Annotated in this window: 50 protein-coding genes (1 of these 50 running past the window's edge); 16 read left to right on the top strand and 34 right to left on the bottom strand. The window is 66.8% G+C overall.

Annotation, left to right across the window (positions count from 1 at the left end):
- Positions 1-1,528: the 5' portion of a formate C-acetyltransferase gene (gene pflB / locus FZ983_RS22065; protein ID WP_149225640.1), read on the bottom strand. Its footprint begins 758 nt before the window's first position; only the first 1,528 of its 2,286 coding nucleotides appear in the window; the start codon lies at positions 1,526-1,528; the stop codon falls past the left edge of the window.
- A 383-nt stretch (positions 1,529-1,911) separates the two neighbouring features.
- Between pflB and FZ983_RS22060 the strand changes: the two genes are divergently transcribed.
- Entirely contained in the window at positions 1,912-2,784 is an 873-nt protein-coding gene (locus tag FZ983_RS22060) for a MurR/RpiR family transcriptional regulator (RefSeq protein WP_149225639.1), read from the top strand.
- 9 nt (positions 2,785-2,793) lie between these two features.
- Here FZ983_RS22060 and FZ983_RS22055 read toward each other — a convergent pair whose 3' ends face one another.
- The 4 genes from FZ983_RS22055 to FZ983_RS22040 form a co-directional block, all read right to left on the bottom strand.
- Entirely contained in the window at positions 2,794-3,747 is a 954-nt protein-coding gene (locus FZ983_RS22055) for an agmatinase family protein (protein ID WP_247883908.1), read from the bottom strand.
- A 15-nt stretch (positions 3,748-3,762) separates the two neighbouring features.
- Positions 3,763-4,995 carry a radical SAM protein gene (locus FZ983_RS22050; RefSeq protein ID WP_149225637.1) on the bottom strand — a complete coding sequence of 411 codons (1,233 nt, stop codon included), beginning with the start codon at positions 4,993-4,995 and terminating at the stop codon, positions 3,763-3,765.
- Positions 4,988-5,929: a DMT family transporter gene (locus FZ983_RS22045; protein WP_149225636.1), complete on the bottom strand. Its 942-nt coding sequence runs from the start codon at positions 5,927-5,929 to the stop codon at positions 4,988-4,990. Before FZ983_RS22045 ends, FZ983_RS22050 begins: the two co-directional genes overlap by 8 nt.
- Before the next feature lie 487 nt (positions 5,930-6,416).
- A complete protein-coding gene (locus tag FZ983_RS22040; RefSeq protein ID WP_149225635.1) occupies positions 6,417-6,791 on the bottom strand; it encodes a hypothetical protein in 375 nt (124 codons plus the stop codon).
- 203 nt (positions 6,792-6,994) lie between these two features.
- On the opposite strand from FZ983_RS22040, the gene rraA reads away from it, so the two are divergent.
- Positions 6,995-7,501 carry a ribonuclease E activity regulator RraA gene (gene rraA / locus FZ983_RS22035; RefSeq protein WP_149225634.1) on the top strand — a complete coding sequence of 169 codons (507 nt, stop codon included), beginning with the start codon at positions 6,995-6,997 and terminating at the stop codon, positions 7,499-7,501.
- 202 nt (positions 7,502-7,703) lie between these two features.
- On the top strand, positions 7,704-10,295 hold the full coding sequence (gene acnB / locus FZ983_RS22030) for a bifunctional aconitate hydratase 2/2-methylisocitrate dehydratase (protein WP_149225633.1): 2,592 nt from the start codon (positions 7,704-7,706) through the stop codon (positions 10,293-10,295).
- A 74-nt stretch (positions 10,296-10,369) separates the two neighbouring features.
- Here the strand turns inward: acnB and FZ983_RS22025 are convergent, their stop codons facing one another.
- The gene (locus FZ983_RS22025; RefSeq protein ID WP_247883907.1) at positions 10,370-11,224 is read right to left on the bottom strand and encodes a LysR family transcriptional regulator; all 855 of its coding nucleotides are present in this window, start codon (positions 11,222-11,224) and stop codon (positions 10,370-10,372) included.
- Between the two features lie 97 nt (positions 11,225-11,321).
- Here FZ983_RS22025 and FZ983_RS22020 point away from each other — a divergent pair, with 97 nt between their 5' ends.
- On the top strand, positions 11,322-11,702 hold the full coding sequence (locus FZ983_RS22020) for a tautomerase family protein (protein ID WP_149225631.1): 381 nt from the start codon (positions 11,322-11,324) through the stop codon (positions 11,700-11,702).
- 105 nt (positions 11,703-11,807) lie between these two features.
- Here FZ983_RS22020 and FZ983_RS22015 read toward each other — a convergent pair whose 3' ends face one another.
- From FZ983_RS22015 to FZ983_RS21980, 8 genes are all read right to left on the bottom strand, one after another.
- The gene (locus FZ983_RS22015) at positions 11,808-12,713 is read right to left on the bottom strand and encodes an MBL fold metallo-hydrolase (RefSeq protein WP_149225630.1); all 906 of its coding nucleotides are present in this window, start codon (positions 12,711-12,713) and stop codon (positions 11,808-11,810) included.
- An 80-nt stretch (positions 12,714-12,793) separates the two neighbouring features.
- Complete coding sequence (locus FZ983_RS22010) at positions 12,794-13,570, bottom strand: SDR family NAD(P)-dependent oxidoreductase (protein WP_149225629.1); 777 nt, start codon at positions 13,568-13,570, stop codon at positions 12,794-12,796.
- An 18-nt stretch (positions 13,571-13,588) separates the two neighbouring features.
- Entirely contained in the window at positions 13,589-15,115 is a 1,527-nt protein-coding gene (locus FZ983_RS22005) for a tripartite tricarboxylate transporter permease (RefSeq protein WP_149225628.1), read from the bottom strand.
- A 51-nt stretch (positions 15,116-15,166) separates the two neighbouring features.
- On the bottom strand, positions 15,167-15,691 hold the full coding sequence (locus FZ983_RS22000) for a tripartite tricarboxylate transporter TctB family protein (protein ID WP_149225627.1): 525 nt from the start codon (positions 15,689-15,691) through the stop codon (positions 15,167-15,169).
- A 68-nt stretch (positions 15,692-15,759) separates the two neighbouring features.
- On the bottom strand, positions 15,760-16,749 hold the full coding sequence (locus FZ983_RS21995) for a tripartite tricarboxylate transporter substrate binding protein (RefSeq protein WP_149225626.1): 990 nt from the start codon (positions 16,747-16,749) through the stop codon (positions 15,760-15,762).
- Between the two features lie 64 nt (positions 16,750-16,813).
- Positions 16,814-17,467: a 2-dehydro-3-deoxy-6-phosphogalactonate aldolase gene (locus FZ983_RS21990; protein WP_149225625.1), complete on the bottom strand. Its 654-nt coding sequence runs from the start codon at positions 17,465-17,467 to the stop codon at positions 16,814-16,816.
- Positions 17,464-18,489 carry a 2-dehydro-3-deoxygalactonokinase gene (locus FZ983_RS21985; RefSeq protein ID WP_149225624.1) on the bottom strand — a complete coding sequence of 342 codons (1,026 nt, stop codon included), beginning with the start codon at positions 18,487-18,489 and terminating at the stop codon, positions 17,464-17,466. Before FZ983_RS21985 ends, FZ983_RS21990 begins: the two co-directional genes overlap by 4 nt.
- Positions 18,474-19,286: an IclR family transcriptional regulator gene (locus FZ983_RS21980; protein ID WP_149225623.1), complete on the bottom strand. Its 813-nt coding sequence runs from the start codon at positions 19,284-19,286 to the stop codon at positions 18,474-18,476. The genes FZ983_RS21985 and FZ983_RS21980 overlap by 16 nt, the downstream gene beginning before the upstream one ends.
- A gap of 242 nt (positions 19,287-19,528) precedes the next feature.
- Here FZ983_RS21980 and FZ983_RS21975 point away from each other — a divergent pair, with 242 nt between their 5' ends.
- The gene (locus tag FZ983_RS21975) at positions 19,529-20,638 is read left to right on the top strand and encodes a branched-chain amino acid ABC transporter substrate-binding protein (RefSeq protein WP_149225622.1); all 1,110 of its coding nucleotides are present in this window, start codon (positions 19,529-19,531) and stop codon (positions 20,636-20,638) included.
- A 63-nt stretch (positions 20,639-20,701) separates the two neighbouring features.
- On the opposite strand, the gene FZ983_RS21970 is transcribed toward FZ983_RS21975, so the two are convergent.
- Positions 20,702-23,716 (bottom strand): MASE3 domain-containing protein, encoded by a 3,015-nt coding sequence (locus FZ983_RS21970; protein ID WP_149225621.1) that lies wholly within the window; start codon positions 23,714-23,716, stop codon positions 20,702-20,704.
- A gap of 217 nt (positions 23,717-23,933) precedes the next feature.
- On the opposite strand from FZ983_RS21970, the gene FZ983_RS21965 reads away from it, so the two are divergent.
- Both FZ983_RS21965 and FZ983_RS21960 read left to right on the top strand, forming a co-directional pair.
- A complete protein-coding gene (locus tag FZ983_RS21965) occupies positions 23,934-24,260 on the top strand; it encodes an antibiotic biosynthesis monooxygenase (protein ID WP_149225620.1) in 327 nt (108 codons plus the stop codon).
- A gap of 42 nt (positions 24,261-24,302) precedes the next feature.
- Positions 24,303-25,196, top strand: coding sequence for a pirin family protein (locus FZ983_RS21960; protein ID WP_149225619.1), 894 nt, complete (start codon positions 24,303-24,305; stop codon positions 25,194-25,196).
- 40 nt (positions 25,197-25,236) lie between these two features.
- Here the strand turns inward: FZ983_RS21960 and FZ983_RS21955 are convergent, their stop codons facing one another.
- The 12 genes from FZ983_RS21955 to FZ983_RS21900 all read right to left on the bottom strand — a co-directional run bounded on the left by FZ983_RS21955 (position 25,237) and on the right by FZ983_RS21900 (position 35,816).
- On the bottom strand, positions 25,237-26,070 hold the full coding sequence (locus FZ983_RS21955; protein ID WP_149225618.1) for a hypothetical protein: 834 nt from the start codon (positions 26,068-26,070) through the stop codon (positions 25,237-25,239).
- Between the two features lie 129 nt (positions 26,071-26,199).
- The gene (locus FZ983_RS21950; protein ID WP_109865217.1) at positions 26,200-26,544 is read right to left on the bottom strand and encodes an iron-sulfur cluster assembly accessory protein; all 345 of its coding nucleotides are present in this window, start codon (positions 26,542-26,544) and stop codon (positions 26,200-26,202) included.
- Between the two features lie 22 nt (positions 26,545-26,566).
- Complete coding sequence (locus FZ983_RS21945) at positions 26,567-27,019, bottom strand: iron-sulfur cluster assembly protein (RefSeq protein WP_149225617.1); 453 nt, start codon at positions 27,017-27,019, stop codon at positions 26,567-26,569.
- A gap of 15 nt (positions 27,020-27,034) precedes the next feature.
- On the bottom strand, positions 27,035-27,502 hold the full coding sequence (gene sufU, locus FZ983_RS21940) for a Fe-S cluster assembly sulfur transfer protein SufU (protein WP_149225616.1): 468 nt from the start codon (positions 27,500-27,502) through the stop codon (positions 27,035-27,037).
- A complete protein-coding gene (locus FZ983_RS21935) occupies positions 27,499-28,761 on the bottom strand; it encodes a cysteine desulfurase (protein ID WP_149225615.1) in 1,263 nt (420 codons plus the stop codon). The genes sufU and FZ983_RS21935 overlap by 4 nt, the downstream gene beginning before the upstream one ends.
- Positions 28,762-28,763: 2 nt before the next feature.
- Positions 28,764-30,143, bottom strand: a complete 1,380-nt coding sequence (gene sufD / locus FZ983_RS21930) for a Fe-S cluster assembly protein SufD (RefSeq protein WP_247883906.1) — start codon at positions 30,141-30,143, stop codon at positions 28,764-28,766.
- Positions 30,143-30,895 carry a Fe-S cluster assembly ATPase SufC gene (gene sufC, locus FZ983_RS21925; RefSeq protein ID WP_149225614.1) on the bottom strand — a complete coding sequence of 251 codons (753 nt, stop codon included), beginning with the start codon at positions 30,893-30,895 and terminating at the stop codon, positions 30,143-30,145. The genes sufD and sufC overlap by 1 nt, the downstream gene beginning before the upstream one ends.
- A 98-nt stretch (positions 30,896-30,993) precedes the next feature.
- The gene (gene sufB / locus FZ983_RS21920) at positions 30,994-32,478 is read right to left on the bottom strand and encodes a Fe-S cluster assembly protein SufB (RefSeq protein WP_149225613.1); all 1,485 of its coding nucleotides are present in this window, start codon (positions 32,476-32,478) and stop codon (positions 30,994-30,996) included.
- Between the two features lie 45 nt (positions 32,479-32,523).
- Positions 32,524-32,994: an SUF system Fe-S cluster assembly regulator gene (locus FZ983_RS21915; protein WP_149225612.1), complete on the bottom strand. Its 471-nt coding sequence runs from the start codon at positions 32,992-32,994 to the stop codon at positions 32,524-32,526.
- Between the two features lie 302 nt (positions 32,995-33,296).
- On the bottom strand, positions 33,297-34,337 hold the full coding sequence (locus FZ983_RS21910) for a hypothetical protein (protein ID WP_149225611.1): 1,041 nt from the start codon (positions 34,335-34,337) through the stop codon (positions 33,297-33,299).
- 10 nt (positions 34,338-34,347) lie between these two features.
- Positions 34,348-34,773: a phage holin family protein gene (locus FZ983_RS21905; protein WP_149225610.1), complete on the bottom strand. Its 426-nt coding sequence runs from the start codon at positions 34,771-34,773 to the stop codon at positions 34,348-34,350.
- Positions 34,770-35,816 (bottom strand): hypothetical protein, encoded by a 1,047-nt coding sequence (locus FZ983_RS21900; protein ID WP_149225609.1) that lies wholly within the window; start codon positions 35,814-35,816, stop codon positions 34,770-34,772. The genes FZ983_RS21905 and FZ983_RS21900 overlap by 4 nt, the downstream gene beginning before the upstream one ends.
- A gap of 205 nt (positions 35,817-36,021) precedes the next feature.
- Between FZ983_RS21900 and FZ983_RS21895 the strand changes: the two genes are divergently transcribed.
- Both FZ983_RS21895 and FZ983_RS21890 read left to right on the top strand, forming a co-directional pair.
- Positions 36,022-37,170: a hypothetical protein gene (locus FZ983_RS21895; RefSeq protein WP_149225608.1), complete on the top strand. Its 1,149-nt coding sequence runs from the start codon at positions 36,022-36,024 to the stop codon at positions 37,168-37,170.
- Positions 37,171-37,329: 159 nt separating this feature from the next.
- Positions 37,330-39,489 (top strand): malate synthase G, encoded by a 2,160-nt coding sequence (locus FZ983_RS21890; RefSeq protein WP_149225607.1) that lies wholly within the window; start codon positions 37,330-37,332, stop codon positions 39,487-39,489.
- A 131-nt stretch (positions 39,490-39,620) separates the two neighbouring features.
- Here the strand turns inward: FZ983_RS21890 and FZ983_RS21880 are convergent, their stop codons facing one another.
- Positions 39,621-40,946: a class I SAM-dependent methyltransferase gene (locus FZ983_RS21880; RefSeq protein ID WP_247883905.1), complete on the bottom strand. Its 1,326-nt coding sequence runs from the start codon at positions 40,944-40,946 to the stop codon at positions 39,621-39,623.
- A gap of 9 nt (positions 40,947-40,955) precedes the next feature.
- Entirely contained in the window at positions 40,956-41,432 is a 477-nt protein-coding gene (locus tag FZ983_RS21875; RefSeq protein ID WP_149225605.1) for a ribose ABC transporter permease, read from the bottom strand.
- Between the two features lie 432 nt (positions 41,433-41,864).
- Here FZ983_RS21875 and FZ983_RS21870 point away from each other — a divergent pair, with 432 nt between their 5' ends.
- Positions 41,865-42,686, top strand: coding sequence for a ParB/RepB/Spo0J family partition protein (locus tag FZ983_RS21870; protein ID WP_149225604.1), 822 nt, complete (start codon positions 41,865-41,867; stop codon positions 42,684-42,686).
- Between the two features lie 44 nt (positions 42,687-42,730).
- Here FZ983_RS21870 and FZ983_RS21865 read toward each other — a convergent pair whose 3' ends face one another.
- Positions 42,731-43,363, bottom strand: coding sequence for an MBL fold metallo-hydrolase (locus FZ983_RS21865; protein ID WP_149225603.1), 633 nt, complete (start codon positions 43,361-43,363; stop codon positions 42,731-42,733).
- 254 nt (positions 43,364-43,617) lie between these two features.
- Here FZ983_RS21865 and FZ983_RS21860 point away from each other — a divergent pair, with 254 nt between their 5' ends.
- Positions 43,618-44,070 (top strand): Rrf2 family transcriptional regulator, encoded by a 453-nt coding sequence (locus tag FZ983_RS21860; protein ID WP_149225602.1) that lies wholly within the window; start codon positions 43,618-43,620, stop codon positions 44,068-44,070.
- A gap of 100 nt (positions 44,071-44,170) precedes the next feature.
- Positions 44,171-44,875: an SDR family oxidoreductase gene (locus FZ983_RS21855; RefSeq protein WP_149225601.1), complete on the top strand. Its 705-nt coding sequence runs from the start codon at positions 44,171-44,173 to the stop codon at positions 44,873-44,875.
- A gap of 76 nt (positions 44,876-44,951) precedes the next feature.
- On the opposite strand, the gene FZ983_RS21850 is transcribed toward FZ983_RS21855, so the two are convergent.
- The 3 genes from FZ983_RS21850 to phoU all read right to left on the bottom strand — a co-directional run bounded on the left by FZ983_RS21850 (position 44,952) and on the right by phoU (position 48,522).
- Positions 44,952-46,244, bottom strand: a complete 1,293-nt coding sequence (locus tag FZ983_RS21850) for an adenylosuccinate synthase (RefSeq protein ID WP_014249524.1) — start codon at positions 46,242-46,244, stop codon at positions 44,952-44,954.
- Between the two features lie 116 nt (positions 46,245-46,360).
- Positions 46,361-47,515, bottom strand: a complete 1,155-nt coding sequence (locus tag FZ983_RS21845) for an ATP phosphoribosyltransferase regulatory subunit (protein ID WP_149225600.1) — start codon at positions 47,513-47,515, stop codon at positions 46,361-46,363.
- 221 nt (positions 47,516-47,736) lie between these two features.
- A complete protein-coding gene (phoU, locus tag FZ983_RS21840; RefSeq protein WP_149225765.1) occupies positions 47,737-48,522 on the bottom strand; it encodes a phosphate signaling complex protein PhoU in 786 nt (261 codons plus the stop codon).
- A gap of 287 nt (positions 48,523-48,809) precedes the next feature.
- Here phoU and FZ983_RS21835 point away from each other — a divergent pair, with 287 nt between their 5' ends.
- The 3 genes from FZ983_RS21835 to FZ983_RS21825 are packed head-to-tail and all read left to right on the top strand — an operon-like array spanning position 48,810 to position 53,448.
- Complete coding sequence (locus tag FZ983_RS21835) at positions 48,810-49,523, top strand: hypothetical protein (RefSeq protein WP_149225599.1); 714 nt, start codon at positions 48,810-48,812, stop codon at positions 49,521-49,523.
- A 25-nt stretch (positions 49,524-49,548) separates the two neighbouring features.
- Positions 49,549-51,687, top strand: a complete 2,139-nt coding sequence (locus tag FZ983_RS21830; protein ID WP_149225598.1) for an adenylate/guanylate cyclase domain-containing protein — start codon at positions 49,549-49,551, stop codon at positions 51,685-51,687.
- A 48-nt stretch (positions 51,688-51,735) separates the two neighbouring features.
- Complete coding sequence (locus FZ983_RS21825; protein ID WP_149225597.1) at positions 51,736-53,448, top strand: ShlB/FhaC/HecB family hemolysin secretion/activation protein; 1,713 nt, start codon at positions 51,736-51,738, stop codon at positions 53,446-53,448.
- 79 nt (positions 53,449-53,527) lie between these two features.
- Here FZ983_RS21825 and FZ983_RS21820 read toward each other — a convergent pair whose 3' ends face one another.
- Positions 53,528-54,142, bottom strand: a complete 615-nt coding sequence (locus FZ983_RS21820; RefSeq protein ID WP_247883904.1) for a cold shock domain-containing protein — start codon at positions 54,140-54,142, stop codon at positions 53,528-53,530.
- 410 nt (positions 54,143-54,552) lie between these two features.
- Between FZ983_RS21820 and FZ983_RS21815 the strand changes: the two genes are divergently transcribed.
- The gene (locus tag FZ983_RS21815; protein ID WP_149225596.1) at positions 54,553-56,430 is read left to right on the top strand and encodes a right-handed parallel beta-helix repeat-containing protein; all 1,878 of its coding nucleotides are present in this window, start codon (positions 54,553-54,555) and stop codon (positions 56,428-56,430) included.
- Positions 56,431-56,612 lie beyond the last annotated feature (182 nt).

Below are 56,612 nucleotides of genomic sequence, written 5' to 3'. Positions count from 1 at the left end.
TGTCGTGCATGTAGTGGATGGCGTTCAGCGCGTTCATGTAGACCTTGGCCAGCCACTCCATCATCGGCTCGAAGCGGGCCATGACCTCGTCATAGTCCAGCACGTCGCCGGTGATCGGGGCGAAGGCCGGGCCGATCTGCTCGCCCGAAACCTCGTCCTTGCCGCCGTTGATGGCGTACATCAGCGTCTTGGCCAAGTTGGCGCGGGCGCCGAAGAACTGCATCTGCTTGCCGATGCGCATCGCGGACACGCAGCAGGCGATGCCGTAGTCGTCGCCCCAATAGCCGCGCATCAGGTCGTCGTTCTCGTACTGGACCGAGCAGGTCTTGATCGAGGTGTCGGCGCAGAAGCGCTTGAAGCCTTCCGGCAGCTTCTCCGACCACAGAACCGTCAGGTTCGGTTCCGGCGCCGGGCCCAGGTTGTGCAGGGTCTGCAGCATGCGGAAGTTGGTCTTGGTGACCAGCGTCCGGCCGTCCAGCCCCATGCCGCCGAGGCATTCCGTGACCCAGGTCGGGTCGCCCGAGAACAGCTGGTCGTATTCCGGCGTGCGCAGGAAGCGGACCAGACGCAGCTTCATGACGAAATGGTCGATCATCTCCTGGGCCTCGGCCTCGGTGATGACGCCGTCGCGCAGGTCGCGGTCGATATAGATGTCGAGGAAGCTGGACACGCGGCCCAGCGACATGGCCGCGCCGTTGGCTTCCTTGACCGCCGCCAGATAGGCCAGATAGGTCCACTGCACCGCCTCGCGCGCCGTTGCGGCCGGACGCTTGACGTCGAAGCCGTAGGAGGCGGCCATCTGGACCAGCTCCTTCAGCGCGCGGATCTGCTCGGAGATCTCCTCGCGCAGGCGCAGGACGTCCTCGTCGATGCGGCTGACTTCCAGCGAGGCCAGTTGGGCCTTCTTGTCCTTGATCAGGAAATCGGCGCCGTACAGCGCCAGCCGGCGATAGTCGCCGATGATGCGGCCGCGGCCATAGGCATCAGGCAGGCCGGTGATGACGCCGGACTTGCGGCAGCGCAGCATCTCGGGCGTGTAAACGTCGAACACGCCGTCATTGTGCGTCTTGCGCAGGCTGGGGAACACCTCCTCCAGCTTCGGCGACGGCGTGTAGCCGTAAGCCTCCAGGCCGGTCTTGACCATGCGCCAGCCGCCGAACGGCATGATGGCGCGCTTCAGCGGCTTGTCGGTCTGCAGGCCGACGATCACTTCCAGTTCGCGGTCGATATAGCCGGCGGCGTGCGAGGTGATGGAGGCGAAGATTTCGGTGTCGGCATCCAGCACGCCGCCCTTGGCGGCGCGTTCCTGCTTCAACAGGTCGGTGACCTTGGCGAACAGCGCGGTGGTGCGGGCGGTGGGGCCGGCGACGAAGCCTGCATCGCCTTCATAGGGGCACAGGTTGCGCTGGATGAAATCGCGGACGTCGACCGAGCGGCGCCAGACGCCCGGGGCGAAGCCGCGCCAGGGGTCGGCGGCGGACTGCTGCTCCGTGGCCTGGGCAAGTCCGTCCATCAGCAGGGTGTCCATGATGACTCCTCAGAGATTTAGCCGTCGGCGCGGGTCGAATGCCGTGTCGGCGGTCTCGTGGTGCCCGCGAACCGCGCGGGACGATTGGAAGCATAGGCGCGATCGGCGCCAAATTCGTTGATACACGTCATATTTTCAGACCGGGCGGGGCTAGGCGATTGCCGTGTTTGCGCCCGCTCTGTAGTTTTACTACATACTCCCGGACGGTCTTCCGAACAAGGCGAACAGGCTCGACATTTTGTCGCAGGGTGAGGCGCAGCAAGTTGGAAACGCGTGGAAAGCGCGTATCCCCGCCGCGACGGAATCGGTCGTTCGCAGCGCTGTATATGTAGCTTTGCTACATGTGCTAGGCTGACCCACATTCAGAAGGGAGCGACCCCCACATGCTGGCGAGAATCGCCGCCGTCCGCGACCAGATCCGGCCTTCGGAACGCAAACTGGCGGACTATGCGATGGCCCATCCGGGCGATGTCATCAACCTGTCCATGGCCGAATTGGCCGACCGCGTCGGGGTGAGCGAGCCGACGGTGGCCCGCTTCTGTTCGGCCCTCGGTTGCCGCGGCTTCCGCGAGTTCAAGATCAAGCTGGCGCAGGACATCGCCGGCGGCATGCCCTTCCTGCATCAGGACCTGTCGGTGGACGGGGAACTGAATGCGGATGGCGGAGTGCCGGGGGCGGTGCTGGCCGGCAAACTGTTCGACCGAACCATCGCCACGCTGATGCAGGTGCGTAACAACCTGCCGGCCGACGCGGTGGACCGTGCCGCCGACGTGCTGGCGGCTTCGCGTCGGATCGAGTTCTACGGTTCGGGCAATTCGGGCACGGTGGCGGAGGACATCCAGCGCAAGTTCTTCCGGCTGGGCATTCCGACCGTCGCCTACACCGATTCCCACATCTATTTCGCGTCCGCCCTCACGCTGACGAAGGGCGATGCGGTGGTGGCTGTGTCCAGCACCGGCCGGACCCGCGACATCCTGGACGCCGTCCAGAACGCCCGCAAGGCCGGCGCCGACGTGATCGCCCTGACCCGCTCCGGCACGCCGCTGGCGGAGATGGCGACGGTCAGTCTCGTGGCCGACATCGCCGACGATTTCGACATCCACTCTCCCATGACCGTCCGCATCGCGCATCTGGTGCTGGGCGACATCCTGTCCATCGCCGTGGCCCTGCGCATGGGCGACACCCTGCAGGAGCGCCTGAAGCGCCACGACCGCGCCGTCGACGCCCATGTTTCGGAAAAGGCGGCGGAGCGATAGGCGACCGGATCAGACTTGCCGCAGGCGGGCCGCCCTTCCGGCCAGGAAATTCATCACGAGATGGGCCGCGGATTGGGCGGTGATCCCCCCGGCGTCCAGCGGAGGGCTGACCTCGACGATGTCCAGGCTGGCATGGTCGGCGCTGCGCGCAATCTCGAACACCGCATCTGTGACGTCCCACAGCATCAACCCGGCAGCGTTCGGAACGCTGGTTCCCGGTGCGAAGCCCGCCGACAGGCAGTCGATGTCGATGGAGATATGGACCGCGCCGGTCGGTTCCACCGCATGGCGGATCGCCTCCTCGATGGTCCCGGCCAACCCGGCACGGCGGATGTCCCAGGGGGTGCGGACCATGATCCCGGCCGCCTCCGCCTGCTCCATGTAATCGCGGGAGTAGATCGGCGCATCGATCCCAAGCTGGACGCTATGGCGATGGTCGAACACCTCGGCCACCGTATGCATCCAATGTCCGGAATGCTCCTTCCCCGGCACGGGAACGCGCGAATCGAAATGGGCGTCGAAGACGATCAGCCCGAGCATGCGATCCGGATGGCGTCGCAGCAGGCCACGCAGGATCGGATCGGTGATGGAATGGTCGCCGCCCAGGAAGACCGGGGTGTCGCCGGAAGGCAGGCCGGCCACGGTATCCGTGATGTGCCGGTAGGTCGCGTGGATGTCGTTGGAGACGTCGACCTCCCCGAAGCGGCGAAGCCGCAAAGGAGCCAGGTCGACCCGCTTGTCCGTGCAGTAGAGGCTGAAGCCGTCCAGTGCCCGCAGGATCGCGGCCGGGCCGAACCGCGTGCCCGGCCGGTGGCTGACCGCATGGTCGAACGGGATCTCCAGGAACAGGAGTTCGGTGCCGGGTTCGGCCGCCGGCCGATTGCCATCCAGGTTGTTTTCCGGATTTTCCCACGCTCCGCCGATCCAGCGGACGGTGGAATCCTCGACGACGCGCGTGTTCATGCCGGCCGCCATCGATCAGGTGTCCGCACCGACCGGAACCGCACCGGTCCGGGCGAGTTCGATGCGGCCGACCCCTACCATCTCCTTCGCACGTTCGACGATGTCGTCCGGAGCATTGGCGGCCTGCCAACGGTGATAATCCTCCAGCTTGCGGTCCATCGCCGATAGGTCCCGCCCCTCCCACTGCCGTTCGCGCACCAGACAGAAGCCATCCTGGTCCGGTTGCCGCACATGGCGCGCATAGGCGGAGTTCCAGATCGCCTCGAGCGAATCCGTGCGTGCGTGGCCGATCAGGCGGGAAAGCCCGTTGCAGTCGTAGACCTCGCCGAAAAGATTGACGAACAGCCCGCAATTCACCTGCCGGCAGCGGTATCCACCGCCCATGGGCCGGCTGGGTTCATAAATGAATCCATATTCCTTCTCGTCGATGGTCCGCATCAGTTCGATCAGCTCGTCGGCCCGGTTGCGTTCAAGCAGGATCGACTTATGGTCGGCCATGCCTTCAGGAATGAGGGTGACGATATAGCTGTGGACATTGTTGTCCCGGCACCAGCGGAACAGGTCGGCGACGCCATCCAGATCGTGGTATTTCGGCGTGACGACGACGTCGATCGCCAGCCGGGTGGGAATGGTCCGGTTGAAGCCGCGGGCAAGCAGGATGCGCATCGCCTCGTGCGCCTTCTCGCCATAGCCGCGGAGACCGACCATGCGGTCCTGCACGATCGTGTCGATGTTGTTGTATTTCAGGAAGATGGTCGCATCCAGATCGTACAGCCGGTCAGCCGCCGCCTCGTCCAGATGATAGCCGCTGGTGAAGACCACGCTGGTCATGCCCAGGTCATGGATGAACTCGACGATCTCCCAGAATCCAGGATCCAGCATCGGCTCGCCGGCACCGGGGAATTCCACCGTCGTGGCTCCGAGCGCCCGTGCCTGCCGGATGATGTCCTTGCGCTCCTCGGTGGTCAGTTCCTGCCGGTTGGGGACGCCGTTGTAGCGGTCGGGTGTGCGGTCGCAGTAGAAGCACTTCAGGGTGCATTCGCCGGTCAGGTCCAGGTCCAGATGGATCATCCGCCCGCCGGCCGCCGCGGCGCCGATCAGGCTCGGGCAGTGATCGGTTCCTTTCGCCCACAGATCCTCCAGCCGCTTTCCCGCCGCCCGGATATGGGGGAGGCTGCGCCGATCCAGATCCGGTTCGATGCGGAGATGATCGAGCGGCGAGGCCGCGGGCGCCGGGGTATCAACCATTGTTTGCCTCCAACTGAGGGACGCCTTCGGCGGGGCTGCGGGGCGGCTTGGCCGGCGCGCGGCTCGTCTGCCGTTCCGAAAGCGTCACGAGGATGACGGAAAGGGAGACGAGCGCGATGCCCGCCATGTTGGCGGGGGTCAGCGTTTCTCCCAGCAGGACATAAGCCATGAGACCGGCCGCCAGCGGGTCGAGCAACCCGATCACAGTCGCCGGCAGCGCATCGACATGGCGCAGGCCGAACAGAAGCAGCCAATAGGGCAGGATGGTGGCGACCACCGCGATGAATCCGATATAGGCCATCATCTCCGCCGTCGGTTCCAGCCTGTGCACCCCGAGGAAGGGCAGGGCGGCGACCCAGATCAGCGAAGAAATTGCGAAATTCCAGAAGGTCAGCGCCGTGGCGCCGATGCCCCGCGATTTGCAGGCGTTGCCGATCATGTTGAAGACGGCAAAGGCGAACCCGCAGGCGAGCCCGACGCCCAGACCGGAGGAAAGCCTGACCCATTCGCCGCCGCCGCCCGTCAGGAGGAAGCAGCCGACAAGGCTGAGCGTGACGATCGCGCAATCGCGCACGCCGATGCGCCGGGTGCCGAGAAGCGCGCCGAGCACCAGCACGAAGAAGGGCGATGTGTATTCCAGCGTGATGGCCGCCGCGACGTTCATCATGTCGATCGCCAAATAGAAGGTGGCGTTCACGACGACGAACATGACGCCCGCGGCCACCGTCATCGGTCGGGCGGCAGGTGGAACGTGGAACGGCCGGCCCGGCAGGAGGACCATGATCGGCCCCAGGACGGCGCAGGCCACGAAACTGCGGATCGCCGTCAGGTCCAGCGGCGACACGTCGGAGACGAACAGCACCTTCGCTGCCGCGCCTGCGGCACCGAACAGGATGGCAGCCAAGAAGATCGCGGCCATGCCGACCGCGCGCATGGACCCCTGCTCCGTCATGTTTCCCCCTGACGTGGCTCCATTTTCCGATGTGGCCGTTCCCGTTCCGCGGCCTGCTCCCTCCGCATCGCGGCACCGGGGCGCAAGCCGTCATCACGGAAGGCCGGTGGCTATCCACGAAAATCGGCTGACGAACGGATCGAGGCGATGCGGAGCGCAGGCTGGAATGATCAGCATGACCACAAACAGATCATGGGATTGTGGTTAGCTCACATCGAATTCATGCGTCAAGGTAAAATATGAACAGCCGAAGTAAAGCATATGATTGTATGAAGAACTTTCTCAGTTAAAGCTTAGAAGGCGAAGCGATTAGGCAGGGGTTATGAAATCCAGGGCCGCAAATTCTCGGCGTGCCAAAGTTAAGACAGGTCAGAGATTCGGCGGCGATGACATGCAGACCGAAGTCATTCCCGTAGAGCCACCTGCCGGTGGGCGAGGCGGCAACGCAATGGGGCCATCGGACGGGAATTCAGCGTCCTCCCGGCAGTTTCGCTCCGTCACGGGCATAGATCTGGATCGGCCGGCAGTCCTCGTCGACCGTAACCACCACCGCCCCCGGCTGGCTGTTCAGGTAGACCCAGGCATCCCAGCGGACGATGATGTCGCGGAACTCGTCGCGGTAGATGCCATAGCTGAGTCCGCGGATGTCCGAGGCCGGGATGCGGGCCCCGGTCAGGACGGATGCCACCGACGGGTTGCAGCTGTTCGAGGCGTTGCGGTCCAGCGCGGCCAGCACGGCGGGGTCGGGGGTGGCGACCGGTGGCGGAGCGATGGACCCGCAGGCGGCGAGCAGAAGGGTCAGCGCGCCGGCCGCCGCAGCGGCCGGGATCTTCAGCGCTTTCATAATGGGATACCGTTCTTTCTCTTTGCACTCGTTCGAATATGGGTGCGCATCGCCGGCCGGACGATTGCACGTTGGGCGAGCCTGCTGCGGCATGATCGCCGGCCGGCGGCAGCGGCCGATTGCGGGCCTTGCCTCCCGCTCGCCTTTGGCGCAAGAGGTGGGGGAGAAATCCCTGCAACGTCGACGCTGCGGAGCCGCAAGCCATGTCCACCGGCCAGAATTTCGTCCCCACCTGCGACCTGTTCGACCGCTACAAGGACGCCGCCCGTTATGTCCTGCCGGGCTTCCGCGACTTCGGCGCCGTCACCCGCTTCAGCGGCGAGGTCGTCACCGTCAAGTGCCTGGAGGACAACTCCCGCGTCAAGGAACTGCTGGCGACACCCGGCGCCGGCTGCATCCTGGTGGTGGACGGCGCCGGCAGCCTGCGCTGCGCCCTGATGGGCGACATGATCGCCGCCTCCGCGGTCAAGAACGGCTGGGCCGGGGTGGTGATCTGGGGCTGCGTCCGCGACGTGGCGGAACTGGCGACCCTGCCGCTGGGCATCAAGGCGCTGGCGTCGATCCCGCGCGCCTCGACCCGGCGCGACCAGGGGCTGGTCGATGTGGCCGTTGAGTTGCCGGGCGCGGTCATCCAGCCGGGCGACATCCTGTTCGCCGATGAGGACGGCATCGTCGTCCTGACGCCTGAGCAGGCCGCCGCGCTGAAATAAAGCCAGGGGAAAGAAGTGGTCATACCAAGCACCGGTAATACCAGTGCAGAAGCAGAGGCCATTTCGTCCTGTCCGCTTCACGTAAGCGGGGCGCCCCCTTGCACTTTCACTTAAGCGGGCATATAAACCCGACCTGAGTTCAAGCGGGCCGTCTCACGGTTCCCATCCACGGGCCGGCCTTTCATTTATGAGGAACCCTGCCGTGCTCGAAGCCTACCGCCAGCACGCGGCCGAACGCGCCGCCCTCGGAATCCCGGCCCTGCCCCTCACCGCGAAGCAGACGTCGGAACTGATCGACCTGCTGAAGGCGCCGCCGGCGGGCGAGGAGGCGTTCCTCCTCGACCTCATCACCCACCGCGTTCCGGCCGGCGTCGATGATGCCGCCCGCGTCAAGGCCGGCTTCCTGGCCGCCGTCGCCAAGGGCGTCGACAGCTCGCCGCTGATCTCCAAGGTGAAGGCCACCGAACTGCTGGGCACCATGCTCGGCGGCTTCAACGTCCAGCCGCTGATCGACCTGCTGTCGGACGCCGAATGCGGCGCCGCCGCCGCGGAAGGCCTGAAGAAGACCCTGCTGGTCTTCGACTTCTTCCACGACGTCAAGGAACTGGCCGACAAGGGCAACGCCAACGCCAAGGCGGTGCTGCAGTCCTGGGCCGATGCGGAGTGGTTCACCTCGCGTCCGGAAGTCCCGGCGTCGATGACGCTGACGGTCTTCAAGGTGTCGGGCGAGACCAACACCGACGACCTGTCGCCGGCCCCGGACGCCTGGAGCCGCCCGGACATCCCGCTGCACGCGCTCGCCATGCTGAAGAACCCGCGTCCGGGCATCGAGGCGGACGAGCCGGGCCAGCGCGGCCCGACCAAGCAGCTGGAAGAACTGAAGAAGAAGGGCAACCTGATCGCCTATGTCGGCGACGTGGTCGGCACCGGCTCCTCGCGCAAGTCCGCCACCAACTCGGTGCTGTGGTTCACCGGCGAGGACATCCCGTTCGTCCCGAACAAGCGCTTCGGCGGCGTCTGCCTCGGCACCAAGATCGCCCCGATCTTCTACAACACCATGGAAGACGCCGGCGCCCTGCCCATCGAGTTGGACGTCAACAAGATGGAGATGGGCGACGTCATCGAGCTGCGCCCCTATGAGGGCAAGGCCCTGAAGAACGGCGAGGTCATCGCCGAGTTCACCGTCAAGTCCGAGGTGATCTTCGACGAGGTGCGTGCCGGCGGCCGCATCCCGCTGATCATCGGCCGCGGCCTGACCGCCCGTGCCCGCGAGGCTCTGGGGCTGGCCCCGTCGACCCTGTTCCGCCAGTCGGCATCCCCGGCCGACACCGGCAAGGGCTTCACGCTGGCCCAGAAGATGGTCGGCCGCGCCTGCGGTCTGCCGGAAGGCAAGGGCGTCCGTCCCGGCACCTATTGCGAGCCGAAGATGACCACGGTGGGGTCGCAGGACACCACCGGCCCGATGACCCGCGACGAGCTGAAGGACCTGGCCTGCCTGGGCTTCTCGGCCGACCTCGTGATGCAGTCCTTCTGCCACACCGCCGCTTATCCGAAGCTGGTGGACGTGAAGATGCACCACGAGCTGCCGGACTTCATCTCCACCCGCGGCGGCGTCGCGCTGCGTCCGGGCGACGGCGTCATCCACTCCTGGCTGAACCGCCTGCTGCTGCCGGACACCGTCGGCACCGGCGGCGACAGCCACACCCGCTTCCCGATCGGCATCAGCTTCCCGGCCGGCTCCGGCCTGGTCGCCTTCGCCGCCGCCACCGGCGTCATGCCGCTGGACATGCCGGAATCGGTTCTGGTCCGCTTCAAGGGCGAAATGCAGCCGGGCGTCACCCTGCGTGACCTCGTCAACGCCATCCCGCTCTACGCGATCAAGGCCGGCCTGCTGACGGTCGAGAAGAAGGGCAAGAAGAACATCTTCTCCGGCCGCGTGCTGGAGATCGAAGGTCTGCCGGATCTGAAGGTCGAGCAGGCGTTCGAGCTGACCGACGCCTCGGCCGAGCGCTCGGCGGCGGGCTGCACCGTGCTCCTGAACAAGGAGCCGATCATCGAGTACATGACCTCCAACATCACGCTGATGAAGTGGATGATCGCCAACGGGTACGCCGACGCGCGCACCCTGGAGCGCCGCATCAAGGCGATGGAGGCGTGGATCGCCGATCCGCAGCTGTTGAAGCCGGACGCCGACGCCGAGTATGCCGCGGTCATCGAGATCGATCTGGCCGACATCAAGGAGCCGATCCTGGCCTGCCCGAACGATCCGGACGACGTGAAGACGCTGTCCGAGGTCGCCGGCGACAAGATCGACGAGGTGTTCATCGGCTCTTGCATGACCAACATCGGCCACTTCCGCGCCGCGGGGAAGATCCTAAACGGCAAGTCGGACATCCCGACCCGTCTGTGGATCGCCCCGCCGACGAAGATGGACGCGATGATGCTGACCGAGGAAGGCTATTACGCCACGCTCGGCAAGGCCGGCGCCCGCATGGAGATGCCGGGCTGCTCGCTGTGCATGGGCAACCAGGCTCAGGTCCGCAAGGGTTCGACCGCCATCTCGACCTCGACCCGCAACTTCCCGAACCGTCTGGGCATCGACACCCGCGTCTATCTGTCGTCGGCCGAACTGGCCGCCGTCGCGGCGCTGCTGGGCAAGATCCCGACCAACGAGGAGTATCTGGCCCAGGTAGGCGTGGTGAACAAGGCCGCCGCCGACGTCTACCGCTACATGAACTTCGACCAGATCCCGGCTTTCCAGGAAGTCGCCGATAAGGTTGCCGTCCCGGCCTGATAGCCGGACGCAGCGGTCAGTGACGAAAACCCCCGCCGGAGCGATCCGGCGGGGGTTTTTCATTTGTGGGAGCATCAGCCTCGCACCGCACTCCTGAACGCGGCTGCCAGTCCGGCGAGCGCCTCGCGCGGTCGTCCATCCTTCACCCTCGTGTGCAAAATCACGGGCAGGCGCGGCAAGGCCGGAAGACCAAGTCTAGGGCCGACATCGACGGCACCGAATGGCACCATGCGCGGGGACAACGCCGCGACGCCGAGCCCGGCCGTGACGGCCGCCGCCACCGCGGTCACGCCGCCGCCGACGAAAATTTCCGTCCAAGACACACCTGCGGCGTCAAGAAGCTGCCCTGCCAGCGCCCGCACTCCACAGGGCTCGGCCATTGTGGCGATTGGCAGAGGTTCGTCCGCCCGATGCTGCCAGCTTGGCGCTGCGAACCAGCCGAATTGTTCTTCGGTGAGGAGTTGGCCGTCGTTGCGCCCCGCATGCAGGCGGACGATCACGGTGTCGAGTTCCCGTCGGTCGAAGCTCTGCAGCAGGTCCCCCGACGATCCGATCCGGATTTCGATCACCAACTGCGGATCCTGCGCGTTCATCCGGGCAATCAGGGCGGGAAGCTCCGGCCCCGCCACATGATCGCTGATGCCGATGGCGATGCGCTGGCGCCCCTCACTCAGCGAGGCGAGCGCGCGATCATGCGCCTCCAGCAGGTCGCGAGCGTGATCGAGAAAGGCTGCACCGCGTGGTGACAACTGGACATACCGCGGCGTCCGCTCGAAAAGGCGGCATCCCAGTCTGTCTTCTAGGCGTTTCAGCTTCAGGCTGACCGCGGCTTGCGTCGTCCGCATGGCTTCGGCCGCGCGGGTAAAGCTCTCCAGTTCGGCGATGCGCACGAAGGCCCGAACCGCATCGAGGTCGAGAGGTTGGTCCATCATATCCAATCATTATGTTAGAAATAGTAAATCATATCATATGGAAATGACTGCGCCACGGCTATTGTCAACGACGACATCATGGAAAGGAAATACGATGCCGCTCCTTCACATCTCCCTGCGCGCTGGAAAGTCTGAGGCCTACCGGAAGGCAATCTTCGATGCCCTTTCCCGCGCGATGCACGAAACCTTCAATGTGCCGGAAGATGATCAGTTCATGACCATCACCGAACACGATGCAGTGAACTTCCGCTACAGTTCATCTTATCTTGAGGTATCGCGAGGAGATGACCTCGTATACATCCAGATCACGGCGAACAACACCCGCACCGTGGAACAGAAAAAGGCTTTGTTCGCGCGGATCGTGGAACTGCTCGGCGAAGACCCCGGCATTCGGCCGCAGGACGTTTTCGTCAACATCGTCGAAGTGGCGAAGGAGAACTGGTCGCTCGGCAATGGCGTTGCGCAGTACGCCTGAGGCGAGGACCAGCGCCTTGGATCAGGCAATCTGGGCGCCTGCCGCGGCTGATCACGTGAAAGCCAGGGCAGTGTGCCCTGGTGCATTCATTCCAAGCACATAAACTTACCCCTCCGGTCCGCAATAGGCGGTCCCGTCCTCCGCCCGGGCCGGCTTTTCCAGGTAAATGCCCTGGCGCGGAATGGCGATGCGGTCGAACTCGTCCGCCAACCGGTGCAGGGCGGCACGCATTTCCGCCCCCCGCATCGGTTCGCCGTGGCCGGTGATCACCAGTTCCGGTTCCAGTGCGGCAAGGCGGGCGACGGACTCGCGCGCCTTGTCCCATTCGACGGTGAAATACATCGGCGGGCCGTGCATTTCCGCCCGCTGCACGGCGACGGCATAGGCCGATTCCTGCCCCGTGGTGACGAAGGCGTCGCCGACGATCATCGAGCGGTCGCTCTCCCGCCAGAAGGAGACATGGCCGACGCTGTGTCCCGGCGTGTGGACCCAGCGCCAGCCCGGCATGACCGGCACCGACCCGTCTTCCGGCAACGCCCGCAGGCGCGATCCGACATCCACCGGCTTGCGAGGGTAGAAGCGCGCCAGCGCCGCCATCGCTCCACCGCCAACCGATGGATCGCCGGGCGGGTAGGCGGCCTGACCGTTCAGATAGGGGTGTTCCAGCGGGTGGGCGTAGACCGGGGCATCCCACTCCTCCGCCAGATCCTCCAGCACGCCGACATGGTCGAAATGGCCGTGGGTCATGACGATGGCGGCGGGGCGGGAGTCGCGGCCGAACCGTTCGGCCGCCGCGGCGCGGATGAAGCCCTTGGTGCCCATCAGCCCGGCATCGATCAGCACCCATTCGCGGTCGCCGGCGCCCGGCGGACCCCAGAACACCACATTGACGATGCCGAGCCGCCGATAGGCAAGGTCTGGCGCGATTTCGTGCGTGTGGTCGTTGCGGAGCGCGTCGAGCGCCGGATCGATCGCGCTGCTGTCCTCCGACAGGGGAATCTGCCTGGCCATGGTCGTCCCTTTCCCGCCCGTGTCTTCCGACAACAGCGGGAAACGGCGCTTGTCCTGCAGCCCCCTGCCGTTAAGCCGCTTTACGGCATGAACTGGCCGCCGTTCACGTCCAGAACCTGCCCGGTGATGTAGCCCGAGCAGCCATGGGAGGCGAAGAACAGGAAGGTCGGGGCGCATTCCTCCGGCTTGCCGAAGCGGCCCATCGGGATGCCGGTCGACACGCGGGCCTTGGCGGCCTCGTCCTTGTCGGCATGGAAGGCGGTGTCGAAGGTGCCCGGCGACACGGTGTTGAAGCGGATGCCCTCCTTGGTGTGGAAGGCGACCCAGTTCTTCTGGATGTTGTGCAGCCACGCCTTGGCCGCGCCGTACAGACCGGCGCCCGGTCCGCCGCCAGTGTAGCCGGCAACCGACCCGACCAGGATCACCGATGCCGTCTGCCCGCTGTCCTTGGCCGACTGGCGCAGATGGGGCAGGGCATGCTTGGTGGTCATCAGGGCGGACCGGGCGTTCAGGTCGGTCACCGCGTCGAAGAACTCGTCGTCGATCTCCTCCAGCGGCTTGCGGGCGACCAGACCGCCGGCGTTGTTGATCAGCACGTCGATGCCGCCGAACCGCTCGACGAAGGCGTCCACCACGGCCTTGCAGGCGGCGCTGCTGCACAGATCCCCGGCGAAGAAGGACGCCTCGCCACCCGCGGATTCCATCGCCTTGAGGGTCGCGTCGAGATCGGCCGGCGCCTTGCGGCCGTTGATGCCGACCCTGGCGCCGTGGCGGGCGAAGGCCTGCGCCGCGGCCAGACCGATCCCCTGGGTCGAACCGGTGATCAGGACGCGGCGGCCCTTCAGATCGTCGAACATGACTGTCTTTCCTTATGATCAGGCTTGATTCAGGGAACTGGCGGCGCCCGTTTGCCGCGTTTCCGCCCTATGGCTGCGCCAGCGCTTCACCAGCGGCAGGAACAGGGTCAGGATGGCGATGGTCAGCAGCACGACGGTGATCGGCCGGGTGTAGAGGAAGTCGTAGCTTCCGCCCGAAAGCGACAGGGCGCGGCGGAAGTTGGCCTCCGCCATCGGGCCCATGATCAGCGCCAGCACCACCGGCGAGGCAGGGAAGTCCCACTTCTGCATGAAGTAGCCGGCAACACCGGCTGCCAGCATGATGCCGATGTCGAACAGGCTGTTGTTGATGGCATAGGTGCCGACGATGCACAGGAGTAGAATAACCGGCGTCAGCACCGATTTCGGCATCTGCAGGACGCGACCCATGAAACGCAGCGACCCCAGCCCGATCACCAGCATGGCGACGTAGCAGAACAGCATGCCCGCGAACAGGGTGAACACCAGTTCCGCATGTTCCTTGAACAGCAGCGGTCCGGGCTGCAGCCCCTGCAGCGTCAGTGCGCCCAGCATCACCGCGGTGACGGCGTCGCCGGGAATGCCCAGCGTCAACATGGTCAGAAGCGCGCCACCGGTGCAGCCGTTGGCGCCGGATTCGCAGGCGGCGACGCCGGCCAGTTCGCCCTTGCCGTAATTCTCCGGCGTCTTGCTGAACCGCTTGGCCTCGTTGTAGGCGACATAGGCGGCGATGTCGGCGCCGGCACCGGGGATGATGCCGATCGCCACGCCAAGGCCGGTGGAGCGTGCCACCGTGCCCAGAAGGCGGCGGAAGGTCGCCCATTCCGGAATGATGCGGCCCAGCGCCGCGGCCATGCCCAGGCGAACCTTCGGGTCCTCCAGCGTCTTGAAGGCTTCGGCGGCGGCGAACAGGCCGATCATCACCGGAATGAAGGGGACGTTGAACAGCTCGGTGTAGCCGCCGGTGAAGCGGGGGAACCCGTCCATCGGGTCCATGCCGACCGTGGCGATCAGCAGTCCCAGGAAGCCGGCGATCAACCCCTTGATGACCGAACGGCCGGAAATGCTCGCGATGATGCTCAACCCGAACACGGCGAGCGCGAAGCTTTCCGACGCGCTGAACTTCAGCGCGAAGCCGGCCAGGATTGGGGCGAGGAAGATCAGGACGATGATGCTGGCGGTGCCGCCGAGGAAGGAGGACAAGGTCGCAGTGCCCAGCGCCACGCCGGCCATGCCCTTCCTGGTCAGCTCGAATCCGTCCATCGCCGTGGCGGCGGCAGCCGGGGTGCCGGGAATGCGCAGCAGGATCGCCGTCACCGACCCGCCATAGACGCCGCCGAAGAAGACCCCGGAGATCATCAGCAGGCCGGACACCGGGTCCATGCCGAAGGTGAAGGGCAGCAGGATGGCGACCCCCATGGTCGCCGTCAGACCGGGCAAGGCGCCGATGAAGATGCCGAGCGCGACGCCGACCAGCGCCAGAAGCAGCGCCAGCGGGTTCGACGCCAGCGTGACGAAGCCGTTCATCAGAAGATCGAGTTCATGCATGGCGGCGGTCCTCCACGACGTATGGTGCGGCCATGAAAAGGGCGGGGATGGTCATTCAAACAGGCTCCCCACCGGCAACGGCACCTGCAGCGCATAGTGGAAGACGCCATAGACCAGCGCCGTCACGCCGACCGCCAGCACCGGGTTCCAAAGCGGGTTGCGCTGCCCCATCAGCGCCATGATCACGGCCATGTAGACGGCGGTGGCGATGCCATAGCCGACATACTCCATGGCGGCGATGCAGGCTGCAGTCGCCAGCATGCCCAAGGCGACCCCCGCGTAGCCGGCGATCCCGACCGGCGCCTCTCCGGTTGCCGCCGGGGCGGTGGGCGCGCGCAGCGTGTTGGCGATCAGGATCAGGCACAGCACGATCAGCGCGCCGGCATGGATAATCGGGAAGCGGGCGGAGCCCACGTCGGCCGCCAGCATGCTCTTGGGGAAATCGCCGGTCGCAGCGATGGCCGAGGCTGCGATGGCGATCAGCACGACGGCGATCACGAGGTTGGCGATCTTCGTGGTCATAGGCATGGCATTGCCAAAGCCGGGGCCTTCGCCCCCTGCGGGCGGGTTGCTCATGGTCCGGTCTCCTCAACCGATGAAGGCGTTCCCGGCGGCGGACCGCCGGGAACGGCGTCGGTCCGGCGTTACTTCGCCATGCCCAGCTTGGTCATCAGATCCTTGAAGAAGGCATTGTCCTTCTGCATGACCTGACCGAACTCCGGACCGTCGGCATAGGCCCAGGTCAGGTTCATCTTGGCCAGCTGGTCACGGAAGGCCTGGTCTTCCGCCGCGGCCTTGCTGGCGGTGCGCAGGGTGTCGACCACCGCGGCCGGCGTCTTCTTCGGCACCACGATGCCGCGCCAGGTGGCGACGGACAGGTCGACGCCCTTCTCTTTCAGCGTCGGCACGTCGGGGAAGGTCTTGCTGCGCTGCTCGGCCATGACGGCGAGCATGCGCAGCTGGCCGGCGGCGAGCTGGCTCGACACCTCGGCGGGGCTGACCGACACCGCTTCGATATGGCCGCCCAGCAGCGAGGTCACGGCCGGGTTGGCGCCGTCGAAGGGCACATGGTTGAAGGTCGTGCCGGTCTTCTCCTCCAGCGCTTCGGCCGCGAGGTGCCAGATGGCGCCGGTGCCGGAGTTGCCGATGCGCACCTTGCCGGGGTTGGCCTTGGCATGCTCCAGAAACTCTTCCACGGTCTTCCAAGGCGCGTCGGCCTTGACGGTGATGGCGCTAGGCTCCGCGTTCAGGCGGGCGATCGGGGTGAAGTCGTCCACCGTGAAACGGGCGACGCCCATATGCGGCAGCAGGGTGATTTCCACCGTGCCCATGCCGATCTTGTAGCCGTCGGGACGGGCGGCCATGATCTCGGTCAGGCCGACGGCGCCGCCGCCGCCGGTCTTGTTCACCACGCCCATCGACTGCGGCAGCTGCTTCTTGGCCGCATCGGCGAAGGCGCGGGCGACGAGGTCGGTGCCGCCGCCGGCGGCATAGGGGACGATCAGCTCGACTGGCTTCGCCGGATACTCGGCGGCCAGGGCGCCGCCCGTGATGGTCGCGGCTCCGGCGAACAGCATGCCGGCGGACAGGCCGGCCGTCAGAACGGTACGGGTCAGGCGGGTAGAGACCTTCATGGCATTCCCTCTGGGTGTGCCGGCTTGTGCGCCGGTCGTTGAAAGGCGACGATGGGAAAGGGGGTCAGCGCCCGGACGTGCCCTCCGCCCAGGCCTGGGCGAAGCGCTTGGCGCGGATTGAGATTTCCGTCACCGGCAGGCCGGGGCTGTAGAGCGCCGAACCCAGGCCGAAACCGGAGGCGCCGGCGGTGCGGAAGGGCTGCATGGTGTCGGGCGTGATGCCGCCGACCGGCAGCAGCCGCACGCTGTGCGGGATCACCGCGCGCAGGGCCTTCACCACGGGAGGGGCGATCTGCTCGGCCGGGAACAGCTTCAGTGCGTCGGCCCCGGCGGCGAGCGCAGCGAAGGCCTCCGTGGCGGTGGCGACGCCGGGAGTGCAGACCATCGAGCGCGATTTCGCGGCACGGATGATCGCGGTGTCGGCATGCGGCATCACCACCAGATCGGCGCCGATGGCGGACAGCCGGTCCACGGCGTCCAGCGTCAGCACCGTGCCGGCCCCGACCAGAGCGTCGGAGGGCAGGGCCCGGCGGATGGCGGCGATGCTGTCGAAGGGATCGGGCGAGTTCAGCGGCACCTCGATCAGCCGGAACCCCGCCTCGTAGAGTGCCGCCGCCACCGGAACCGCCTCCGCCGGGGTCAGGCCGCGCAGGATCGCGACCAGCGGCAGGGCGGAGAAAGCGGCATCGAAGCGTGCGGAAAGCGAAAGCTCGGTCATGGCGCGCTCATCGTGCTGGGGGTGGTGCCGGTGGCAAGCAGCCCGGCCGCGGCGGCGAACTGGAACAGACCGCGCGGGGCGGTATTGCCCAGCTGTGCCGCCGGTGTGACGCCGAACGCCGCGAGCCCGCGGCCGTAGCGGCTGCAGAGAGCCGGGGCGCCGATCAGCAGCAGCGGCGTGCCCGCCGGCATCTCCGCCAGCAAAGCGAGGCCGGAGCGCAGCTCGTGCCCGATCAGCAGGCCCGACAGGTAATGCGCCAGCGCCTCGGCCGGCATGCGCCGGGTCAGGCCCAGCGTGCGGGTCGCGAACAGCTGGTGGGGCAGGTCGCCGGGACCGGCGGACTGCGCGGCGCGGATGCCGACGGCGAAGGCCGCCGCCTCATCCTCGGGCGATGCCTCGCGGTCGGCGGGCATCAGGCGGCCGAGCAGCGAATGGGTCTTCAGGACCGCAAACAGCTCGCCAGTCATGTAGGAGGAGAAGGCGGTGATGCGCCCATCGGCGACGCGGACCCACTTGGAATGGGTGCCGGGCATGGCGATGCAGGCGTTCCGCGCCCAGTCGGCATTCTCGGCCAGCGCACCGGCGATCTGGATTTCCTCCCCCCGCATCACGTCGGGGGGCGCGCCGGCCGGATCGTGCAGGACGCCGGGGGCGATCAGGATGCGGCGGCCGGCCGCCGTCTCCACCCGCGCCGCCCGGTCGGCCAGGGTCGTCGCGTCGGCCGGGGTGGCGACATAGGGCGCCTCGACCCAGCCCTGGGCACTGCCGACCATGCCGCCGGCCACGACCGGCAAGCCGGGATGCGCGTCCAGCCAGTCCCCGCAGAGGGCGGCCAACGCTGCGTCGAATCCGGCGAGGCCGGGCTGCGGCAGGTTCTGGATGCCGTGGGCGGACGCCCGTTCGGCAAGCACGCGCGCGCCGCCGTCCATCAGGAAGCCGCGCAGGCTCGACGTTCCCCAATCCAGCGCGATCAGCGCCGGTTCGGTGGGGGAGTCGGCGGAGGAGGTCATGGTGCGATCCATCCCAGATCCTTGGATATCGCGTCCGCCGTGGCACGGACCAGCGGTCCCAGAGTGGCCATGCGGTCGTCAGGCATGTAGGGGACGGCGCTGGCGACGCTGATCGCCGCCACCACCAGATTCCGGCCGTCGCGCACCGGTGCGGAGACGCAACGGATGCCGAGTTCGTTCTCTTCCAAATCCTTCGCCCAACCCTGGGCGACATAGTCGTTCATCTGCTTTTCGAACTGCGGCCAATCTGCGGGACGCGGCCGGTCGGCCGGCGCGTCGGGGGAACTGAGCAGCGCGTGCAGCGCCATCCAGCGCGCAGGCACCATGCCCAGCATCAGCGCCTTGCCCAGTCCGGTGGAGGCGATGGGCATGCGCTGTCCGGTGCGGGACCGCATCTCCAGCCCCCGGGTGCCGGGAATCTTGTCGAGATAGAAGACCTCGCCCTTGTCCTCGACGCCGAGATGGACGGTGTCGCCGGTGGCCTGTGCCAGCGCCTCGATATGCGGGCGGGCGACGGCGACCAGGGGGCGCTGTTCGAGCGCCTTCATCCCCAGCTGGATCAGCTTCGGGCCCAGCAGATAGCCCTTGTAGGGGATGTGATGGAGATACCCTTCCGCCACGAGGCTGACGAGCATGCGGTGGGTGGTGCTGCGCGGGGTGCCCAGCCGGGCCGCGATTCCCTTTACGTCGCCGACGCCGGCGGCCACGCATTCCAGCAAAGCCAGTCCGCGCAGCAGGGTTTGGGTTCCGGTGCCCTGCGGCTTGCCGGTTTCCGCCTCCTGCTCGGTCGCTTGGATGATTCCGCCCATGATTTGTTTGTTACCGTTGTTTTTCGAATGCTCGCGTATGTCTCGAAGTGTGTCAAATAGTTTCGTATGTTTCCAAATAGTGGGACATTTTGCGGAGGGCGACGAACGGTCGCGGGGGCGATCGAAGCGCTGCGACACCCATGATCGCGCTTTCAAAATCCTGTCGCATGGGTCAGAAATGGGAATGTGCCGGGGCCGTCGGTTGTGGACCGGCGCAAAATGGTCATCCCAGGAGAAATAAAATGCGTCTCACCGTCCTTTCCTTCGTCAGCGCGACGGCACTGCTGGCCGGCTTCGGCACGGCGCAGGCGGACATCGTCATCGGACTCGGCACGGCGACCACCGGTCCGGTGGCGGCGCTGGGCGAGCAGTCGGTGTACGGCGCCAAGCAGGCGGTCGCGGACATCAACGCCAAGGGCGGCGTGCTGGGCCAGAAGCTGGTGCTGAAGGTGGGTGACGATGCCTGCGACCCGCGCCAGGCGGTGGCGGTCGCCAACCAGTTCGTCCGCGATCAGGTCGCGGCGGTGGTCGGCCATCTGTGCTCCGGTGCCAGCATCCCGGCGGCCGACGTCTACCAGGAGGAAGGCGTGGTGATGGTCACCCCGACCGCCACCAACCCGCTGCTGACCTCCAAGGGCCACCCGAACATCTTCCGCGTCTGCGGTCGCGACGACCAGCAGGGCGTGGTCGCCGGCAAGTATCTGGCCGAGACCTTCAAGGGCAAGAACGTCGCGGTGCTCGACGACAAGCAGGCCTACGGCAAGGGGCTGGCCGACGTCGTGGTCGAGACGCTGGAGAAGTCCGGCGGCAAGGTCGCCTACCGCGGTTCCGTCACGGCCGGCGAGCGCGACTTCTCGGCGCTGATCACCAGCCTGAAGGACAAGAAGATCGACGCCGTCTATTACGGCGGCTACCACCCGGAACTGGGGCTGATCGTTCGTCAGGCGCAGGAGCAGGGGCTGAAGCCGCAGTTCATCGCCGGCGACGGCCTGAACAACCAGGAATACTGGTCGATCACCGGTCAGGCGGGCGAGGGCACGCTGTACACCGACAGCCCGTCGGCCGCCAGCGATCCCAAGGCGCAGGAACTGATCGCCTCCTTCAAGGCGGCCGGCCTGCCGGAACCGGGCAACTTCGCCTTCTACAGCTACGCCGCGGTGCAGGTGATCGCGCAGGGCCTGCAGAAGGCCGGCAGCCCCGACGGGAAGAAGCTGTCGACCGCGCTGCATTCCGGCAGCTACGACACCGTCGTCGGCCCGGTCGAGTTCGACAAGAAGGGCGACATCACCAAGCCGAACTACGTGATGTATGAGTGGAGCAACGGCCAGCCCAAGATGATCGCCCAGAAGTAACCGGGATGCCGGTTCGGGGGGAGGCTGAAGTGGCTTCCCCCCGCCGGTTCACGCGTCATGGATTCAGGCGAGCGCCGGCTCCTCGATGATTGTCCGCTCTGCCGGGACCACGTATTTGCGCATGAAGTCGTCGACGGGCATCGGCCGGTCGAAATAGTAGCCCTGGAAGATCGCGCAGCCGTGGTCGCGCAGGAAATCCCGCTCCGCCGCGGTTTCCACCCCCTCCGCCACCGCCTTCAATCCAAGCCGGCTGGCGATCGACAGCATGGTTTCCACCAGCACGGCGTTGTGGCTGTTGCGGTCCACATCCTGGACGAAGGAACGGTCGATCTTCAGCTCTCCCACCGGCAGCTGTTTCAGGTAGGACAGCGACGAGAAGCCGGTGCCGAAATCGTCCAGCGAGAAGGATATCCCGACCGCCGCCAGTTCCGACATCTTGGCGACCGTGTCGGCGCAGTCGCCGATGGCGATTCCTTCGGTGATCTCCAGCGTCAGCAGGCGCGGGTCGATGCGGCTGGCGCGGACCGCGGCGATCACGCCGGCACAGAAATTCTTCTGGCGGAACTGGCGCGGGCTGATGTTGACGGACAGGTGGCAGTCGCTGCCGGCATCGGCCAGACGGCGCAGGACATGACAGGCTTCCATCAGGATCCAGTCGCCCAGCGGCAGGATCAGGCCCGATTCCTCGGCCACCGCGATGAAGGCACCGGGCGCCACGAAGCCGCGCTGCGGATGCTGCCAGCGGATCAGCGCCTCGGCCGCGACCAGGGTGCCGTCGGCGCTGGTCTGCGGCTGCAGGAACAGCGTGAACTCTCCGGCATCCACCGCCTTGCGCAGATCCTGCTGCAGCGCCAGGCGAGCCTGGGCGTCCACCAGCATCGCCGGGTCATAATCGCGAATGGTGTTCCGTCCGCCGTCCTTGGCGGCATACATGGCGGTGTCGGCCTGTTTCAGCAGGTCCTCCACCGTTTCCTCCGCCGTCTTGGGGAAGACGGTCAGGCCGATACTGGCGAAGATGCTGTGTTCATAACGGTCCAGGCGGAAGGGCTGGGCAACGGCCAGCCGTAGCTTCTCCGCCACACGCCACGCAACCTCTGAGGCTTCCTCCGGCCTCTCGCCCAGGTCGGGCAGCAGGATGACGAACTCGTCTCCGCTCAGGCGGCTGACCAGATCGTCCCGGCGCAGGGTGGCGTTCAGCCGGGCCGCCAGTTCGCGCAGCAGCGTATCGCCGGCGACATGGCCGCGGGCGTCGTTCAGCCCCTTGAAGTCGTCGAGGTCGAGGAACATCAAGGCGCCGCACCGTCCGTTCTGCCGTGCCGTGCGCAGCTGGCTGTCCAGCTGTTCCAGGAGCAGGCGGCGATTTGGCAGGTTGGTCAGCGGGTCGTAGTAGGCGAGGCTTTCGATCTGCCGTTCCGCCCGCTTCCTCTCGGTGACGTCCATCACCACGGTCAGATAGCCCCGCACCGCCCCACCGCTGTCGCGCAGAACGCTGGTGGCGGCGGAAAGGGCGACGCGGTCGCCGTCCTTCCGCAGTCCGGTCCATTCGCCGGAATCGGGCAGGCCGCCGTCGCGGGTGCGGGCGACCAGCACTTCGAAGCCCGCAGGTGCCGCGCGCCCTAGCTCCGCGGCAATCCGGTCGGCATGGGCGCGAAGCTCCTCCCCATCGTAAAGACGCGGCAGGGACGCCGTGCCGACCATCTCGTCGGCCGGATAGCCGAAGATCCGCTCCGCTTCGCGGTTGAAGACGCGGATGATGCCGTCCAGCGTGGTGGCAATGATGCCGCAGGCCGCGCTTTCCAGAATGCCGGTGTTGAGCGACAGGCTGTCTTTCAGCGCCTCCCGGCTGGCATAGGTTTCGGTCACGTCCTGGAAGACCATGACCACGCCGTGCAGCGTCCCGTCGCGGTCGCGGATCGGCGAGGCCATGTCGGCGATGTGGCTGCGGCCTCCGCCGCGCGCCACCAGCACCGTATGGTTGGCGAGCCCGACCAGCTGGCCATTCTCCAACACCTGCTGGACCGGCACCGGAACCCGCTCTCCGGTTTCGGCATTCTCGATGTCGAAGACGTCGGTCACCGGACGGCCGACCGCCTCGCCGCCGCTCCAACCGGTCAGCCGCTCGGCCACCGGGTTCATCAGGGTCACGCGACCGGCGGTGTCCGTCGCGATCAGCCCGTCGCCGATCGACAGCAGGGTGACGCGCGCCCGCTCCTTCTCCCGCCACAAGTCGCGCTCAGACCGGTGCAGTGCCTCGTAGGGGTGATGGACCGCGGTGACGAACACGGCCCGGTACAGGCACCAATAACCGATGACCTTGTAGATGTGACCGGCCACGTTGGCGAGGTCGTAGACGCTGAAGTAGAGCGTGAAGCAGAGTTCGCTCATCGCGATGGCGATGGCGGCGATCACCATGCGGTGGACGTCCAGCGTGCGGGCCTCCCGCCGGCGCCTGTGGAAGATCAGGGCGGCGCCGGCGTAGAGCAGGACCAGCCCGTATTCAAACCCGATCTTGAACGGCGTCAACCCTTCGCCGGCAATGAAGGTGCGCGGCAGCAGAGCGGGATGCCACAGCACGACCCAGAAGACGGCAGCGGTGATCGCAAGCACCGCACCGATCAGCGGATAGCGCAGAGCCGCCGATCCGGGACGCCAGGGCAGGACGGCAGCGAGCAGGAGTGCAGCCGCCGCCATCCCACGGGCGGCGAGCCAGAAGGCGATGGCCTTCTCCGGCCCCGACGGGGTGAGGAAATCGGGCATGCCCGCATAGGACATCAAATGCCCGAAATCGAGCAGCGCCACCCCGAGAAAGCCGGTGGACAGGGCCAGCAGGGCCGGCGGCGTTTCGTCCGTGTGGGAATGCCAGCCGATCGCAAAGACCAGGGCAGCCACGGCGATGGCGAAGATCTCGAAGAAGGTGTGAAGAGGCAGGTAATGGGCAAGATCGACCGGGCCGGTCAGCCACGTCGCTTCGAGGACCAGCAGGAAGGGAACGGCCAGGGTGAGAATGGTCGCAATGGTGCCGGGCGGCTTGCAGCGGACCCTATCCGCCTCCGTCTGCGCTACGCTTGTTCCGGTCATGCCGTTCCCCCGGGGGCTGCGTGCTCGGTCGATCCGGCCGGCAGCCATCATACTTCTTTTCTCATATTAGAGCTTCTTTGCATTAACGGATCGTAAGCATTCGGGAAGACTGTCGGCCTCAGGCCGGGTTGATTGCCGGGCGGCGGCCCCAACCTCTATCCTGGTCAAGGTCGAGGCCAAGGCCGTGCTTATCGACAATGCCGGGAAGGGAAACCGCATGTTCATCGCGATGAACCGCTTCAAGGTCCGCCACGGGGCGGAACAGGATTTCGAAGAGGTCTGGCTGAACCGTGAGGTCCATCTGCACAAGGTTCCGGGATTCGTGGAATTCCACATGCTGCGCGGACCCGACCGGGACGAATACAGGCTTTACTCCTCCCACACCGTCTGGGACTCGGAAGCCGCGTTCCAGGATTGGACGCGGTCGGAGGCCTTCCGCGCCGCCCACGGCAAAGCCGGCACCAGCAAACCCCTGTATGTCGGGCCGCCGGAGTTCGAAGGGTTCGAAGTCATCCAGACCGTGCCGCGCAATCCGGACGCCTGAACGCATATCGGTCCGCCACACCATTCGCCGGGAGGGAATCCGATGCTGGAACTGGTCATCGATCAACGCCGAAAGAGCCTGGGCGGATTCGAGGTGGGGCGGGTGCTGCCCTTCGTTCAGCGGCGGATGGTCGGCCCCTTCGTCTTCTTCGATCATATGGGGCCGGTCGATTTCCAGCCGGGCCTGCCGCGCGACGTCGACGTCCGTCCCCATCCGCACATCGGGCTGTCCACCGTCACCTACCTGTTCGAGGGCGAGATCATGCACCGCGACAGCGTGGGCTCCGAACAGGCGATCCGGCCGGGCGAGGTGAACTGGATGACAGCCGGCCGCGGCATCACCCATTCCGAACGTTTCGAGCGCGCCCGGATGGAGGGTGGACGGATGCACGGCATCCAGGCCTGGGTCGCCCTGCCCGAAGCGGATGAGGAGACCGACCCCGCCTTCTGCCATTACGGCACCGGCGACCTGCCGGTCTTCGAGCAGGGCGGCGTGCGCGGCCGGCTGGTGGCGGGCGAGGCGTTCGGGGCCAGGGCGGGGGTGAAGACCCATTCACCGCTGTTCTACATCCACTGGGATCTCGCCCCCGGCGCGCGGGTGGAACTGCCGGCGAATGGATGGGAACGGGCAGCCTATGTGGTGGAGGGAACGGTGGAGGTCGAGGGGCAGGTGTTCGAGGCGGGCCGGATGGCCGTATTCGGCTCCGGCCATCCGGCTGTGCTGACCGCGTCCACCCACTCCATCGTCATGGCCATCGGCGGCGAACCGCTGGGGCGGCGCTTCATCGACTGGAACTTCGTGTCCTCGTCGAAGGAGCGGATCGAGCAGGCCAAGGCCGACTGGCGGGCCGGACGGATGAAGCTGCCGGACCTCGACGACGGCGAGTTCATCCCGCTGCCGGAAATGCCGAAGCCGCCGCCCAACCCGATGTCGTGAGGGGGAAGCGGGCAGTGGCAAGGCATTACGGCATCGGGTCCTATCGGCTGATCGGTTTAAAGCTGAACCAAGCCGGCATGGTGCCCTTGCCCAGTCCTGGAATGTCGTAATCGGCGGCGAAGCGCGCCATCGCGTTGTTTTCGAGTTTGAAGCCGGCGGAGAAGAGCCGTTCGGCGGCCGCCATCTCATCGTCGCTCTGGATCTTGTTGGTCGTTGCGCTGTTCTCGTGATCGTCCTCGCCGAAATCAAGATCGGCGAAGCGATTCGCTTTGCTTGTGAAGACCGCCCCCATCAAAGAGCCCTCTTCTTCGGAGAACCGCAGCTTATCCGATTTTCCAAATCCCTTGAGGCGCTCGGAGATCGAGCGGTGCATGGCGCTGACTTCTTCCTGGCTGACCGATCCGCTTTTCCGGGCTTCACCCAATCGGTCGAGATCCTCGAGCGCCGCCTGATGGTCTGGATTCTCGGCGGCTTTCGCCGCTGCGGCGTTCTGTTCGCGCAGTACCTTCATGCGTTCAGCCATCTGCTGCTCTTCAGCACTATGGCCGCTCTCGGTTGTAAAGCGATTGAACAGCGCATTCTTCGCCAGGGATCGCAGTCCCTTCACTGCGTCATCCGCCGACACGCGGCCGGATTCGACGAGGCTTTCCAACTGCTTCTTGCTGTCTGCGTCGAGATGCTCGAAGGCTTTCGCCGCCATGCCGGTCAGCGCCTTGCCAAGCTTGCTCACCGAAACCGTATCGCCGGCCGAAGTTGCCGGTGCGGCCGACGAAGGGGAGGGCGCTGCCTTGTTGGAAAACAGTTGAGACGCATTGGTTGTACCGGTCTTGCCGGTCAGCGCCGCCCAGGCGTTGCTGTAAACGCTCTGCACCATCTCGCACCCCCGACTTTGCGTGGCGATGCGATCACCATAGCGCAAGTGAGGGTATGAGTCAAAATTACGCGGGATTTATAACGATATTTCCTCCACCGCCGCGAGCAGCGGTGGAGGCGTCAGCCGACATCAAACGTGAAAGCTCTCGCCGCAGCCGCAACGGCCCTTCTCGTTGGGGTTCTTGAAGACGAAGCCGGTCTGGAACTTGTCGTCGACATAGTCCATCTCGCTGCCGATCAGGAACATGACGGCGGCCGGGTCGATCAGGATGGTGACCCCCTTGTCCTCCACCACCTCGTCGAACTTCATCTTCTCCTTGGCATACTGAACGTCGTAGCTGAGGCCGGAGCAGCCGCGCGCCTTTACGCCGATGCGCAGGCCGACCATGTCGTCGGTGGCCTTGGACATCAGCGCCTTGACGCGCTCCGCGGCGGCGTCGGTGATCGTGAGCGCCTTGGGCAGGGAACGGGCCATGGTGACGGTCTCCTAATACTGCTCAGAACATATCCAGTTGCAGGCGGGCTTCCTCGGACATCATGCCCTGGTGCCAGGGGGGCTCCCACACCAGCTCGATCTTGACCTCGTTGACGTCCTCGACGCCCAGCACGGCCTGACGGACCTGCTCGGGCAGTTCGCCGGCCACCGGACACATGGGGCTGGTCAGCGTCATATCAATCTCGACATTGCGCTGGCCATCCATGTCCACACGGTAGATCAGGCCGAGTTCCCAGATATCGACCGGGATCTCCGGGTCATAGCAGGTCTTGATGGCCGCCACGACGCGATCCATGATCTCCTCCCGCGGGTCGTAGCCCTCGGGCGGCTTGGGCATCGGGGCGAACTCCTTGGAGTCGGCGTCAGCCTCCGCGGCGGCCTGCGCCTTCAACTGCGCCTCGGCTTCCGCCGGATTGGGGGCCATCGGGCGCTGCGTCAGGGCTTCATCGGGCATTTCGATCCCCCTCCGTCAAAACTGGTCGCTGGAGGCCGCAGCCTCGCCGTGGAGAGCTGCGTTCATCGCGTGCCAGGCCAGCGTCGCGCACTTCACCCGCACCGGGAACTGGCGCACGCCGGACATCACCATCAGCTTTTCCATGGTCTCGTCATCGACACCCTCGGGGATGTCGGGCTCGTCCTGGGTGCACAGCTCGTGGAAGGCGTGGAACAGTTTCTCCGCCTCCGCCGCCGTCTTGCCGCGCACCAGCTCCGTCATCATCGAGGCGCTGGCGGTGGAGATGGCGCAGCCGCGGCCCTGGAAGGCCACGTCGTCCACCACCCCGTCCTTCAGGGTCAGATAGACCATGAAGCGGTCGCCGCACATCGGGTTCTCGCCCTTCGCCTCGCGATTGGCGTCGTCGGGATGGCGGAAGTTGCGGGGATTCTTGCCGTGATCCAGGATCACTTCCTGATACAGCTCGCGCAGATCGTCCATCATGCTCCGAAGAACTCCTTGACCGCCTGGAGGGACTGGACGAGGGCGTCGGCCTCCTCCCGGGTGTTGTACAGGCCGAAAGAGGCACGGACGGTCGGTCCGACGTCAAAGCGCTCGGCCAGCGGCTCGGCGCAATGGCGGCCGACGCGCACGGCGACGCCATACTGGTCGACGATGGTGCCGACGTCGTGCGGGTGCACGCCCTCCAGCGCGAAGGAGATGATCGGCCCCTTGCCGGGCGCGGTGCCGACGATGCGCAGGCCGTCGATCTGCGACAGCTGCTGCGTCGCGTATTGCAGCAGGTCGTGCTCATGCGCGGCGATGGCGTCGCGGCCGAGAGCCTCGACATAGTCGATGGCGGCGCCCAGCCCGATCACCTCTGTGATCGGCGGGGTGCCGGCCTCGAAGCGCGACGGCGGCGCCTTGAAAGTGGTGCCTTCGAAGCTGACGCTCTCGATCATGTCGCCGCCACCCTGGTAGGGGGGCATCTTCTTCAGGAGGTCGTACTTGCCGTACAGCACGCCGAGGCCGGTCGGGCCGTAAAGCTTGTGCGCGGTGAAGACGTAGAAGTCGGCGTCGATGTCCTGCACGTCCACCGTGCCATGCACCACCGCCTGGCTGCCGTCGAACAGGACGGGTACGCCGCGCTCATGCGCCAGCTTGGCGATGGTCTTGGCCGGGGTGACGGTGCCCAGCACGTTGGAGCAGTGGGTGATCGCCACCAGCTTCGTGCGGTCGGACAGCAGGTTGCGGTAGGCATCCATGTCGAGGACGCCGTCCTCGTCGCAGGGCACGACCTTGATGACGATCTTCTTCTCGGCCTGGAGCAGCTGCCACGGAACGATGTTCGCGTGATGCTCCATGATCGACAGGATGACCTCGTCGCCTTCGTTGAGGAAGGTCCGGCCATAGCTGCTGGCGACGAGGTTGATCGCCTCGGTCGAGCTGCGGGTGAAGACGATGCAGCGGTCGTTCGGCGCGTTCAGGAAGCGCGCGACCTTGGCCCGCACCGCCTCGAACTGGTCGGTCGCGGTCTGCGACAGGAAATGGACGCCGCGATGGATGTTGGAGTAATCCTCCTCCAGGAAGCGGGTCATGGCCTGGATGACCTGACGCGGCTTCTGGGCGGACGCCCCGCTGTCCAGATAGACCAGCGGCTTGCCGGGCTTGCCCTTCCTGGCGTGGACGCTGCGGGCGAGGATGGGAAAATCCTCCCGCACCCGCTGCACGTCGTAGGCTTGGTTCAGGATGGCATCGGACATGGTTACTTCTGCTCCTCCAGCCAGCCGGCGATGATCCCCTGGAAGGCGTCGCGGATCGACTCCTCGGCGATTTCCTCCAGCGATTCCGACAGGAATGCGCCGATCAGCAGGCCCTGGGCGGTGTCGCGGTCGATGCCGCGGGCGCGCAGGTAGAACAGCGCGTCGTCGTCCAGCTCGCCCGCGGTGCAGCCGTGGCTGCACTTCACGTCGTCGGCGTGGATTTCCAGTTCCGGCTTGCTGTCGATCTCGGCGCCGTCGGACAGCAGAAGCGCCCGGTTCAGCTGGTAGCCGTCGGTCTTCTGCGCATCCGGGCAGACGGTGATCTTGCCCTGGAACACCGCGCGCGCCGTGTCGTCGATGACGCCCTTGTAGACCTCGCGGCTGGTGCCGTTGGGCTTGGCGTGAACGATCACCGTGGTGGTGTCGGCATGCTGGGTGCCGCGGACCAGATAGCCGCCGCTGACATGGGTCCGCGCCTCGGTGCCGTCCAGGCGGCTGACCACCTCATTGCGCGACAGCTTGGCGCCGGTCGTCAGAATGAAGTTGTCGTAGCAGCCGCCGGTCGCCACAGTCGCCGCGATGTGCGACAGGTGGATGGCACCGCCGCCTTCGCGCTGCGACTTGTAATGGTGCAGCGTGGCGCCTTCGCCGACGAACACCTCGGTGACGTGGTTCGACAGCGTGGTGCCGTCGCCGCGGCCGACATGGTGTTCGACCACCACCGCCTTCGATCCGGCCTTCGCGATCAGTAGGCTGCGCGGATGGCAGGAGGTCGCCTGCGCTTCGGTCCCGACGGAGACGAAGACCAGCTCGATGGGACGCTCGACCTGGACGCCGGCCGGCACATGCAGCACCGGGCCGTCGGCGAGGTAGGCGCTGTTCAGCGCCACCAGCGGGCGGTCGTCCGCCGCGGCGAGGCGGCCGATATGGTCGGCCAGCAGCTCGCCATGGGTGGACAGCGCGGCGGCGAGGCTCAGCAGCTCCACGCCCGGCGGCAGTCCCTCGACCGACGACAGGTCGGCACGGAAGCGGCCGTCGACGAAGACCAGACGCGGACCGTCCTGCCCCTCGGCCCGGACGGTCGGCAGCAGGTCGATGGTGGCAGCCGCCGGGGCGGCCGGCTGGAAGCTGACCTTGGCGAGGTCGCGCAGGTTGGTGTAGCGCCAGCTCTCGTTCTTGATCGTCGGCAGGCCGACGGCGGCGAAGCGCTCACGGCCGGCGGCGCGCAGCTCGGTCAGCCAGGACAGGCCGCTGCCGGGCAGGCCGGCGCCCATCTCGTCGAGCGGTGCCAGGAAGGCCGGCGCCGTCGCCGGGTCGGCGCCCCGCGTCGAGTAGGTCATGGAATGCAAGCGGGAGTTGGCTTGGGTGTTGGGGGCCGTCATCACGCCGCCTCGCTCGCGCCGAAGTCGCGGTAGCCGTTCTTTTCCAGCTCCAGCGCCAGTTCCTTGCCGCCCGACTTCACGATGCGGCCGGCTGCCAGCACATGGACATAATCGGGAACGATGTAGTCGAGCAGGCGCTGATAGTGGGTGATGACCAGCATCGAACGCTCCGGCGAGCGCAAGGCGTTGACGCCCTCGGCCACAATCTTCAGCGCGTCGATGTCGAGGCCGCTGTCGGTCTCGTCGAGGATGGCGAATTTCGGCTCCAGCACCGCCATCTGCAGCGTCTCGTTGCGCTTCTTCTCGCCGCCGGAGAAGCCGACATTGACCGCGCGCTTCAGCATCTCGTCCGACATGCCCAGCGCCTTGGTCTTGGCGCGGATCAGCTTCAGGAACTGCATGGCGTCCAGTTCCTTCTCGCCGCGATGCTTGCGGATGGCGTTGATCGCGGTCTTGAGGAAGGTGGTGTTGCCGACGCCGGGAATTTCGACCGGATACTGGAAGGCCAGGAAGACGCCCTCGGCCGCCCGCTCTTCCGGCTCCATCGCCAGCAGGTCCTTGCCGTAATATGTGACCGAACCCTCCGTGACCTCATAGCCGTCACGGCCGGCCAGCACGTAGGACATGGTGCTCTTGCCGGCGCCGTTCGGCCCCATGATGGCATGGACCTCGCCCGGGCGGATGGTCAGGTCGACGCCCTTGAGGATTTCCTTGCCGTCCACGGTGGCGTGCAGGTTCTTGATTTCGATCATCGTCTTCGCCTCGTTGTCTTCTTCAGGCTTCCGGCACGCCGTCCGGTGGCTTCACTCTGTCCGCCGCCTCTCCACGAGGGAGAGAGGAGGGCACGCTCTTACCCCACGCTGCCTTCCAGGCTGATGCCCACCAGCTTCTGCGCTTCCACGGCGAACTCCATGGGGAGTTCCTTCAGGACCTCCTTGCAGAAGCCGTTGACGATCAGGGACACCGCGTCCTCTTCCGAGATGCCGCGCTGACGGCAGTAGAACAGCTGGTCCTCGCTGATCTTGGCCGTCGTCGCCTCATGCTCGATGCGGGCGGAGCGGTTGCGGCTCTCGATGTAGGGGACCGTGTGGGCGCCGCACTTGTCGCCGATCAGCAGGCTGTCGCACTGGGTGTGGTTGCGCGCGCCCTCCGCCTTGGGCAGGATCTTCACCAGCCCGCGATAGGTCTGCTGCGCCTTGCCGGCCGAGATGCCCTTCGACACGATCGTCGAGCGGGTGTTCTTGCCGATGTGGATCATCTTGGTGCCGGTGTCGGCCTGCTGGAAGTTGTTGGTGATGGCGACCGAATAGAACTCGCCCACCGAATTGTCGCCCTGCAGGATGCAGCTGGGATACTTCCAGGTGATCGCGGAGCCGGTTTCCACCTGCGTCCAGGAGATCTTGGAGTTCCTGCCGCGGCAGGCGCCGCGCTTCGTCACGAAATTGTAGATGCCGCCGACGCCCTCGGCGTTGCCGGGATACCAGTTCTGGACGGTGGAATACTTGATGGTCGCGTCGTCCATCGCCACCAGTTCCACCACCGCGGCATGCAGCTGGTTCTCGTCGCGCTGGGGCGCCGTGCAGCCTTCCAGATAGCTGACGTAGGCCCCCTCGTCGGCGATGATCAGCGTGCGCTCGAACTGGCCGGTGTTGGCCTGGTTGATGCGGAAATAGGTCGACAGTTCCATCGGGCAGCGCACGCCCTTGGGGATGTAGACGAAGCTGCCATCGGTGAAGACCGCGCAGTTCAGCGTCGCATAATAGTTGTCGGTATAGGGCACGACCGAGCCGAGATACTTCTTCACGAGTTCCGGGTGCTTCTGCACCGCCTCGGAGATTGCGCAGAAGATGATGCCCATCTCCTCCAGCTTCGCCTTGAAGGTGGTGGCGACCGACACGCTGTCGAACACGGCATCCACGGCGATGGCCGGGCTCTTGCCCTCCGACCCCTCGACGCCGGCCAGGATCTCCTGCTCACGCAGCGGGATGCCCAGCTTCTCGTAGGTCTTCAGCAGTTCCGGATCGACCTCGTCCAGCGACTTCGGACCGGCCTTCTTCTTCGGCGCGGCATAGTAATGCGCGTCCTGATAGTCGATCGGCGGGAAGCTGACGGCGGCCCATTGCGGCTCCTCCATCGTCTGCCAGACGCGGAAGGCCTTCAGGCGCCATTCCAGCAGCCACTCCGGCTCCTCCTTCTTGGCGGAGATGAAGCGGACGATGTCCTCGTTCAGGCCCTTCGGCGCGACGTCGGCCTCGATGTCGGTCGTGAAGCCGTACTTGTACTTCTGCTCCGTGACGGCGCGGACCTGCTCGACGGTTTCCGGTTGGGCGGCCATGGCTTTGCCTCGTCCTTCTCAAGAATGCTGTTCGGTGCGCGCCGTTCAGTGCGCAGGGCGGGCCGGCTGGGCGGCAGTGGAAGTCGTTGCGGCTGCCGGGGCCGGGAAGGTGATGGGGGCCATCATGTCGGCCAGCGTCACCTCCTCCAGCGCGTTGCGGATGGCGCGGTTCACCTTTTCCCAACCGCCGCGCATGGGGCAAAGTTGCTCCACGCCGCATTGGCTGTCGGCGCCGTCGACGCAGGCGGTCAGCGCGATGGGACCGTCGAGCGCCGTGATGATTTCCGCAATGGAGATTGCATCGGCCGGGCGGCTCAGCGCATAACCGCCGGCGGCGCCGCGTTGCGAGGTGGTGAGCCCCGCCGGGGTCATCGCCTTCATCAGCTTGGCGACGGTCGGGGCGGGCACGCCGGTGCGGTCGGCCAGATGGGCGACGGTATGGACCGCACCCACCTGCCGCGCCATCTCGCTCAACACGACGATGGCATAGTCGGTCAGCTTGCTCAGCCGGATCATGACCGCACCCCGTTTCACCCCGGTTTCGAATACAGGACCAATTTAGTCCTGATTGAACCGGGGGGCAAGGGGCGTTTGTCGATTAAAGTGCAGGGTTTCCGCGGCTTTGGCGCGTGCGCATGGCTGACGCGCCGGGAATACCCATCAAGCCTGCTTGGTTATAACGCCGCTCCATACATCACGCTACAACCAAGGCGGCGCAAAATGGAGATGGTGCGGCCGTTTGCCGCGCCTGGAGGCAAAAACGGAAAACCCCGCGCCGAAAGGGCGCGGGGTCGGTCCGATCCAGCCGGGAAGCGGGATCAGCCCGGCTTCTTGACTTCCTCGCGGGCGGCGTTGGTGGCTTCCGAAACGACCTCGCGGACATCCTCCTTGGCCGACTCGACGACGGTCTGGGCCGCGGCCTGGGCGGCGCGGGTGCCGCGGTCGAGCGCGTCCTTTGCGATCGCCCTGGCGCGCTCGGTCGCTTCGTCGGCATACTCGCCGACCCACTGCTTTTCATAGCGGGTGCCCGGCAGGGCGGCGCCGATGGCCGCGCCCAGTGCGACACCCATGACACCGGCGACGATCGGGTGGTCCTCCACCAGATCCCAGAAGCCGGTCGTCATGTCGTGGGCACGGTGGCGCAGATGATCGGTCGACGGCGCCATGGAAGACAGGCGTGACATGCCGCGGCTGGCGTAGCCCTGCGATTGCCGCTGGCCATGGATGTCGCCCCGGCCCGACACATGATCGTCGTCCGAACCGCCCATCATCCCGCTGACGGTGCCCGAAGCGCTGTCGTAGGCCGACCCGACCGCGCCCGACGCGCTGTCATAGGCGGAACTGGCGGCGCTGCGCACGCTGTCGGTGGCGCTGCTCAGCGACTCGCGGGCATAGTCGACGGCGTCGCCCATGCGATGGCGGGCGGAGCGGACCGTGCTGGACCGGGCGATGCGGCGGTCGTAGCCGGTGCTGGACAGGGCGAGCCAGCCCAGCCCGATGCCGACCAGGGCGAGAGGGATCGGGTTGCTGGTGACGCTGCTCAGCATCGAGCCGTCCGAAGCGGAGCGCGAACGCGACCCCTTGTAATGGACGGTCTGGCCGCTCTCGTAGCGGTCGGACTGGTGCTGGTGGGAACGCTGGGACGGGGTTTCCGGCGTCGCCGGCGTGTAGGTGTGCTTCATGGTGTTCTCCATCAGGGATTGGGGCGACCACCGCGCCAGACTGTCGCGCAGACGTGAGGTGCGGTCGCGCAGCGCATCGACGGTGCCGCCGATGCGCGCGCGGCTGGCGCGGATGTCGCCCTCCAGGGCGTCGAGGTCCTGTTGCCCGGCTTCGGGATTGCGTTTGTCGTCCGTCATCGGCCGGCCCCTAGCGGGCAAGCTGGGACTTGGCCCAACGCTTGTCCTCGTCCAGCGTGTTCATGGTGCGGCGGGGGCGGAGGTTGGCGGGGCTCAGCCGGTTCTTGCCGACGTAGGCCAGGATGCCGCCCACCGCCAGAACCACCACGCCGACGATCAGCGCGGACAGCCACGGGGCCAGGACGTTGGACAGGCCGAGAACCGCAGCGGCAAGCAGGACCAGAACGCCGGCGAAGGCGACCAGTCCGCCGACGGCGATGAAGGCCACGCCGCCGGCGGCCTCGGTGGCCTTGTCGGTCAGCTCGGCCTTCGCCAACGCGATCTCGGATCGGGCGAGGTTGGCGGATTCGCGGGCGAGATCGGCGAACAGGCCGGCGAGCGGCCGGTCCTGCCGCGGATCCCGCGGCTCGTCATAGCGGTTCTCGGCGGCGCTCATGGACGCTGTCCCTGCGGCTTGGAGGTGGAGGAGGCGGTGCCGGCGGTGTTGCCGGTGCCGCTGACGCCGGTGGTGCCGGCATTCACGGAGCTGCCGGCGCTGCCGGTCGTCCCCGTCACGCCGGCCGGCGTGCTGACCGTGCTGGTGCCGAGCGCCGTATCGGCCGACGGCGACGCGGCGCGGCCGGTGACGGAGGCCGGAGCGGTCGACAGCGGCATGCCGATGCGGCCGGCGGCAGCCGGCTTCGGCTCACCCAGGCGCTCCGCTCCGCGCTCTGACTCCATGCGGCCGGCGAGGCTGCCGGTGTTGACGCTGGAGGACCCGGTGGTGGGGGTGTCCGCGCTGTGGGACGGGGTGCCGCGACTGACGGATTCGGCGATGCCGCCGGCCATGCCGCGGCTGGGATTGCGGTCGGAGTCGCGGTTCATGTCGCGGCCGCGGTCGCGGCTCACGTCATACGCGGGGCTTCGGGTGCTCCGCACGGACTGCGACGGGTGGGCGTTGCCGCGCAGCGAGGTGGAGGCGCGGTGCATCCGGCGCTCGCCAGAGCTCTTGATGAAGCGCGCAGCCAGGAAACCGACGGCGAAGGCGGCGCCGATGAACACCTCCGGCTGGCGGCGGGCGAAGCCTTCCACCTCACCGACGATGTCGTCGACCGTGGCGTCGCGCAGCATGTCGGCGACGCGCTCCACACGGTCGGCCGCCTGCACGGCGTAATCGGCGACCACGCCGCCATTCTCCTGATGCAGCTGCTCGGCGGCCTTGTGCAGGGCGTTGGCGACGCCGCCCAGCTGGTCGGCGGCGCGGCCGGTCTGCTGTTCCAGCAGCGAACGGATGCGGCCCTGGGCCTGGCCCAGCGTTTCGCGACCGGTCTCCATGGCATCGTCGGCGGCGCGGTTGACGGTCTTCTTGATGTCATCGACGCTGCCGCGCCCGCCCGACAGGGTGTTGGCGGTGGTGGAGCTGCTGCCGGCGGTCGAATGTCCAGTGGTGGAGCCGGTCGGGGTCGTTCCGCCGGTGCCGGTCATGTCGCGGTTCGGCATCGTGTCTTTCCTCCTCGGGATTCCGGTATTCCGCGGCTCCGCGCCTGCGGTTTCGCACCGCCCGTTGCGGAATCGGGTGTCGGGAAGTGAAACACCAGCCAAGCCTTGGGGTTCCACGCGAGGCCTGCGCGAAATGGACAGTTGCCGCGATTGTGCTAAACTTTGCCGCGAACAACTCGGTTCGGCCGGGCCGGAGGGTGGCGGCATGAGCGTCTTCAGCGTGGTGGCGGACGGCCAGTCCGGCCTTTTCCGGCTGCAGCAGGCGAAGAAGCCCTGGGAGAAGGAGCTGGAGGCGAAGGACGCCCAGGGCCAGCTCGCCCAGAAGGCGGAGCGCGCGCAGGCACTGACCCAGCCATCGGCCAAATGGCAGAGCGACAACTCCGCCGCCAGGGCCGCCTTGGAGGAGGCGCGTCGGGTCGGCGGGCCCAAAGAGGCCGCAGCTGCCCGGCTGGAGCAGGTCGAACGCAAAATCGAGCAATTGAAGCTGGCGATGCGCATCGCCCAGGGCGATGCGCAGAAGCTGGCGGCCTTGGCGCGCGAAGCCGCATTGCTTGCACGCGAGGCCGGACGCGCTGCCAAGGAGTACGGCGCCGGCATCAAGGCGGCGGCGGAACTGGGTCTGCCCGGCGACAGCGCCGCCGCGGCCGGCGGAACGATGCTATCCAGCGAGACCACCATCACGCGCAGCACCACCAGCCTGACCCTGCAGCAGACCGAGCTGACGCTGACCATCGGAATTTCCACGGGGGAGGGAGTTCCGGCCCAAGGCGTTGGCCAAAGCGCTGCCGAGACAGCTGCCGACCTGATGGCAGCCGGTGCCGCGGACGACGCCGAGTCCGGGCTTGCGATTCCGCAGGACGGCGCGCTGCCCGACGACATTGCCCGGCTGGTCGAGGATGTTCTGTCCGGGCTGGGTGCCGGCGGGCTGACCGGAACCGGTGGAGGGGCCGGCGGAGCATCCGGCGCCCGCGGCCCGATGATCCAGCAAATGATGGCCGACAATACCATGAAGATGTCACGCTACCGCGAGGCCGATGCTTTCGGCCAGCGGGTGGAGGGGGTGCTCGCCACCTCCAAGCGCATCATCGGCGAAGCCAAGGCCGCCAACATGCTGGACGAGTCGGAAAAGCGGAGGCGCGAGCGGCGGGAAGGCTTCAAGGCCGACGACAAGATGGTCGAAGCCGCCCAGAAGGAGGTCAATGCCCTGCGTGCCGCCGCATTCGGGTTAGGCGAGTCCCTTGGCGTGGCCGGGCTGCTGGGCGGCGGCGATGCCGACGCGGCGGAGATCCCAGGCATGTCATCGGCGGTCGCCTCCGCTGTGCAGCCGGCTGCGGCAGTCGATATGCTGGCCTGACCGAGCCCGGCGGACACCAGCCGCCTGCTACCATTTCTCCATACGCTGCGGTGCGACATTGTGTTGACCGGCTCGCGCGGAAGACGCGATAACCGATGAACCAAGACTCCCGGAGAGGAGTCTGCGAACCGAGCGCAAGAGAATGGGACACGCAACGAGATGAGCAACTGGATCCGCCGCGGCGGCCTCGAAATCGCCCGCCCGCTGTACGACTTCATCAATGACGAGGCGCTGCCGGGGACCGGTGTCGACGCCGACCGTCTCTGGACCGGCCTCGACCAGCTGCTGCACGAGCTGGCGCCGCGCAACAAGGCCCTGCTGGATAAGCGCGACAGCCTGCAGGCGCAGATCGACGCGTGGCATGTCGCCCGCCGCGGCAAGGTCTTCGATCAGGCCGAGTACGAGTCCTTCCTGCGCGAGATCGGCTATCTGGTGCCGGAGGGCGGCGACTTCGCCGTCGGCACCGGCAACGTCGATCCGGAGATCGCCTATCTCGCCGGCCCTCAGCTGGTGGTGCCGATCACCAACGCCCGCTACGCCCTGAACGCCGCCAACGCGCGCTGGGGCAGCCTGTACGATGCGCTGTACGGCACCGACGCCATCCCCGGCACCCCGGCGGCCGGCGGCTATGACGCCGCCCGCGGCACGCAGGTGATCGCCTGGGCGCGCAAGTTCCTGGACGACAGCGTTCCGCTGGCCGAAGGCAGCCATGCCGACGCGACGGCCTACGCGGTCGAGAACGGCGCGCTGGCGGTCACGCTGAAGAGCGGCGGCAAGACCGGGCTGAAGGACAAGGCCGCCTTCGTCGGCTGGCAGGGCGAGGCTTCGGCGCCGTCGGCCGTGCTGCTGGTCCAGAACGGCACCCACATCGAAATCCGCATCGACCGCAACAGCGTGATCGGCAAGGACGATCCGGCCGGCGTCGCCGACGTGGTTCTGGAAGCCGCGCTGTCGACCATCCAGGACTGCGAGGATTCCGTCGCCGCCGTGGATGCGGAGGACAAGGTCGTCGCCTACCGCAACTGGCTGGGCCTGATGAAGGGCACGCTGGAGGCGAGCTTCCCCAAGGGCGACAAGACCGTCGTCCGCAAGCTGAACCCGGATCGCACCTACACCACGCCGACCGGCAGCGTCACCCTGCATGGCCGCAGCCTGCTGCTGGTCCGCAACGTCGGCCACCTGATGACCATCGACATGGTCAAGCTGTCCGACGGCAGCGAGGCGCCGGAAGGCATCCTGGACGGCGTCTTCACCTCGCTGATCGCGCTGCATGACCTGAAGGCCGAGGGTGGGTTGCGCAACAGCCGCGCCGGCTCGGTCTACATCGTGAAGCCGAAGATGCACGGGCCGGAAGAGGTCGCCTTCACCGACGAGCTGTTCGGCCGCGTCGAGGATCTGCTGGGCATGGCCCGCAACACCCTCAAGGTCGGCATCATGGACGAGGAGCGGCGCACGACCGTCAACCTCAAGGAGTGCATCCGCGCCGCCAAGGACCGCGTGGTGTTCATCAACACCGGCTTCCTGGACCGCACCGGCGACGAGATCCACACCTCGATGGAGGCCGGTCCGGTCGTCCGCAAGGCGGCGATGAAGGCCACCAAGTGGATCTCGGCCTATGAGGACAACAACGTCGATGTCGGCCTGAAGGCGGGGCTGAAGGGCCGCGCCCAGATCGGCAAGGGCATGTGGGCGATGCCGGACCTGATGGCCGACATGCTGGTTGCCAAGATCGGCCATCCGAAGGCCGGCGCCAACACCGCCTGGGTCCCGTCGCCGACAGCCGCCACCCTGCACGCCACCCACTATCACGCCGTGAACGTGGCCGAGGTGCAGGACCAGCTGGCCAAGCGTCAGGCCGCCTCCCTGTCCGATATCCTGACCATCCCGCTCGCCGACCGCCCCAACTGGTCGGAGGACGAGATCCGGCAGGAGCTGGAGAACAATGCCCAGGGCATCCTCGGCTATGTGGTGCGCTGGATCGACCAGGGTGTCGGCTGTTCCAAGGTGCCGGACATCCACGATGTCGGGCTGATGGAAGACCGCGCCACTCTGCGCATTTCCAGCCAGCACATCGCCAACTGGCTGCATCACGGCATATGCACCGAGGCCCAGGTGATGGAGGTCATGAAGCGCATGGCCGCCGTCGTCGACAAGCAGAATGCCGGCGACCCGCTGTACAAGCCGATGGCCGGCAACTTCGACGGCAGCATCGCCTTCCAGGCGGCGTGCGATCTGGTGTTCAAGGGCCGCATCCAGCCGAACGGCTACACCGAGCCGGTCCTGCATGCGCGCCGCCGTCAGGTGAAGGCGGCGGGGTGAGGGTGCTGACTTGATGCGGAGTTAGACCCCCACCTATCCTCCCCCGCTGGGCGGGGGAGGGACTGCCGCGGCCTTTCCGAGTAAGTACTTGTCCCCTCCCCCGCCCAGCGGGGGAGGGTTAGGGTGGGGGTCTAGCTTCGCTCCCCACCAACCCCCAACACCCGCACCGCCACCTGCTTGGTGTAGGGACTTGCCGCGAAATACTCGTAGCGCACGGCATTCTCCGTGGCGAATTCCTGGAACGCGCGGTACTCGTCGTCGCGCCAGCTGCGGTTGCCGATATACTCGTCGAACACGATGACGGTCCCCGGCCGCACCCGGTCGGCCAGCGCGGTCAGCACCGTGCGGGCCGAGGCGTAGATGTCGCTGTCGACATTGACGAAGCGCACCGGTCCCGGATGAGCCGTCAGAAACGGCGGCAGGCTGTCTTCGAACCACCCCACATGCAGGCGGGCGTTGTCGCGCACCGGGGGCAACTGGCTGCCGGTGGTCAGCACGCCGCGGGGGGAGTTGACCCAACCCTCCGGCAGCCCCTCGAACGAATCGAAGCCGTGGACCTCCTGGCCGGCAGCGTCGGCGATGTGGTCGAGCGAAGTCCCGCGCCGCACGCCGAACTCCAGCACCAGACCGGGCGTGGTGGCGCAGGCCAGCGCATGGCGCAGCAGCCGGCCGCTGTTGCCGAACAGGCGGAAGTCGGAGGAGAGCTTCGGCAGCAGCGCCTTGGCACCGTCCGGCAGCGGCCGGCGCTTCGGGTTGTCGCCGATCTCGGCCGCCTCGACCGCATCCGCCTCGGCAGTGCGGCCGAGCAGCCGCAGCATGGCGGCGAGATAGCCCCAGTACTTCCCGTTGGCCCCGCCGCAGCGGGTGGCGCGCCGCAGGCGGCGCAGCGCCTCGTCGGAGCCGTGATCATGCAGGGATTGGGCATGGCTGCCGAACCATGCCGCGGCATGTTCGGGGTCGTCGGCCAGCAGTGCATCGAAATGGGCCAGCGATTCGGCGTCGCGGCCCAGATACGCGGCGGCCATCGCCGCTTCATAACGGATGTCGGGGGAGGTGTCGCCGTCTGCCAGCGCCTTGCGCGCGAGGGTCAGCGCGTCGTCGTAACGGGCGTCGCGGCGCAGCGCGCCGGCCAGCGCCGCCGTCAGGGACGCGCAGCCGGGGGAGGCCCGGTCCGCGCGCTCGAGCCAGCGGACGGCGGGGAAGGGGGCGTTGTCCGCCTGATGTGCTCGCGCCAAGGCGGCGAGGCGACCGGCGTCGTCCGGGCGGTCCGCCAGCACCCGACGCAGGCAGGCGATGGCCGCAGGAGCGTCGCGGTGGCCGAGATGGGCCAGCCCCAGCAGATGCAGCCGCTCCAGACCATTGGGAATGGCGTCGCTGCGCAGCAGGCGCAGGGCGGGGCGGTAACGGCGCGCGTCGATCAGGGCGCGCGCCTCGTCCAATGCAGTTTCAGCAGTCAAAATGACTCGTCAGGGCAGCCGGCGGAAGGTCCACACCGACGCCGGCGGCAGGTTCCGGGCGATCCAAGCGTGGCGCCGCGGCTTCAGCCGCAGCCGCCGGATCAATTCCGGATTCACCGGGGCGAAGGGGCCGTAGGTGAATTGCACGAAAACCCCGTCGGGCGCCAGCACGGAAAAGGCGCCGCGCACGATCCGCGCCTGGACCGACAGCGGCATGGCGATCAGCGGCAGCCCCGACACCACCGCGTCGCAGGTTTCCCAACCATGGGCCTGGACGATCCGATGCACCCGCGTCGCGTCGCCGCGGACCACCGTCGCATCAGGATGCAGCACCGACAGGTGGTCGGCAAAGGCAGGGTCCAATTCGACCATCAGCAGATTGTCGGGAGTGACGCCATGGCCGAGCAGGGCGGAGGTGACCGGACCGGTTCCGGGGCCCAGTTCAACCACGCGGCGGTCGGCACCGCATTGGGCGGCCTTCGCCATGGCGCGGCACAGTTCGGGGCCGCTTGGAGTTACCGATGCGACCTTAAGGGGTGAGCGAATCCAGCGCTCGACAAAAAGCTTGCGTTCAGCAAGTGACATCGACCGACCTCCCAACAGACGCCGGATCAATTCCTCGGCTCTGCTTCAACCCTTTCTACTGAGTTACGTTTCATTGCGCTAGCCGAATGGATTTTGAACGATCGTTTAACAAAACGGTGACGACGCGATGAAGCTTTGTGGACGTCGAGTATTTCAGCGAGCCTAGCCAGTGGGAGTACTCCACGCCTCGGCAGACCGGGCGACAGCCGTTCCATTCGCGAATCGCCGCTGCAATGTTCTCCTTTTCTTCCACTCCACCGTTGACATGGCCGGTATCGCCGGGGCACCGTTGCGGAACCGGAAGGACTGGGAACCAGGGGACCAGAACACGACATGCCGACGCTCGCGCCCGATCATTCGGACCTGTTCGACGATGCGGGCAAACCGCCCCGGCTGCTGGAACTCGACGTTTCACGGATCCTTCGCAACCCGCATCTTCCGCGCCGCCATTTCGATCCGGAAGAGATGCAGGGACTGGCCGACTCGATCGCGCATTACGGGCTGAAGCAGCCGATCCTGGTGCAGGAGGTGGTGGGTGGCCACCGGCTGGTCGCCGGCGAACGTCGGCTGCGTGCGCATGAGATGCTGGGGCTGGCGACCATCTATGCGCTGGTCACCTCCGGCAATCCGGACGAACTGTCGCTGGTGGAGAATGTGCAGCGCGTCGACCTCGATGCGCTGGAACTGGCGGAGGCGCTGGCCCGGCTGATCGAGCGCTTCGGCTACACGCAGGAGCAGCTGGGCCGCATCATCGGCAAGAGCCAGAGCAACATCAGCCACACCCTGCGGCTGAACAGCCTGCCGGAGACGATCAAGCAGGAATATGCCGCCGCTCACCACGACGTTTCCCGCTCCACCCTGATCGAGATCGCCTGGATCAAGGATCTGGAAGAACAGATGGCGCTGTGGGAGCAGGTGAAGGCCGGTGACGGCACTGTCCAGGCCGCCCGCAGCCGCAAGGATGCCGCCAAGGAGCCGTCGCTGCGCACCATGTCGGCGGTCGGCCGTTTCCTCGACGCGCTGCGCCGCGCCACCGCCAGGCTGGGCGATCCGCGCGAGCACCGCGCCTATGTCGACGATATGCAGCGCCGCGAACTGATCAGCCTGCGCCGGCGGATCGATTTGCTGCTGGGCGATGAGCCGATGGTGGATTGAGGGGGAGGTTAGGTGGGGGTCTAACCCCGCGTTAGCTCCAGGCCTCAGTCATTCAAAAACGGATTGTACAGCCGCTCGTCCCCGAAGGTCGACATCGGGCCGTGGCCGGGGATGAAGGCGATGTCGTCGCCGTAGGGGAACAGCTTGTCGCGGATTGAGGCGATCAGGTCGGCGTAGTTGCCCTTCGGGAAATCGGTGCGGCCGATCGAGCCCTGGAACAGCACGTCGCCGACGATGGCGAGCTTCGACGGCCGATGGACGAACACCACATGGCCGGGGGTGTGGCCGGGGCAGTGGCGGACCTCCAGCGTCTGGTTGCCGACGGTCACCGTGTCGCCCTCCGCCAGCCAGCGGTCGGGCGTGAAGGAGCGGACAGGCGGAAAACCGAACATCTGGCTCTGCATCGGCATGCCGTCGATCCAGAACTGATCATCGCGGTGCGGTCCCTCGATCGGCAGGGACAGCTTGTCGGCCAGATCGGCGACGGCGCCGGCATGGTCGATGTGCCCATGGGTGACCAGGATCTTCTCCAGCGTCACGCCCTTGGCCTTCGCGGCGGCCAGAATGCGGTCCAGGTCGCCGCCGGGATCGATGGCAGCCCCCCTCATCGTCTCGGGGCACCAGAGCACCGTGCAGTTCTGCTGGAACGGGGTGACCGGAACGATGGCGTACTGCATGTCCTGTCCTTCTGCGCTTCTTGGGTAACGGTTCGACGGAGGCCGCGCGACCTTAACGCGCCCGCGGCGGCCGTCGCAAACCATTCGCGCAAAGCCGGTCGCATTGGGCGGCGATTCTGGCTAAGGTCCGCAAGTCCGGCCGGGTGTCACGCCTTTGGGTGGAATACCGGGCCGGCACCAAATGTTAACCACCGAAGCTTTAGATCGGGGCGGTCCCACCAACCGCCGCCGCAAATAATACGGATTCCGCCGGAATGCTGTCGCAGAAAGCCAAATACGCGTTGCGTGCCCTGATCATGCTGGCGGAGAAGGACAATGGCGATCTGATCCTGATCGCCGACATCGCCGAGCGGGAGAACATCCCGCGCAAATTCCTGGAAGCGATCCTGGTGGAGTTGCGCAAGGAAGGGCTGCTGTTCGCCAAGCGCGGCAAGAGCGGCGGATACCGGCTGGCCCGGCCGGCGGCGCAGATCACCTTCGGTGAGGTGATTCGCCTGATCGACGGCCATCTGGCCCCGATCCCCTGCGCCAGCAAGGCCTCCTTCCGGCCATGCGAGGACTGCATCGACACGGCGACCTGCTCGGTCCGCTGGCTGATGGTCCAGGTCCGCGACGCCACCGCCGCCGTGCTCGACAACCAGACGCTGGCCGACGCGCTGCGCCATCGCCAGTCCACCGGCAACATCGCCGCCAACTTCGACATCTGACGCTGCGGACCTCCGCCCTCCCATCCTGAATTCGCGTTTGAGGCGATGTTCCCGCGCCCCTATGGTTGGCGGGACCAACATGGCTTCAGGAGGATTCCGTATGTCTGGAGAGAAGGTGGCCGTCGTCACGGCCGGGGGCAGCGGCATGGGGGCGGCCTCCGCACGCCGTCTGGCCGCCGATGGGTTCAAGGTCGCGATCCTGTCCTCCTCCGGCAAGGGCGAGGCGTTGGCCGACGAGTTGGGCGGCATCGGGGTAACCGGGTCGAACCAGTCCAACGACGACCTGAAGCGGCTGGTCGACGCCACGATGGAGCGCTGGGGCCGCATCGACGTGCTGGTCAACAGCGCCGGGCATGGTCCGCGGGGACCGCTGCTGGAGATCAGCGACGAGGACTGGCACCGCGGGCTCGACGTCTATTTCCTTAACGTCGTGCGGGCGGTTCGGCTGGTGGCACCGGTCATGGTCGCGCAGAAGTCCGGCTCCATCGTCAACATCTCCACCGCCTGGGCGTTCGAGCCGAGCGCGATGTTCCCGACCTCGGCCGTCGCGCGGGCGGGTCTGGCCGCCTACACCAAGATCTTCGCCGACCAGTATGCGGCGGACAATGTGCGGATGAACAACGTCCTGCCCGGCTGGATCGACAGCCTGCCGGCGACCGAGGAACGCCGCGAGAGCGTCCCCATGCAGCGCTACGGCAGCAGCGATGAGATCGCGGCGACGGTGGCCTTCCTGGCCTCGCCTGGGGCCGGCTACATCACCGGACAGAACATCCGGGTCGACGGTGGGTTGACGCGGTCGGTCTGAGCGGTCCAGGCCTCTGCAGAGACGAAAAAGGGCCGGCGAAGCGCCGGCCCTTCTTTCTTTGGAATTACCCGCCGCCTCAGTCGGCGAACGGGTCCGTCATCAGGATGGTGTCGTCGCGTTCCGGGCTGGTCGACAGCAGAGCGACCGGGGCCTGGATCAGCTCCTCGATGTGGCGGACATACTTGACCGCCTGGGCCGGCAGCTCCGCCCAGGAGCGGGCGCCGCGGGTGGTGTCCTTCCAGCCTTCGAAGGTCTCGTAGATCGGCTCGACGCGGGCCTGGGCACCGGCGTTGGACGGGTAGTAGTCCAGTTCCTTGCCGTCCAGGCGGTAGCCGACGCAGACCTTGATTTCGTCGAAGCCGTCCAGCACGTCCAGCTTGGTCAGGGCGATGCCGTCGATGCCGCCGGTCTTGACGGCTTGGCGTACCATGACGGCGTCGAACCAGCCGCAGCGGCGCTTCCGCCCGGTGACGACGCCGAACTCCTTGCCCTTCTGGCCGATCAGCTCGCCGATCTCGTCCTTCAGCTCGGTCGGGAAGGGGCCGGAGCCGACGCGGGTGGTGTAGGCCTTGCAGATGCCCAGCACATAGCCGACGGCGCGCGGACCCATGCCGCTGCCGGCGGCGGCGTTGCCGGCCACCGTGTTGGAGGAGGTGACGTACGGATAGGTGCCGTGGTCGATGTCCAGCATCGTGCCCTGGGCGCCTTCGAACAGGATGCGCTTGCCGGCGCGGCGCAGTTCGTCCAGCTGCTTCCAGACGACGGCGGCGTAGGGCAGCACCTGCGGCGCGATCTCGCGCAGGGGATCCAGGATGTCGGCCGGGGTCATCTCCGGCGCACCCAGCGCGCGGAACAGCGCGTTGTGGTGGGCCAGCAGGGCGTCGACCTTCTCCACCAGCACGGCCTCGTCGGTCAGGTCGCACAGGCGGATGGCGCGGCGGGCAACCTTGTCCTCATAGGCCGGGCCGATGCCGCGGCCGGTGGTGCCGATCTTGCCGGCGCCCTTGGCCTCTTCGCGCGCCTTGTCCAGCGCGCTGTGCACCGGCAGGATCAGGGGCACGTTCTCGGCGACGATCAGGTTTTCCGGCGTGACGGAGACGCCCTTGTCCTTGATCGCGTTCACTTCGCGGATGAAGGCCCACGGGTCGAAGACGACGCCGTTGCCGATGACCGACAGCTTGCTCTGGCGCACCACGCCGGACGGCAACAGGCTCAGCTTGTATTCGACGCCGTTGATCACCAGCGTGTGGCCGGCGTTGTGACCGCCCTGGAAGCGCACCACCACATCGGCCCGGCTGGACAGCCAGTCGACGATCTTGCCCTTGCCCTCGTCGCCCCACTGGGCGCCGACCACCGCAACGTTGGCCATCTCTCGTCTCCGCAAAACTTCAAAAGGAACCGCTCGACCACCCGATCCACCGCAGGGCACCATCCGCGCGGCGTGGGGATCCGTTCACCCGAAACCCAAGCTTATGAAACCCAAGCTTATCCGGCCGGCTTGACGTCGCCGCCGTCCAGCCAATGGCCGCACTGGAGCCGTTTGGCTTCGGCGGCCGCATCGGCCACCGGGGCGAGCCCGGCGACCGTCACCCATCCATCGGCCCGCAGCCTGCGTGCCGTCTCCCAGCCGCTGCCATGCGGCACATAGACCCGGCCCGGGGCCTTGGCCGCCGGAACCGCGCGCAGCAGCGTATCCATGTACAGCGTGAAGCCGGTCGCCGGCTCTCCGCGGTCATCACCCTGGGCACCGGCGCGGTAGCGTCCGCCCTGGCCCAGTTCCCCCGCCGCGCGGGAGAACAGGGTGAAGCTGAGGCCGGTCTGGTATTCGAAGCCGCGATGCTCCACCAGATCAACGGTCACCGTCAGATCGGGCATCGCCGTGCGCAGCAGGGCCAGCGTATCGGTCAGCCGGCGGCGATCCTTCTCGGCCCCCTCCGGCAGCGGCAGGGCGGCCAGCGCCTGCATGGCGCGGTCGGCAGGGCCCGACGCGCTCATCAGCGACTCCAGCAGCTCCCCCGCCGGTCCGCCGACCGCGGCCACCGCGGCGGCGTCCTTGCGGTCGAGCGCGGAGCGCAGCTGCCGGATCTCGTCCTCACCAAGGCCGAGGCCGGCGCAGATGCGCGACACCATGGTGGGCACGCAGAGGTCGACAGACAGGTGCGGCACGCCGATGGCGGTCAGCGCCTGGACGGCGAGCAGGACAACCTCGGCATCCGCCTCCGCCTCCAGCGCGCCGATCAGCTCGACGCCGACCTGGGTGAACTGGCGTTCGGGACGCAGCTGCGACCCCTTCACCCGCAGTACCTGCCCGGCGTAGCACAGGCGTAGCGGCCGTGCCTCGTTCTTCAGGCGGGTGGTGGCGATGCGGGCGATCTGCGGGGTGATGTCGGCACGCACCGCCATCATCCGTTGCGAATGAGGGTCCATCAGCCGGAAGGTCTGCTTGGACATCGCCGCACCCGGGCCGGAGAGCAGGTTCTCCTCGAACTCCACCAGCGGGGGATCGACGCGGCGATAGCCCTGCGCGGCGAATTCCGCCAGCAGGCGTTCGACGGCGGCCGCCTCGTGCGCCGCTTCGGACGGCAGCACGTCGTGCAGTCCGGCGGGGAGCAGGGCGGAACTCAATGCGTCGGCGGGCATGACCAGCGTCGTCTCGTTTCAGGCAGGGAACAGGGTGCCGCGGCGAATGTCGGACACACGGGGCGGGCTAATACCCGACACCCGCGCCGCATGCAAACGGAAAAGCCCCGCGCTTCGGCGGTATCTCCCCTGCGCAGGCGGTGCGGATGAAGAAAACCGCGGGAATTTGCCGGCTTTCACCGGACAAAGTGTCGCTGCGGATGTCGTGGGGGATGTTGCGGTCAGCCGGCGTCCGCCGGTCCGCCCTCGTCATCCAGCACGCCCGGCAGGTGGGTTTCCGGCAGGTCGGCGGACGGGGTGGCCGGCGAAACCACGGCGAAGCTGCTGCCGTCGTTCTTCCGCCGCACGACGGTCAGCGGCGTGCCGACCACCAGGAAATGGATGATCTCGGCGATGTTGGTGGCGTGGTCGCCGATGCGCTCCAGATTCTTCGCCATGAACAGCAGATGCGTGCAGGGCGTGATGTTGCGCGGGTCCTCCATCATATAGGTCAGGACCTCGCGGAACAGGCTGGTGTAGAGGTCGTCCAGTTCCTCGTCGCGCTCCCAGGCGGCGATGGCCTTGTCCACGTCGCGCTCGATATAGGCGTCCAGCACGTCCTTCAGGATGGCTTCGACCAGCCGGCCCATGCGCGGAATACCGGCCGCCGGTCGCACCACCGGCACCTGCGCCAGCGCGAGCGACCGCTTGGCGACGTTGGCGGCATAGTCGCCGATGCGCTCCAGGTCGGCGGAGACCTTCAGGGCCGACACGATTTCGCGCAAGTCCTGGGCCATAGGCTGTCGCAGGGCCAGCAGCCGCACCGCTTCCGCGTCGATGTCGCGTTCATAGGCGTCGAGCCTGGCGTCGGCCTGCATCACCTGGGAGGCCAGCCCGACGTCGCGGCGCGATACCGCCTTCACCGCGGCCTCCACCTGCGCCTCCGCCACGCCGCCCATCTGGGTCACGAGGTTCGACAGGCGCTGGAGTTCCTGCGCGAAGGAGCGGACGATGTGTTCGGTGCCCATGATCGGTCGCGACGCCCCATTGATGCCCGTCCCGACCGCCGCGGCCATGACGGCCGCCTAAGCGCGGGACGCGTACAATAACGTCGGCCGATGACTCCGGAATGGCGGGTTCATTGCGGATTTATGACAATCTCGCGGCGGTTGCAGGGCCGGCGTTACTGGCACCGGCATGTCGGGCCGACGTATTGGATTTGAAGTAACTCGGTAACTTCGCTAAAGGGTACACAGCCATATTGAATCCGTCCGCAACAGGTATGCCCCGTTGCATTGACCGGGAGGCCGTTTCCATGTCCGTCGCGTTCCAGATGCCCGCCCGCGCGCTCGTCGCCGGTGCCCTGCTTCTGCTGACAGCATCTCCGGCGGCGCTTGCCGCCGATCCGGCGCCTGCTGCTGCCGGCGCTGCCCCCACCGCGCTGGTCGAGGATGTGTCGGACGGCGTCGACGGCGTGCAGCCGATGGACTACCTGACGGCCGGCCGCACATTGGCGCTGAAGTCCGGCCAGACGCTGACGCTGAGCTATCTGGAATCCTGCGTGAACGAGACGATCACCGGCGGTTCGGTGACGGTCGGCGCCCGTGAGTCGGCGGTGCAGGGCGGAACCATCGACCGCCACACGCTGCCCTGTGACGGCGGCAAGCTTCTGCTGGCGTCGAACGAAGCAGGCAAGGCGGGGGTGACCGTCTTCCGCAGCGCGCCCATCGCCCTGCCCGGTATGAAGGCGCCGCCGCCCAAGCCGGACTTCACGCTGTTCAAGACCCATCCGGTTCTGATCCTGTCGGCCCCTGGCCCGGTCACCATCGACCGGCTGGACGTGCAGGGCATCGCGCTGACCACGGTCAATGTTCCCGGCACGACGCTGGACACCGCCAAGCAGGGCACCGGGCTGGAACCCGGCGGCCTCTACAAGGTCTCTGCCGGGCAGAAGTCCTTCGTCGTCAAGATCGACGACAAGGCGGTCGCCGGAGGCGGCCCGGCTCTCGGCCGCCTGATCCGTTTCTGACCGGCCGGGCGTGAGGCTGCCGACGATGAAGCTGCCCCGGCGCGTGAGGCTGGTCCTGCTCGGCGCCGTCGCACCGGTCCTCGCCGGGCTTCTGGCGCTGGCGGCCTCACCGTCCCTGCAGGGACCGTCGATCGACAGCCTCTATTGGCTGCACGAGCATCTGCACGGCCCGCGCCCGGCGCCCGATCCGTCGCCGGTTGTCGTGGTCGGCATCGACGAGGAGACCTACCGCCGCCCGCCCTTCGCCGGTACGCCGCAGGCGCTGTGGGGGCCGCGGCTGGGCACCGTGCTGGGGGCGATGCTGGACGGCGGGGCGGCGGCCATCGGCCTCGACCTCGTCCACCCGACCTCGGTCGAGACGCTGATCCCCGGTTTCGAGCGCGACTATCTGCTGACCCTGCGCCGCGGCGGCAAGGACGGCCGGCTGGTGCTGGCCAAGGTGCAGCACCAGAGCGACCCGCTGATGCCCTACCGCGGCTACATGATCGCCGCCGGGGTCAACAATGTCCGTTCGGTCAATCTGGTCGAGGATCCGGACGGCGTTCTTCGCCGCGTGCCGTTGACGCTGGGCGTGACCGGGCCGGATGGGCAACCGAAGGCCGAACCGGGCATGGCGGTGGAGGTCGCGTCCCGCGCGCTTAAGGCGCCGCTGGAGCGGGCGGCCGACGGCTCCGTCTCGCTGGGCGGCTACCGGCTGCCGGGAGGGGAGGGCAACCGGTTGCTGGTCAACCACGCCACGTCGGCCGGCGCCATCCCGACCTATTCGCTGGCCGACCTGTTCGCCTGCGCCGAGGCCGGCAAATCCAACTATTTCGCCGAGCATTTCAAAGGCAAGGCGGTGATGGTCGGCACGGTGCTGGACGTGGAGGACCGCAAGCTCTCCTCCAACCGCTGGGTGACGAAGCCGGAAGGGCTGAACCTGCCCGAACGTTGCGCCCTGCCGGTGATGAGCGACCTGTATGTCGCCGGCCGCACCCGCGACAGCATCCCCGGCGTCTACATCCACGCCGCCGCCATTTCCAACCTGATGACCGGAGATGCGCTGTCGGAGGTGGAAAAGCCGGCCGCCGCGGCGCTGGTCCTGCTGTTGGCCGGGATCGCCGCCCTGGTGACGCTGGCCGCCCGCCCGCCGGTGGCCGCAGCGGGCCTGATCCTGCTTCTGGCCGTCTGGAGCGGCGTGGCCGTGGAGGCCTTCCAGGCCGGTCTGGTCCTGCCCTATCTGCAGGCGGCGCTGGCGGCGGTGCTGGTCTTCCCGCTGGCGCTCGGTTTCCGCTTCGCCGTGCTGGACCGCGACCAGCGGCGCATCCGCAACGCCTTCAAGCTCTATCTGCCGGGCTCCCTGATCGACGACATGATCGCATCGGGCCAGTCGCCCAGCCTGGGCGGCGAGGAGCGCGACCTGTCGATCCTGTTCTGCGACATCGCCGGCTTCACCAAGATGTCGGAGGGGATGGAGCCGGAAGCGTTGGTCACCGTGCTGAACCGCTATTTCACGGTGATGACCGACATCATCGAGGCGCATGGCGGCTTCGTCGACAAATACATCGGCGATGCGGTGCTGGCGGTGTTCGGCGCCCCCTATGCCATCGACAACCATGCCCGCGCCGCGGTGGCGGCGGCGGTGGCGATGCGTCAGGCGATGGTGGACGACCCGACCTTGCTGGCGACCTCCAGCGGGCGCGGCTCCAACCGCATCGGCATCGCCACCGGTCCGGCACTGATCGGCAACATCGGCTCGCCCCGCCGCTTCAACTACACGGTGATGGGCGACACGGTGAACCTGGCCTCCCGCCTGGAAGGGGCCAACAAATACTACAACACCGCTCTGATGGTCAGCGGCGAGACCGTGCGCCACCACGGCGATCCGGAGGCCTTCCGGGCCCTCGACATCGTTCAGGTGGTCGGCCGCAGCGAACCGGTCGAGGTGTTCGAGCCGCTGTCCGATGCCCGCCGCGCCGATCCGGAGGACCGCGCCCAGCGCGCCGCCTACGCCGCGGCTCTCGACCATTGGCGCGCCGGCCGTTTCGAGGAGGCGGCGTCCGGCTTCCGCGCCTTGGTAGCCGGCGACGGCGCCGCGCTGGCGATGCTGCACAAGGCGGAAAAGCGCGTCGGCCATCCCGCCGAACCGGGCTGGGCAGGCGTGACCGCACTCACCGACAAATAGCTTTCAATCAGCCCTGAAGCAGCCCTTCCCAGGACCGCGATTTCCGCCATGCCCCGTTCCGTTCCCTGTTCCGCTCTGCGCCTTGCCCGCCTGTCCGCCCTGCTTCTGGCCGGCGCTCCCGTTTCGCTGCCGGTGCTGGCGCAGTCGGTTCCGCCGGTTCTGCCGCCCTCGCTCGACCCCAACCGGCTGGAGCAGCGCTTCGAGCGTCCGTCAGTGCCGCAGTCCGTCCCGGAAATCGAGATGCCGGAGCCGGAGAAGGCTCCGCCGCCCCGCGACGCCGAACGCATCACGCTGACGCTCAGCGAGATTCGCATCGACGGCAACAGCGTCTATGACGCTGACAGCCTGTCTGCCCTGTGGCGCGACAAATTGGGCAAGCCGGTGACGCTTGCCGACCTCTACGCCATCCGCGACGCGATCACCGCGCGCTATCGCAACGACGGCTATGTGCTGTCGCAGGCGGTGGTCCCGGCCCAGCGCATCCGCGACGGCATCGTCCGCCTGCAGGTGGTGGAGGGCTATGTCAGCGACGTGGTGGTCCAGGGCGAGGCGGCCGACCGGCTGGATCTTCTGCGGCGGATGGGGGAGAAGATCAAGGCGTCCCGCCCGCTGCGCATGGCGGACATGGAACGTTACGTCCTGTTGGCCGATGATCTCCCCGGCGTGGCGGTGAAGACGGTGCTGGAGGCTTCTCCAGACACTCCCGGCGCCTCGCGCCTGACGCTGGCCCTGGAGCGCACGCCCTTCAATGGTTTCCTGTCGCTCGACAACCGTGGCACCCGCTCGATCGGGCCGATGCAGCTGACCGGCGTCGCCAGTGTCGAGGACCAGCTCGGCCTGTTCGAGCGCACCACCGCCCAGGGCATCGTCACCCCGCAGATCCGCGAATTGCGCTTCTTCGACGTCAGCCAACTGGTGCCGGTGGATGCCGAGGGCACGACCATCGAATATGGCGCCCGCCGATCCTGGTCGGAGCCGGGCGACAGCGTGCGTCCGCTGGAACTTTACAGCCTGACGAGTTCCGCCCGCATCGCGGTTGCCCATCCCTTCATCCGCAGCCGGGCACAGACCCTGCGGGCCGGCGTCAGCTTCACCATCCGCGACAGCCGCACCGATGTGCTCGGCGACAAGCTTTCGCAGGACCGTCTGCGCATCGTTGCCGCCAACGTGTCCTACGACTTCGCCGACGAGTGGGGCGGCACGAACCTGCTGACTGCGGAGTTGTCAAAGGGCCTGGACATCCTGAACTCCACCTCCTCCGGCAGTGCCAACCTGACGCGCAGCGGCGGGCGCAGCGATTTCCGCAAGCTGCTGGTCTCGGCCCAGCGCAATCAGCCGCTGACCGACTCGCTGATCCTGGCGCTGTCCGGCGAAGCGCAATACAGCCCCGATCAGCTGCTGTCGTCGGAGGAATACGGCGTGGGCGGCAAGCAGTACGGCCGAGCCTTCGACCCGTCGGAACTCACCGGAGACAGCGGCTTCGCCGGCCGGGCGGAGCTGCAATATATGCTGCCGGTGCAGGAGGAGGGGCTGGATTACGCCGTCGCCTATGGTTTCGGCGACTATGGCGCGGTCTACAACTATGAAGGCGGCACGCGCCATGGCCGCCGCTCCCTCGCGTCGGCCGGTGTCGGCCTGCGTTTCGGCGTGTTCCGGCGGATCGACGGCAGCGTGGAGGTGGCGAAGCCCTTCATCACCACGCCCCTCAGCACGCAGGACCGTGCCCCACGCGTTTTCTTCACCCTGTCGACCCGGTTCTGATCGAAACAAACGCAAATAACCGTGCGGAGGACCTGTCAGGCTCTCCGCACGGCATTGCTTTTCCGGCAGCGGCTTACCGTCAGATCAGTTCGACGCGCTGCGCAACCGGTGCATCTTCCGACCCGACCGCCAGATACCGCACGTCTTCGCCGTCTGCGACGATGTCCAGGCCCGACTGACGCAGGGTGGCGCGGTCGAAATAGACGGTCGCCCCATCTTCCCACGGTTCGATCAGGCCGGACTGGCTGTCCAGGTTGTACCAGCGCACGGTGCCGTAGGCCATGGTGGCGGGCCCGGCGGGCTCGGCTTGACGCTCACGCCGTTCACGCGGCGGCTTGGACGCACGGGCGAAGGCCTCGCCACCATCTTCGGGCTGGGCCGACGGCTGGAGCGCCGAGGCGGTGGGGCGCGGCGGTCGCTGGTTGCGAGCCCGCGGGGCCGGCGGGGTTTCCGGCGGCGTCGCGGAGTGGATCGCGACGACCTGGGGCCCCTTGGCACCCTGGGCGAGATCGCAGACGACCGTCGTGCCCTCCACCGGGTTGGGCAGGGAGGCGGCAGCCAGGACCGAAGCGTGCAAGAAGGCCTCGCCGGACCCATCGGCAAGGCGGACGAACCCAAAACCCTTTTCCGGCTTGAACCACTTTACCGTCGCGGTGACGTTCGTCGCGGTGACGTTCTTCAACTCTTCGCTCAAGACAGGTCCCTTTCACGTCCTGTAGGCCGGGGTGGGCGGTTCTGACGCTGAACTGGGCGCGGCTCCGCTGAATGACCAAGAACAAGACCCCGGCGGGCACAAGCTTATCATAAAATTCCAGAAAATGACCAGCGCGGTGATGCCCTGTAATGCCTCCACGATGGATACCGGAGGCTGGCTGCCCAGATACACACGTACAACGGGAATCTCTGATCAGGATGTTTGTGTGATCACCATGGTTGATCATCGCAAACAAAACGGAACATGATTCCCTCCAAATCTGAATAGGGTATTGGGTTGCAAGAAACCGATCTTGCAGAGTCCACCTGTCCATCAGAGGTACTAAGCTCGTAAATAAAATTTTAACTAAAAAATCGACTTATGCCTCCATCAGAACGGAGGATCAACTGATGCCGACCACCGACCAGACCGCTTTCTTCGTGTCCACCAAGGGCAATGACAGCTGGTCCGGGCGGCTCGCCGCTCCCAACGCCGACCGCACCGACGGCCCCTTCGCCAGCCTCGAAAAGGCACGCGACGCCATGCGGTCCAGCGATATCGACACCGCCTACGTCCGCGGCGGCACCTATCGCCTGGACAAGACGCTCTTCCTCGACGCCCGCGACAGCGGCCACAGCTTCGTCGCCTACAAAAGCGAGACGCCGGTGCTGAGCGGCGGCGAACGGGTGACCGGTTTCACCAGCGAGGGCAAAGGGCTCTATTCGGCCAAGCTCTCCTCGGCCAACGGCCTGGACGTCAGCATCGGCGGCGTCCGTCAGCATGCGGCCCAGACCGGCAACTTCGACCCGGCCGACCCGGCGACCAGCGGCTGGCACGTGCTGAAGGCCAACTCCACGGGCGCCAGCAAGACCAGCTTCAATTTCTCCGCCGGGGACATCCCGTCGGGCCTGAAGCCCCATGCGGGTCTGGTCGTCCAGACCTTCGACACGGAACGGCTGAAGGACGATATCTCGCATGTGAAGTCGATCGACCAGTATCATCATACGGTTACGCTCGACGACGCGGCCTCCTATGGACTGCGCACCGGTGGCACCTACCGGGTGATGAATGACGCCTCGCTGATCCGCGACGCCGGAGAATTCGGTTGGCGCGCCGGCGACGGCAAGCTGGTGGTGAAGCCCGAGGACCCCGGCAGCTTCCAGTCGGACGGCGTCGTGGTCGCCCGGCTCGGTTCGCTGATCAAGACCAGTAATGCCAGCAACCTCAGCATCGAAGGGCTGACCTTCTCCGACGCCCGTTATGACGGGGCGGCGATCTCGATGCAGGGCGGACAGGGCAATTCGGTGGGTGGCAACCACTTCGTCAATGTCGGCACAGCGGTGTCGCTCGACGGGACCGACAACAGCCGCATCGCCGGCAACCATATGGAACAGCTTGGCGGGAATGGCGTGTCGATGATCCACGCCGCCAACGGCAACCGCATCTATGCCAACACCATCGAGCATATCGGCCAGATCACCAAGGGCGGGGCCGGCATCGGTGCCGTCGGCAGCAGCAACACGGTGGTCAGCCACAACGACATCACCGATGCCCCGCGCTACGGCGTCTCGTTCAAGGAATGGGACGACGGGCAGCTGAACCGCAAGAACACCGTCGAGTTCAACAAGATCCATCATGTCGGGCAGGAGACTGCCGATGGCGGCGGCATCGAAATGCTCGGCCGCTCCGCGGTCGACATGGGCTCCGTCATCCGCGGGAACGAAATCATCGACACCGGCGGGCTCGCCACCGACGGGAAGGGAAACTGGCTGACCGATCACAAGGGCTGGGGCATCTCGCTCGACGACCTGACCAGCGGCGTGAACGTGCGCGACAATTTCGTGAAGGGCTTCGCCTGGGCGGGGATTTACGTCCACGGTGGCGACAACAATCTGTTGGAGAACAATTTCGGCGTCGCCAGCCGTCCGCAGGATGCCTTCATCCGCCTGGAGTGGGTTCCGAAGGCGGGCGACGAGGCCCGTCCTCATGACAACACGGTGATCAACAATCTGGCTGCCGGCGACATGCCGATTGAGCAGTATTGGAAGCTCCTCAGCCCCGGCAGGCTGACCATGGACGGCAACCTTGCCGCCAACGGGCGGGCTTACGGGCCGAACGATGCGGTGTTCAACCCCGGCTTCACCGACAGCGCCCGCAGCGATTACTCCCTGAAGGAGGATGCGGCGGCGCTATCCCATGGCATCCACGATCTCAGCTGGTCCAAGATGGGTGTGGATGGCTATCAGGCCGACAGCAGCATGACCCAGTTCTGGGACCACGCTGCCTGACCAAGAGCGAGGGGCGTCGGCCGACCGCTGGCGCCCCTCAGGTCAGAGCTCCTGGTCAGAAAATCGTCATGGGGCTGAAAAAAGTGCTTGCGCGGTCCTGGGTGGCCCGCATATAAGACGCCTCCCGACGCGAACGACGCCGGCGCCGCCGACACGGCAGCGACCGACACGCGACGGGGAAG

It is taken from the genome of Azospirillum sp. B21, assembly GCF_008364825.1.
Taxonomy (GTDB): Bacteria; Pseudomonadota; Alphaproteobacteria; order Azospirillales; family Azospirillaceae; genus Azospirillum.
The sequence above is the reverse complement of the archived record's forward strand: the minus strand, read 5'-3'. Positions and strand labels throughout refer to the sequence as shown.

Excerpts from the sequence above, each read along its gene's own strand:
- FZ983_RS22060 (WP_149225639.1), top strand. The coding sequence starts at position 1,912 with ATGCTGGCGAGAATCGCCGCCGTCCGCGACCAGATCCGGCCTTCGGAA.
- FZ983_RS22055 (WP_247883908.1), bottom strand. The coding sequence starts at position 3,747 with ATGAACACGCGCGTCGTCGAGGATTCCACCGTCCGCTGGATCGGCGGA.
- FZ983_RS22050 (WP_149225637.1), bottom strand. The coding sequence starts at position 4,995 with ATGGTTGATACCCCGGCGCCCGCGGCCTCGCCGCTCGATCATCTCCGC.
- FZ983_RS22045 (WP_149225636.1), bottom strand. The coding sequence starts at position 5,929 with ATGCGCGCGGTCGGCATGGCCGCGATCTTCTTGGCTGCCATCCTGTTC.
- FZ983_RS22040 (WP_149225635.1), bottom strand. The coding sequence starts at position 6,791 with ATGAAAGCGCTGAAGATCCCGGCCGCTGCGGCGGCCGGCGCGCTGACC.
- rraA (WP_149225634.1), top strand. The coding sequence starts at position 6,995 with ATGTCCACCGGCCAGAATTTCGTCCCCACCTGCGACCTGTTCGACCGC.
- FZ983_RS22025 (WP_247883907.1), bottom strand. The coding sequence starts at position 11,224 with ATGGACCAACCTCTCGACCTCGATGCGGTTCGGGCCTTCGTGCGCATC.
- FZ983_RS22020 (WP_149225631.1), top strand. The coding sequence starts at position 11,322 with ATGCCGCTCCTTCACATCTCCCTGCGCGCTGGAAAGTCTGAGGCCTAC.
- FZ983_RS22015 (WP_149225630.1), bottom strand. The coding sequence starts at position 12,713 with ATGGCCAGGCAGATTCCCCTGTCGGAGGACAGCAGCGCGATCGATCCG.
- FZ983_RS22010 (WP_149225629.1), bottom strand. The coding sequence starts at position 13,570 with ATGTTCGACGATCTGAAGGGCCGCCGCGTCCTGATCACCGGTTCGACC.
- FZ983_RS22005 (WP_149225628.1), bottom strand. The coding sequence starts at position 15,115 with ATGCATGAACTCGATCTTCTGATGAACGGCTTCGTCACGCTGGCGTCG.
- FZ983_RS22000 (WP_149225627.1), bottom strand. The coding sequence starts at position 15,691 with ATGAGCAACCCGCCCGCAGGGGGCGAAGGCCCCGGCTTTGGCAATGCC.
- FZ983_RS21995 (WP_149225626.1), bottom strand. The coding sequence starts at position 16,749 with ATGAAGGTCTCTACCCGCCTGACCCGTACCGTTCTGACGGCCGGCCTG.
- FZ983_RS21990 (WP_149225625.1), bottom strand. The coding sequence starts at position 17,467 with ATGACCGAGCTTTCGCTTTCCGCACGCTTCGATGCCGCTTTCTCCGCC.
- FZ983_RS21985 (WP_149225624.1), bottom strand. The coding sequence starts at position 18,489 with ATGGATCGCACCATGACCTCCTCCGCCGACTCCCCCACCGAACCGGCG.
- FZ983_RS21980 (WP_149225623.1), bottom strand. The coding sequence starts at position 19,286 with ATGGGCGGAATCATCCAAGCGACCGAGCAGGAGGCGGAAACCGGCAAG.
- FZ983_RS21975 (WP_149225622.1), top strand. The coding sequence starts at position 19,529 with ATGCGTCTCACCGTCCTTTCCTTCGTCAGCGCGACGGCACTGCTGGCC.
- FZ983_RS21970 (WP_149225621.1), bottom strand. The coding sequence starts at position 23,716 with ATGACCGGAACAAGCGTAGCGCAGACGGAGGCGGATAGGGTCCGCTGC.
- FZ983_RS21965 (WP_149225620.1), top strand. The coding sequence starts at position 23,934 with ATGTTCATCGCGATGAACCGCTTCAAGGTCCGCCACGGGGCGGAACAG.
- FZ983_RS21960 (WP_149225619.1), top strand. The coding sequence starts at position 24,303 with ATGCTGGAACTGGTCATCGATCAACGCCGAAAGAGCCTGGGCGGATTC.
- FZ983_RS21955 (WP_149225618.1), bottom strand. The coding sequence starts at position 26,070 with ATGGTGCAGAGCGTTTACAGCAACGCCTGGGCGGCGCTGACCGGCAAG.
- FZ983_RS21950 (WP_109865217.1), bottom strand. The coding sequence starts at position 26,544 with ATGGCCCGTTCCCTGCCCAAGGCGCTCACGATCACCGACGCCGCCGCG.
- FZ983_RS21945 (WP_149225617.1), bottom strand. The coding sequence starts at position 27,019 with ATGCCCGATGAAGCCCTGACGCAGCGCCCGATGGCCCCCAATCCGGCG.
- sufU (WP_149225616.1), bottom strand. The coding sequence starts at position 27,502 with ATGATGGACGATCTGCGCGAGCTGTATCAGGAAGTGATCCTGGATCAC.
- FZ983_RS21935 (WP_149225615.1), bottom strand. The coding sequence starts at position 28,761 with ATGTCCGATGCCATCCTGAACCAAGCCTACGACGTGCAGCGGGTGCGG.
- sufD (WP_247883906.1), bottom strand. The coding sequence starts at position 30,143 with ATGACGGCCCCCAACACCCAAGCCAACTCCCGCTTGCATTCCATGACC.
- sufC (WP_149225614.1), bottom strand. The coding sequence starts at position 30,895 with ATGATCGAAATCAAGAACCTGCACGCCACCGTGGACGGCAAGGAAATC.
- sufB (WP_149225613.1), bottom strand. The coding sequence starts at position 32,478 with ATGGCCGCCCAACCGGAAACCGTCGAGCAGGTCCGCGCCGTCACGGAG.
- FZ983_RS21915 (WP_149225612.1), bottom strand. The coding sequence starts at position 32,994 with ATGATCCGGCTGAGCAAGCTGACCGACTATGCCATCGTCGTGTTGAGC.
- FZ983_RS21910 (WP_149225611.1), bottom strand. The coding sequence starts at position 34,337 with ATGACGGACGACAAACGCAATCCCGAAGCCGGGCAACAGGACCTCGAC.
- FZ983_RS21905 (WP_149225610.1), bottom strand. The coding sequence starts at position 34,773 with ATGAGCGCCGCCGAGAACCGCTATGACGAGCCGCGGGATCCGCGGCAG.
- FZ983_RS21900 (WP_149225609.1), bottom strand. The coding sequence starts at position 35,816 with ATGCCGAACCGCGACATGACCGGCACCGGCGGAACGACCCCGACCGGC.
- FZ983_RS21895 (WP_149225608.1), top strand. The coding sequence starts at position 36,022 with ATGAGCGTCTTCAGCGTGGTGGCGGACGGCCAGTCCGGCCTTTTCCGG.
- FZ983_RS21890 (WP_149225607.1), top strand. The coding sequence starts at position 37,330 with ATGAGCAACTGGATCCGCCGCGGCGGCCTCGAAATCGCCCGCCCGCTG.
- FZ983_RS21875 (WP_149225605.1), bottom strand. The coding sequence starts at position 41,432 with ATGGCGAAGGCCGCCCAATGCGGTGCCGACCGCCGCGTGGTTGAACTG.
- FZ983_RS21870 (WP_149225604.1), top strand. The coding sequence starts at position 41,865 with ATGCCGACGCTCGCGCCCGATCATTCGGACCTGTTCGACGATGCGGGC.
- FZ983_RS21865 (WP_149225603.1), bottom strand. The coding sequence starts at position 43,363 with ATGCAGTACGCCATCGTTCCGGTCACCCCGTTCCAGCAGAACTGCACG.
- FZ983_RS21860 (WP_149225602.1), top strand. The coding sequence starts at position 43,618 with ATGCTGTCGCAGAAAGCCAAATACGCGTTGCGTGCCCTGATCATGCTG.
- FZ983_RS21855 (WP_149225601.1), top strand. The coding sequence starts at position 44,171 with ATGTCTGGAGAGAAGGTGGCCGTCGTCACGGCCGGGGGCAGCGGCATG.
- FZ983_RS21850 (WP_014249524.1), bottom strand. The coding sequence starts at position 46,244 with ATGGCCAACGTTGCGGTGGTCGGCGCCCAGTGGGGCGACGAGGGCAAG.
- FZ983_RS21845 (WP_149225600.1), bottom strand. The coding sequence starts at position 47,515 with ATGCCCGCCGACGCATTGAGTTCCGCCCTGCTCCCCGCCGGACTGCAC.
- phoU (WP_149225765.1), bottom strand. The coding sequence starts at position 48,522 with ATGGGCACCGAACACATCGTCCGCTCCTTCGCGCAGGAACTCCAGCGC.
- FZ983_RS21835 (WP_149225599.1), top strand. The coding sequence starts at position 48,810 with ATGTCCGTCGCGTTCCAGATGCCCGCCCGCGCGCTCGTCGCCGGTGCC.
- FZ983_RS21830 (WP_149225598.1), top strand. The coding sequence starts at position 49,549 with ATGAAGCTGCCCCGGCGCGTGAGGCTGGTCCTGCTCGGCGCCGTCGCA.
- FZ983_RS21825 (WP_149225597.1), top strand. The coding sequence starts at position 51,736 with ATGCCCCGTTCCGTTCCCTGTTCCGCTCTGCGCCTTGCCCGCCTGTCC.
- FZ983_RS21815 (WP_149225596.1), top strand. The coding sequence starts at position 54,553 with ATGCCGACCACCGACCAGACCGCTTTCTTCGTGTCCACCAAGGGCAAT.